The organism is Myroides sp. LJL115 (assembly GCF_054871665.1).
Map to the genome: position 1 here is coordinate 1 of NZ_JBTXLS010000017.1, position 53,178 is coordinate 53,178.

Annotated in this window: 46 protein-coding genes; 15 read left to right on the forward strand and 31 right to left on the reverse strand. The window is 33.8% G+C overall.

Going from position 1 to position 53,178, the window contains the following annotated elements; all coding sequences use genetic code 11:
* Window positions 1-169 precede the first annotated feature (169 nt).
* The 3 genes from ACYSNX_RS05980 to ACYSNX_RS05990 are packed head-to-tail and all read right to left on the reverse strand — an operon-like array spanning window position 170 to window position 1,982.
* Window positions 170-691, reverse strand: coding sequence for a hypothetical protein (locus ACYSNX_RS05980; RefSeq protein WP_461753770.1), 522 nt, complete (start codon window positions 689-691; stop codon window positions 170-172).
* Window positions 692-714: 23 nt separating this feature from the next.
* Window positions 715-1,209 carry a hydrolase gene (locus ACYSNX_RS05985; RefSeq protein ID WP_461753771.1) on the reverse strand — a complete coding sequence of 165 codons (495 nt, stop codon included), beginning with the start codon at window positions 1,207-1,209 and terminating at the stop codon, window positions 715-717.
* Window positions 1,210-1,217: 8 nt separating this feature from the next.
* The gene (locus ACYSNX_RS05990) at window positions 1,218-1,982 is read right to left on the reverse strand and encodes an MBL fold metallo-hydrolase (RefSeq protein WP_461753772.1); all 765 of its coding nucleotides are present in this window, start codon (window positions 1,980-1,982) and stop codon (window positions 1,218-1,220) included.
* Between the two features lie 81 nt (window positions 1,983-2,063).
* Here ACYSNX_RS05990 and ACYSNX_RS05995 point away from each other — a divergent pair, with 81 nt between their 5' ends.
* The 4 genes from ACYSNX_RS05995 (at window position 2,064) to pheT (ending at window position 8,814) form a co-directional block, all read left to right on the forward strand.
* Complete coding sequence (locus ACYSNX_RS05995) at window positions 2,064-3,509, forward strand: TonB-dependent receptor (RefSeq protein ID WP_461753773.1); 1,446 nt, start codon at window positions 2,064-2,066, stop codon at window positions 3,507-3,509.
* A 182-nt stretch (window positions 3,510-3,691) separates the two neighbouring features.
* Window positions 3,692-5,863, forward strand: a complete 2,172-nt coding sequence (locus ACYSNX_RS06000; protein ID WP_461753774.1) for an endonuclease MutS2 — start codon at window positions 3,692-3,694, stop codon at window positions 5,861-5,863.
* 2 nt (window positions 5,864-5,865) lie between these two features.
* Window positions 5,866-6,276 (forward strand): thiol-disulfide oxidoreductase DCC family protein, encoded by a 411-nt coding sequence (locus ACYSNX_RS06005; RefSeq protein ID WP_461753775.1) that lies wholly within the window; start codon window positions 5,866-5,868, stop codon window positions 6,274-6,276.
* Window positions 6,277-6,378: 102 nt separating this feature from the next.
* Entirely contained in the window at window positions 6,379-8,814 is a 2,436-nt protein-coding gene (gene pheT, locus ACYSNX_RS06010) for a phenylalanine--tRNA ligase subunit beta (RefSeq protein WP_461753776.1), read from the forward strand.
* Window positions 8,815-9,348: 534 nt separating this feature from the next.
* Here the strand turns inward: pheT and sucD are convergent.
* The 12 genes from sucD to ACYSNX_RS06070 form a co-directional block, all read right to left on the reverse strand.
* A complete protein-coding gene (sucD, locus tag ACYSNX_RS06015) occupies window positions 9,349-10,221 on the reverse strand; it encodes a succinate--CoA ligase subunit alpha (protein ID WP_461753777.1) in 873 nt (290 codons plus the stop codon).
* A gap of 158 nt (window positions 10,222-10,379) precedes the next feature.
* The gene (locus tag ACYSNX_RS06020; RefSeq protein WP_461753778.1) at window positions 10,380-11,315 is read right to left on the reverse strand and encodes a UDP-3-O-(3-hydroxymyristoyl)glucosamine N-acyltransferase; all 936 of its coding nucleotides are present in this window, start codon (window positions 11,313-11,315) and stop codon (window positions 10,380-10,382) included.
* Window positions 11,316-11,339: 24 nt separating this feature from the next.
* On the reverse strand, window positions 11,340-11,906 hold the full coding sequence (gene efp, locus ACYSNX_RS06025; RefSeq protein ID WP_461753779.1) for an elongation factor P: 567 nt from the start codon (window positions 11,904-11,906) through the stop codon (window positions 11,340-11,342).
* Window positions 11,907-11,927: 21 nt separating this feature from the next.
* Entirely contained in the window at window positions 11,928-12,713 is a 786-nt protein-coding gene (lpxA, locus tag ACYSNX_RS06030) for an acyl-ACP--UDP-N-acetylglucosamine O-acyltransferase (RefSeq protein ID WP_461753780.1), read from the reverse strand.
* Between the two features lie 3 nt (window positions 12,714-12,716).
* Window positions 12,717-14,114 (reverse strand): bifunctional UDP-3-O-[3-hydroxymyristoyl] N-acetylglucosamine deacetylase/3-hydroxyacyl-ACP dehydratase, encoded by a 1,398-nt coding sequence (locus tag ACYSNX_RS06035; protein ID WP_461753781.1) that lies wholly within the window; start codon window positions 14,112-14,114, stop codon window positions 12,717-12,719.
* A gap of 46 nt (window positions 14,115-14,160) precedes the next feature.
* Window positions 14,161-15,177: a UDP-3-O-(3-hydroxymyristoyl)glucosamine N-acyltransferase gene (lpxD, locus tag ACYSNX_RS06040; protein WP_461753782.1), complete on the reverse strand. Its 1,017-nt coding sequence runs from the start codon at window positions 15,175-15,177 to the stop codon at window positions 14,161-14,163.
* Window positions 15,178-15,207: 30 nt separating this feature from the next.
* Window positions 15,208-16,446, reverse strand: coding sequence for an HD domain-containing protein (locus ACYSNX_RS06045; RefSeq protein ID WP_461753783.1), 1,239 nt, complete (start codon window positions 16,444-16,446; stop codon window positions 15,208-15,210).
* Window positions 16,447-16,541: 95 nt separating this feature from the next.
* Complete coding sequence (hutH, locus tag ACYSNX_RS06050) at window positions 16,542-18,041, reverse strand: histidine ammonia-lyase (protein ID WP_461753784.1); 1,500 nt, start codon at window positions 18,039-18,041, stop codon at window positions 16,542-16,544.
* Window positions 18,042-18,117: 76 nt separating this feature from the next.
* A complete protein-coding gene (gene yaaA / locus ACYSNX_RS06055) occupies window positions 18,118-18,885 on the reverse strand; it encodes a peroxide stress protein YaaA (RefSeq protein ID WP_461753785.1) in 768 nt (255 codons plus the stop codon).
* Window positions 18,886-18,946: 61 nt separating this feature from the next.
* Window positions 18,947-19,951 carry a metal-dependent hydrolase gene (locus tag ACYSNX_RS06060; protein ID WP_461753786.1) on the reverse strand — a complete coding sequence of 335 codons (1,005 nt, stop codon included), beginning with the start codon at window positions 19,949-19,951 and terminating at the stop codon, window positions 18,947-18,949.
* 74 nt (window positions 19,952-20,025) lie between these two features.
* Window positions 20,026-20,505, reverse strand: a complete 480-nt coding sequence (locus ACYSNX_RS06065) for an Lrp/AsnC family transcriptional regulator (protein ID WP_006258948.1) — start codon at window positions 20,503-20,505, stop codon at window positions 20,026-20,028.
* Between the two features lie 91 nt (window positions 20,506-20,596).
* On the reverse strand, window positions 20,597-21,748 hold the full coding sequence (locus ACYSNX_RS06070; protein WP_461753787.1) for a M14 family zinc carboxypeptidase: 1,152 nt from the start codon (window positions 21,746-21,748) through the stop codon (window positions 20,597-20,599).
* 313 nt (window positions 21,749-22,061) lie between these two features.
* On the opposite strand from ACYSNX_RS06070, the gene ACYSNX_RS06075 reads away from it, so the two are divergent.
* The 4 genes from ACYSNX_RS06075 (at window position 22,062) to rfbA (ending at window position 25,497) form a co-directional block, all read left to right on the forward strand.
* Window positions 22,062-22,541 (forward strand): helix-turn-helix domain-containing protein, encoded by a 480-nt coding sequence (locus ACYSNX_RS06075; protein ID WP_461753788.1) that lies wholly within the window; start codon window positions 22,062-22,064, stop codon window positions 22,539-22,541.
* A gap of 87 nt (window positions 22,542-22,628) precedes the next feature.
* On the forward strand, window positions 22,629-23,297 hold the full coding sequence (locus ACYSNX_RS06080) for a spermidine synthase (RefSeq protein WP_461753789.1): 669 nt from the start codon (window positions 22,629-22,631) through the stop codon (window positions 23,295-23,297).
* Window positions 23,298-23,361: 64 nt separating this feature from the next.
* Window positions 23,362-24,486, forward strand: coding sequence for a GTP cyclohydrolase (locus ACYSNX_RS06085; protein WP_461753790.1), 1,125 nt, complete (start codon window positions 23,362-23,364; stop codon window positions 24,484-24,486).
* 135 nt (window positions 24,487-24,621) lie between these two features.
* On the forward strand, window positions 24,622-25,497 hold the full coding sequence (gene rfbA, locus ACYSNX_RS06090) for a glucose-1-phosphate thymidylyltransferase RfbA (protein ID WP_461753791.1): 876 nt from the start codon (window positions 24,622-24,624) through the stop codon (window positions 25,495-25,497).
* Between the two features lie 70 nt (window positions 25,498-25,567).
* Here rfbA and rfbB read toward each other — a convergent pair whose 3' ends face one another.
* The 6 genes from rfbB to ACYSNX_RS06120 all read right to left on the reverse strand — a co-directional run bounded on the left by rfbB (window position 25,568) and on the right by ACYSNX_RS06120 (window position 31,512).
* Window positions 25,568-26,623, reverse strand: a complete 1,056-nt coding sequence (gene rfbB / locus ACYSNX_RS06095) for a dTDP-glucose 4,6-dehydratase (RefSeq protein WP_461753792.1) — start codon at window positions 26,621-26,623, stop codon at window positions 25,568-25,570.
* 129 nt (window positions 26,624-26,752) lie between these two features.
* Entirely contained in the window at window positions 26,753-27,871 is a 1,119-nt protein-coding gene (gene dnaN / locus ACYSNX_RS06100) for a DNA polymerase III subunit beta (protein WP_461753793.1), read from the reverse strand.
* An 81-nt stretch (window positions 27,872-27,952) separates the two neighbouring features.
* Window positions 27,953-29,641 carry a gliding motility-associated ABC transporter substrate-binding protein GldG gene (gene gldG / locus ACYSNX_RS06105; RefSeq protein WP_461753794.1) on the reverse strand — a complete coding sequence of 563 codons (1,689 nt, stop codon included), beginning with the start codon at window positions 29,639-29,641 and terminating at the stop codon, window positions 27,953-27,955.
* Window positions 29,641-30,360, reverse strand: a complete 720-nt coding sequence (locus tag ACYSNX_RS06110; protein ID WP_461753795.1) for an ABC transporter permease subunit — start codon at window positions 30,358-30,360, stop codon at window positions 29,641-29,643. Before ACYSNX_RS06110 ends, gldG begins: the two co-directional genes overlap by 1 nt.
* A 1-nt stretch (window position 30,361) precedes the next feature.
* On the reverse strand, window positions 30,362-30,658 hold the full coding sequence (locus ACYSNX_RS06115) for a putative quinol monooxygenase (protein ID WP_461753796.1): 297 nt from the start codon (window positions 30,656-30,658) through the stop codon (window positions 30,362-30,364).
* 14 nt (window positions 30,659-30,672) lie between these two features.
* Entirely contained in the window at window positions 30,673-31,512 is an 840-nt protein-coding gene (locus ACYSNX_RS06120; protein ID WP_461753797.1) for an SAM hydrolase/SAM-dependent halogenase family protein, read from the reverse strand.
* Window positions 31,513-31,607: 95 nt separating this feature from the next.
* On the opposite strand from ACYSNX_RS06120, the gene ACYSNX_RS06125 reads away from it, so the two are divergent.
* Window positions 31,608-32,594: a PhoH family protein gene (locus tag ACYSNX_RS06125; RefSeq protein WP_461753798.1), complete on the forward strand. Its 987-nt coding sequence runs from the start codon at window positions 31,608-31,610 to the stop codon at window positions 32,592-32,594.
* 58 nt (window positions 32,595-32,652) lie between these two features.
* Here the strand turns inward: ACYSNX_RS06125 and ACYSNX_RS06130 are convergent, their stop codons facing one another.
* Both ACYSNX_RS06130 and ACYSNX_RS06135 read right to left on the reverse strand, forming a co-directional pair.
* Entirely contained in the window at window positions 32,653-33,429 is a 777-nt protein-coding gene (locus ACYSNX_RS06130) for a hypothetical protein (RefSeq protein ID WP_461753799.1), read from the reverse strand.
* 537 nt (window positions 33,430-33,966) lie between these two features.
* A complete protein-coding gene (locus tag ACYSNX_RS06135) occupies window positions 33,967-35,460 on the reverse strand; it encodes a hypothetical protein (protein ID WP_461753800.1) in 1,494 nt (497 codons plus the stop codon).
* A 146-nt stretch (window positions 35,461-35,606) separates the two neighbouring features.
* Between ACYSNX_RS06135 and ACYSNX_RS06140 the strand changes: the two genes are divergently transcribed.
* From ACYSNX_RS06140 to leuB, 4 genes are read left to right on the forward strand one after another with little or no spacing between them, the layout of a single operon-like run.
* Window positions 35,607-36,785, forward strand: coding sequence for a 2-isopropylmalate synthase (locus ACYSNX_RS06140; RefSeq protein WP_461753801.1), 1,179 nt, complete (start codon window positions 35,607-35,609; stop codon window positions 36,783-36,785).
* A 6-nt stretch (window positions 36,786-36,791) separates the two neighbouring features.
* Window positions 36,792-38,195 (forward strand): 3-isopropylmalate dehydratase large subunit, encoded by a 1,404-nt coding sequence (gene leuC / locus ACYSNX_RS06145; RefSeq protein ID WP_461753802.1) that lies wholly within the window; start codon window positions 36,792-36,794, stop codon window positions 38,193-38,195.
* Window positions 38,179-38,763 carry a 3-isopropylmalate dehydratase small subunit gene (leuD, locus tag ACYSNX_RS06150; RefSeq protein ID WP_461753803.1) on the forward strand — a complete coding sequence of 195 codons (585 nt, stop codon included), beginning with the start codon at window positions 38,179-38,181 and terminating at the stop codon, window positions 38,761-38,763. Before leuC ends, leuD begins: the two co-directional genes overlap by 17 nt.
* A gap of 29 nt (window positions 38,764-38,792) precedes the next feature.
* A complete protein-coding gene (gene leuB, locus ACYSNX_RS06155; protein WP_461753804.1) occupies window positions 38,793-39,911 on the forward strand; it encodes a 3-isopropylmalate dehydrogenase in 1,119 nt (372 codons plus the stop codon).
* 144 nt (window positions 39,912-40,055) lie between these two features.
* On the opposite strand, the gene ACYSNX_RS06160 is transcribed toward leuB, so the two are convergent.
* The 8 genes from ACYSNX_RS06160 to ACYSNX_RS06195 form a co-directional block, all read right to left on the reverse strand.
* Window positions 40,056-40,511: an OsmC family protein gene (locus ACYSNX_RS06160; protein WP_461753805.1), complete on the reverse strand. Its 456-nt coding sequence runs from the start codon at window positions 40,509-40,511 to the stop codon at window positions 40,056-40,058.
* 12 nt (window positions 40,512-40,523) lie between these two features.
* A complete protein-coding gene (gene bshA, locus ACYSNX_RS06165; protein WP_461753806.1) occupies window positions 40,524-41,651 on the reverse strand; it encodes an N-acetyl-alpha-D-glucosaminyl L-malate synthase BshA in 1,128 nt (375 codons plus the stop codon).
* 275 nt (window positions 41,652-41,926) lie between these two features.
* Complete coding sequence (locus ACYSNX_RS06170; RefSeq protein WP_461753807.1) at window positions 41,927-44,821, reverse strand: glycoside hydrolase family 3 N-terminal domain-containing protein; 2,895 nt, start codon at window positions 44,819-44,821, stop codon at window positions 41,927-41,929.
* Window positions 44,822-44,903: 82 nt separating this feature from the next.
* Window positions 44,904-45,389 (reverse strand): ABC transporter ATPase, encoded by a 486-nt coding sequence (locus ACYSNX_RS06175; RefSeq protein ID WP_461753808.1) that lies wholly within the window; start codon window positions 45,387-45,389, stop codon window positions 44,904-44,906.
* A gap of 6 nt (window positions 45,390-45,395) precedes the next feature.
* The gene (locus ACYSNX_RS06180; protein WP_461753809.1) at window positions 45,396-46,187 is read right to left on the reverse strand and encodes a (Fe-S)-binding protein; all 792 of its coding nucleotides are present in this window, start codon (window positions 46,185-46,187) and stop codon (window positions 45,396-45,398) included.
* 66 nt (window positions 46,188-46,253) lie between these two features.
* Window positions 46,254-47,579, reverse strand: coding sequence for a 4Fe-4S dicluster domain-containing protein (locus ACYSNX_RS06185; RefSeq protein WP_461753810.1), 1,326 nt, complete (start codon window positions 47,577-47,579; stop codon window positions 46,254-46,256).
* A gap of 104 nt (window positions 47,580-47,683) precedes the next feature.
* Window positions 47,684-48,631, reverse strand: coding sequence for an MlaD family protein (locus ACYSNX_RS06190; protein ID WP_461753811.1), 948 nt, complete (start codon window positions 48,629-48,631; stop codon window positions 47,684-47,686).
* 55 nt (window positions 48,632-48,686) lie between these two features.
* Window positions 48,687-49,808 carry an N-acetylmuramoyl-L-alanine amidase family protein gene (locus ACYSNX_RS06195; protein ID WP_461753812.1) on the reverse strand — a complete coding sequence of 374 codons (1,122 nt, stop codon included), beginning with the start codon at window positions 49,806-49,808 and terminating at the stop codon, window positions 48,687-48,689.
* Between the two features lie 123 nt (window positions 49,809-49,931).
* Here ACYSNX_RS06195 and ACYSNX_RS06200 point away from each other — a divergent pair, with 123 nt between their 5' ends.
* Window positions 49,932-52,631, forward strand: a complete 2,700-nt coding sequence (locus tag ACYSNX_RS06200; protein WP_461753813.1) for a putative LPS assembly protein LptD — start codon at window positions 49,932-49,934, stop codon at window positions 52,629-52,631.
* A gap of 20 nt (window positions 52,632-52,651) precedes the next feature.
* Window positions 52,652-53,032: a RidA family protein gene (locus ACYSNX_RS06205; RefSeq protein ID WP_461753814.1), complete on the forward strand. Its 381-nt coding sequence runs from the start codon at window positions 52,652-52,654 to the stop codon at window positions 53,030-53,032.
* The last annotated feature ends 146 nt before the right edge of the window (window positions 53,033-53,178 follow it).

Here is a 53,178-nt window from a genome sequence, read left to right on the forward strand (position 1 = left end):
AGATAACCCGGTAATATTTAAAAACAGGTAAATATAAACAGAAAGAGGTAAACCATTAAAAGTAATCACTTTTAATAGTTCACCTCTTTGTTTTAAGTCTCCATTTTAAAAAGGGACTTTTTCAGTGCCCTTGTTTAAAACTGGCTCTTCTTTATACTTCTAATTTATTTTAAATAACCTCTTCTTCTTTTGCTCCATAGATGGAAGTCTCACTAGGTACAGCTGCTTTAAAAACAACTTCATCCTTATGACTTAAAACCATTGCTGGCTTAAATTCAAACTTCCAATGGTCTTTAGTATAAAGACCCTGCTCTTGTTTATTCAAGAGAATTCCCTTTGCATGGTTGGGCAAATAAATTTCAACTTTATCCTTATTAGGACTTACTACAACAAAACAGCTAATCCCATTTTGCTCTAGATCGTTTTCTTCTTCGATTTGTTCTTGGGTAACCTTTCCTACTGGAGTTAATCGAAACCCAATTTCAAAAGGTCGAATACAATCCTCAAAAATTTGACTATAGCAGTAACCTTGATCAGGTGCACACTGCGTTGGATCGGCCTCTGGATTAACATCTAAATCTTGCCCGATTACTAAAGCATTATTTTCCATGTTACTCTCTTGCTTGAGGATAAAATCACATGAAAACAAAGACATAGCAACAAGGGGTAAAAAATAAATTATTTTTCTCATATCAAGTCGCAATTTAATAGTACCTATTTTTTGGTATACAATATACTTTGAATAGTAGAAAACTCTGTAGGTTTACCATCTTGGAAAAAATACTGGATCAATACTTCTCCTTTTTGATCTCCTGCATAAAAATCGGCAATAATCCATCGATGATTTAAAAACTGTACCTTATTAATAATACACTTATATCCATCTATCACCCCATACGGGACTAAAGTATTTCCTTGGGCATTATGGTTTAAAGCCAATACTTCTTGTTCTATTTTATGTACATCACTATCTATGGTCTTATAGTTGAAGTACTCCTGGGCTACTGCATTGTTTTCTAGGGCAAAATAATTAGCTAAATCTAATTCTTTTTCAACCTGATGTAAAGAATCTCTTACAATTTCAATACGTTTTTGAGCAATATCTATCCTTTTATCAGCACTTTTACGCATATTATTATTGCTAGCAAACAACAATACGATGATTAAAATAGAAAACATGAAAAGATAGAAAAACACCTTATTTCTCATAGGAATATTTATAGATTAATTTTTAAATTATCAAAGGCCAAATATACATCTTTCGGCAGTACTTTTTGCACCTTTTCATGAAAACCTAGATCTTGAGAAATATGGGTCAAATAAGCCTTTTGGGGTTGTACTTTTTCAATAAACTCCAAAGCCTGTTCTAGGCTAAAATGGGTTGGATGCTCACTTATACGCAAAGCATTTACCACTAAAACTTTACACCCACTTATTTTGTCAATACAAGCCTGGTCTACATATTTAGCATCGGTTATATAAACCAAGTCTCCTAGAATAAATCCCAATATATCTAAATCACCATGTAAAATTGGCAAGGCAGTAATGGGCTTATCCCCTATTTTAAATTCTTGAAAAGCCTCCAAGGCAATTGGTTCTACTTGTGGGGCTCCAGGATATCTATTCTCTGTAGCAAAGATATACTCATAACGTCTTTTTAGGGCATCTAGGACCCTAGGCAGACCATACAATGGCATTGACCCATGAAGGTAACAAAGTGTTCTAATTTCGTCCAAGCCAGCTACGTGATCCGCATGCTCGTGGGTAAATAAAATAGCATCTATTTTATTGCATTTGGCCTTTAGCATTTGCTGGCGAAAATCTGGTCCACAATCAATTAAAATGGTTGTATCTTCCCATTTAATTAAAATTGAACTTCTCAAGCGCTTGTCCTTTTGATTTTTACTTCGTCCAACCGGATGATCTATTCCAATAACTGGAATGCCAACAGAGGTTCCGGTACCTAAAAAATATACTTCCAACTTACTATTTTTTTTACAAAAATAAGCTTTATCTTTTTTTGTTGTACTATATTTATTAGGTTTGTTTAAAAAGCTTAAAACATGGAAAAATTTGCAGAAGATTTAGTATTACAAGGCGATAGAGTTATTGAACATCACCCTGCTATCCAGGACAAAGCATTAATGGTTAATTTAAATAGCAATATTTATGGAACATTTGCCGAAATTGGTGCAGGTCAAGAAACAGTGCGACATTTTTTCCGTGCTGGTGGTTCTTCTAAAACCGTAGCAAAGGCAATTAGTGCTTATGACAAGGTTTTTAGTGACGCCATTTATTCCGTAGAAAAAGATGGCCGTTATGTTACAGAAAGCAGACTAGATAAGATGCTGGAGTATGAAACCCGTAAATTAGAAGAAAGATTAGTGAGACAAAGTAACCCAAATAAGGCCTTTTTCTCCTATGCCAATACAGTAGCTACTATTGATTATGCTAAAAAGAACAAAGGCCATGGTTGGATTGGAATTATGTTTCAGTCAAATGCCAATGAACCTTATAGCAAAATCATTCTACACATACAATTTAAGGAAACCGATTCTAGACTGCAACAAGAAACCTTAGGAATTCTTGGCGTAAACTTAATCTATGGAGCTTTTTATCAAAATCACGATCCTAAAAAACTTATACATAGTTTATATGACCACTTAGATAAAGATCAAATAGAAATAGATACCATTAACTTCTCTGGTCCTTTGTTTGAGAAAATAGACAATCGATTAATGAGTTTATTCTTGGTGAAAAATGGAATGACAGATGCAGTCATGTTTGGTCCTGACGGAAAGAGCCAACTACCTGCAAATGTTTTATTTAGAAAAAATATTTTAGCACTAAGAGGTAGTTTTCGTCCAGTAACCATAGTAAACATGCATATGTATACCAATGCCTTAGAGATGTTTAAACAAGAAAACGACTTAAAAGAGGATCAAACTGCAGTTATCTTCGAGATTACCTTATCCAATCTTTTAATGCAAGGGCACTTGGATGAAACAGACTTTTTACATCGAGCAGATTTACTTTGTTCCTTAGGACAAACGGTGATGATTTCCAATTTCCAAGAATATTATCGTTTGCCGGAATACTTTTCCCAATATACCGATAAGCATATTGCTTTATCAATGGGAGTTAGTAGTATCTTAAATATTTTTGAACAAAAATACTATACCAACCTCTCTGGAGGTATACTAGAGGCATTAGGTAAGCTCTTTAGAAACCAAATGAAAATTTACCTTTATCCTATGAAAAACGATCAAGGAGAAATTATTGACTCTACCAATCTAAAGGTAGATTTACCGGTGAAAGAACTGTATAAGTATTTCAAGAAGAACCAACAAATTGTAGACATCAACAATTATGAGGCACAGACATTAGATGTTTTCTCTAGGGATATTTTAAAGCTCTTACAAGAAAACAAACCTGGATGGGAAAAAAAACTACCCATTGGTATTGCACAAATGATTAAAGAAAAACAATTATTCGGCTACCGTAAATAATAGTTAGAATATACTTAAAAACTCCACAGCGAAAAATTTTGCTGTGGAGTTTTTTATCCTATCTACTACAATACGTGCTTTTTTATTGCTTAGTTTATCTACTTTTGGGGTCTAAAGGCTATAAATTCCCCTTATCTTTATTTAAATAGTAGTACTTTTGTACTTATTTTCCTTTTTAAACAATGGCAACAATAAATAAAAAAACATTACAAGATTTAGAATTCGAAACGGTATTACAAAGCGTTTCCCATTACTGTGTAACAGAACAAGGGAAAGAAGACGCTATGTTAATTACACCATTTAAAACCCAAGAAGATACTTTGAAGGCTTTGAAACAAACCTCTGAGTATGTTTCTTCTTTTACCAATAATAATATTATTCCTAACCATTACTTTGACAGTATTGATTATGAACTTCAATTTCTAGCTATTGAAGATAGTTTTTTAGAAGCCTCAAGTTTTAAAAAAATATATTCTCTTGTAGAGACAACCCTTACTTTAATTGAATTTTTAAATAAATTCCAAACCTATTACCCTCATATTTATCAAGATGCAGCACCTTTGGCATTAGAAAAGCAAATTCTAAAGGCCATTGACCAAGTACTAGATAAATATGGTGAAATCAAAGACAACGCATCTGTAGATTTACAATCTATACGCAGAAACATCAATATTGTAAGAGGTAAAATAAACCAAAGCTTTGGATTTGCACTAACCCAATATAACAACGCAGGTTATTTGGATGATATCCGAGAAACCGTAGTGGAAAATCGCCGTGTATTGGCTGTTACAGCTATGCACAGAAGAAAAGTAAAAGGAAGTGTACTTGGACAAAGTAAAACAGGTAGTATAGTTTATATTGAACCAGAGGCAACTCTTCACTTCTCTCGTGAATTAAATAATTTAGAGTACGAGGAAAGAGAAGAAATCGTACGTATTTTAAAACACCTTACCAATACACTACGACCTTTCTTACAGGTATTAAAGCAGTATAAAGCATTTTTGATTCATATCGATATCACAAGTGCTAAGGCCAAGTATGCGAATAAAATAAATGCTTTACTTCCAAATATTAATAACGAAAGAGTATTGTATTTCAAAGAGGCCTTCCACCCTATCTTACTTTTAAACAATAAAGCAAAGCGCAAACCAACCTTTGCCCAGACTATACAGTTAGACGAGCAAGGTAGAATCATTGTAATCTCTGGACCTAATGCCGGAGGAAAGAGTATTACTTTAAAAACCATTGGTCTTTTACAATTAATGCTACAATCTGGTTTACTTATTCCAGTAGATCAAAGAAGTACTACTTTTTTATTCGATAGAATTCTTACCGACATTGGAGATAACCAGAGTATAGAGAACCATTTAAGTACTTATAGTTATCGATTAAAAAACATGAATTACTTTTTAAAGAAATGTAATGAAAACACTTTGTTTTTAATTGATGAGTTTGGTACAGGTTCCGACCCTGAATTAGGAGGTGCCTTAGCAGAGGTGTTTTTAGAAGAGTTTTACCAAAGAAATGCCTTTGGAATCATCACCACTCACTATACCAACTTAAAGATTCTAGCCGATGAACTTCCAAATGCTACCAATGCCAATATGCTCTTTGATGAAAGAACACTTGAGCCTTTATATAAATTAAATGTTGGTCAAGCAGGTAGCTCGTTCACCTTTGAGGTAGCTCAAAAAAATGGTATCCCTTTTAGTCTTATTAATAGGGCGAAGAAAAAAGTAGAATCTGACAAAGTTCGCTTTGATAAAACTATTGCAAATCTGCAAAAGGAAAGACATAAATTAGAGAGAACCTCCAATAATTTAAAACAAGAGGAATCTAAAGCTAGAGAAGAAAGCTTAAAAATGCAGGACATTAATGGAAAGATCCAAGATAAGCTCTACCGCTATCAAGAGCTCTTTGATGCCAACCAACGTTTGGTATACCTAGGTCAAAAGATAGATGACCTATCTTTAAAATACTTTAATAATAAAAGCAAGAAATCTCTTTTCTCTGAAATTTTAAAAGTAGTTGAAATTGAAAACTCAAAGCGAAAACAACAAACTGTAAAAGAGCAGAAACAAAAACAAATAGAACAAAAAACAATACAAGCCGAAGTAGACAAGAAGATTGAAAAAATCCGAGAGCAGAAAAAACAAGAAAAAATCCTAAAGGTTCAACAAGACCAAAACAAACCTAAGTTTCCTTTAAAAGTTGGAGATAGAGTTAGGATGATAGACGGAAGAGCTGTTGGAAGTATAGATAATATTGAAAAAAATACAGCAACAGTAAACTATGGTATCTTCACCTCAAAGGTTTCTTTAGATCAGCTTGAAATGGTAGAAAGAAAAAAATAATCATGGAATTACCACAAGATAAAAGTATAATACTCTTTGATGGGGTTTGCAATTTATGTGATAATGTTGTACAGCGCATTATAAAGGCCGATAAAAAGGATCAATTTCGATTTATAGCCTTACAAAGCGACAAGGGTAAAACACTATTGACACACCTAGGTATTAAACCTATAGTTATGGATAGCATTGTCTTTTACCAACCAGGTAAAGGACATTGGATAAAATCTCAGGCAGTTGTACATATAGCAGCCCAATTAAAAGGTGGATATCGCATTGTTTGTCTTGCTAGTTTATTTCCACAATCCTGGATGGATAAACTTTATGAGGTAGTAGCAAGTAATAGATACCGCCTTTTTGGTAAAAAATCATCCTGCCTATTACCTGATAAAAAAACACTTGATAAATTTTTGTAATTTTTTCTTGCTCAGATAGATAAAATACACATAAATCTTCGCTTTTTATTTCCCTTAAACTATCGCAATGCTTATATTTGCGTACTCAAAAAAATTATTCGAATGCATATTTCATACAATTGGTTAAAACAATTCATAAAATTAGACATTACACCGGAACAAACTTCAGAAATCTTAACAGACTTAGGTCTTGAAGTTGAGGGTATTACTCATTACGAGAGCCTAAAAGGTGGTTTAAAAGGAGTTGTTGTTGGACACGTATTGTCATGTACCAAACATCCTAACGCTGATAAATTAAATGTAACTAAAGTTGATTTAGGTACGGGCGAGCCAGTACAAATAGTTTGTGGTGCTCCAAATGTAGCTCAAGGACAAAAAGTCCCTGTAGCAACCATTGGTACAGAGCTATTTGATCAAGATGGCAACGCATTTCAAATTAAAAAAGGAAAAATTCGCTCTGAAGAAAGCTTTGGAATGATTTGTTCTGAGGTAGAACTAGGTGTAGGAAAAGATTCCTCTGGAATTATGGTTTTAGACCCAAGTCTTGCCCCTGGAACTCCAATGGCTAAAGTATTCAATATTGCCACAGATGAAGTATTCGAAATTGGGTTAACACCAAACCGCTCTGACGCTATGAGTCACTGGGGAGTTGCTCGTGATTTACGTGCAGGTCTTTTACAAAACGCCAATAACGAAATTCAACACCAAGAATTAATTACTCCTTCTGTAAGTAAATTCAAAGTAGAACAACGTACCTTAAAAATTGATGTTACCGTAGAGGATTATAAAAAAGCACCTCGTTACTGTGGAGTTACTATCTCAGGTATTGAGGTAAAAGAATCTCCAGAGTGGCTACAAAATAGATTAAAAGCAATTGGAATCACGCCAAAGAACAATATTGTGGATGTTACCAACTATGTACTTCACGATTTAGGCCAACCTCTACATGCTTTTGATGCAGCAAAAATCAAAGGAGGAAAAATCCAAGTTAAAACATTGCCACAAGGAACTAAGTTTATCACTTTGGACGGTGTAGAACGTACCTTAGACCAAAATGACTTAATGATTTGTGATGAGAATGGTCCAATGTGTCTTGCTGGAGTGTTCGGTGGATTAAAATCCTCTGTTACAGAGAATACTACATCTATCTTTTTAGAAAGTGCTTACTTCGACCCAGTTGTAGTAAGAAAAGCTGCTAAAAGACATGGACTAAATACAGATTCCTCTTTCCGTTTTGAAAGAGGAATTGACCCATCTATTACAGAATATGCTTTAAAGCATGCTGCTTTATTGATTCAAAAAGTAGCAGGTGGAGAGATAACTTCTGATATTATAGATCTTTATCCTAAGAAAATCGAGGACCACTCTGTTTTCTTAAACTTTAATAACATTAATAGAATCTTAGGAGAAGAAATCTCTAAAGAGACTATTAAAAAGATTTTAGTTACTTTAGATATTAAAGTACATAGCATGAGCGATCTAGGACTGGGTATTACTGTACCTGCTTATCGAGCGGATGTAACTAGAGAAATTGACGTAATTGAGGAAATTTTACGCGTATATGGTTTCAATAACATTAAGATTTCTTCTAAATTAAACGCTACTATTTCTAATAGCTCTAGAACAGAAGACCACAAAATTCAAAATATTGTATCTAATTTATTAGTAGCTCAAGGTTTCCATGAAATCATGAACAACTCTTTGACTACTCCTGCTTACAATGAATTAACGGAATCTGTAAAAGAAAGCTTTCAAGTAGACATCTTAAACCCTTTAAGTTCAGACTTAAGTGTAATGAGACAAACTCTACTTTTCGGTGGATTAGAAGCAATCTCTTATAATATCAACCGCAAAAGATCGGATTTAAAGTTATTTGAATTTGGAAAAATTTACCAAAAGAAACTAACTACTTACGAAGAGCATAAAAACTTTAGCTTATTTGCTACTGGGAATACAGTGAAAGCGTCATGGAATACACAACAAAGAAGCTTAGACTTTTTTGACTTTAAGGGATACATCAACGCACTTTTATCTCGTCTAGGTTTAAATAAAATTCAAACCACTCCTATTGAGAGCGATATCTTTTCAGAAGGAATTGCTTATACTTTAGGAAAAGAGACTATTGTAGAGTTTGGTATCTTGAAAAAGAGTATTACTAAAGCTTTCGATATCAAACAAGAGGTATTCTACGCTGATTTCCAATGGGAAAATATCATAAAAGTATTAAGCAATAAAATCAAATTTACAGAAATCAATAAATACCCTTCTGTAAAAAGAGATTACGCTTTACTAATTGACGAAGCAGTAACCTTTGAACAAATCCACAATCTTGTTAAACAAGTGGATAAAAACATCATTAAAGACGTTACTTTATTTGACTTCTACCAAGGAGATAAAATAGAACAAGGTAAAAAATCTTATGCTATTTCTATCTTAATGCAAGATGCAAGTAAAACACTAACAGATAACCAGGTAGAAAAAATAATGGGTAAAATTAAATACCAATTAGAAAACAACCTTGGTGCTCAATTGAGATAACAACAAAAGGGATATTCCAATATGGAGTATCCCTTTTTTTATTACAAAACACGCTCTTCAGCTTAAAATAAGCTTATTTTAAAAGTGTTTAATAAAATTACACTCTTGGCTATGGTTTTTTAATATAGTAGCTTAAAAAGCGCTATATAAGCGTATTACCTCCCCTATCACCTACTTGTTTTCATTTTCTTGACAGCAATGCCTTATTTGTTTATTTCTGACTTTGAATTACATATGTTTGGCTTGCTTTGGCAAATATTGATCCAATAGACTTTATTTGGTCTCTACAAATTTATAAGCGATAAATATCCTATCAAGCCAAGCCTATGGCATAATCAAACACAACTATAGACTAAAAGTATATTACTGTAACTAGAGTATTACAAAACTATACCTCTTAGATCTATATGCCAACCAACCCTCCAAAAAAATAAACACGCTTACTTTTCAAACAAATCCTAATTATACAGCAATAAAAAAAGGCTATTCCACTTGGGAATAGCCTTTTTTATGATAGATAGAAAAAGTTAGGGATTATCCTAAAACTTCTTTTACTTTTAATCCAATTTCAGCTGGTGAATCAACAACGTGGATACCACATTCTCTCATGATTCGTTTTTTAGCAGCAGCAGTATCATCGCTTCCACCTACAATAGCACCTGCGTGCCCCATTGTTCTTCCAACTGGAGCAGTTTCTCCTGCGATAAATCCGATAACAGGTTTTCTGTTTCCGTCTTCTTTAATCCAACGAGCAGCATCAGCTTCTAATTGACCTCCAATTTCACCAATCATAATGATTGCTTCAGTCTCAGGGTCATTCATTAATAATTGAACTGCTTCTTTAGTTGAAGTTCCAATGATTGGGTCTCCACCAATTCCGATTGCAGTTGTAACACCTAAACCTTGTTTAACAACTTGGTCAGCTGCTTCATACGTTAAAGTTCCTGATTTAGAAACGATTCCAACAGTACCTTTCTTAAATACAAAACCTGGCATAATACCAACTTTAGCTTCACCTGGTGTGATTACACCTGGACAGTTAGGTCCAACTAAACGACAGTCTCTATCTTGGATGTAAGCATAAGCTTTAATCATATCAGCAACAGGAATTCCTTCTGTAATACAAATAATAACTTTGATTCCAGCATCAGCAGCTTCCATAATAGCATCAGCAGCAAACGCTGGTGGTACGAAGATAATAGAAGTATCAGCTCCTGCTTTCTCTACTGCATCAGCAACAGTGTTAAACACTGGACGATCTAAATGAGTGCTTCCTCCTTTACCTGGAGTAACTCCACCTACAACATTTGTCCCGTATTCAATCATTTGAGAAGCGTGGAAAGTACCTTCACTTCCAGTAAACCCTTGAACGATTACCTTTGAATTTTTATTTACTAAAACACTCATGATTTTGTTTTTAATTATTTAAACATAGTTATACAAAAATAAACAATTCTACGCTAGAATAAAATTTTTTGTTGCTTAACTATATCTGGTTTGACTAATAATTGTTTGACTTGCTATAAAAACACCCTTTAAAAGGTTTTTTGACCATTTACCAAGGGTTATATAGACTTTACTTTTTCTAAAATCGACGGGATTCTCTTAATATTGGCTAATTGCTTCAACATATCTCGAGACTCCTGTGCTGGATAACCAAAGTAAACTTTACCTCCAGCTAGAGATTTAGAAATTCCAGATTGAGCTAAAATTACCGCCTTAGAACCAATTGTTATACCACTAGTGGTACCAACTTGCCCCCAAAGAGTAACTTCATCTTCTATAATTACACAGCCTGCAATTCCACATTGAGCAGCAATTAAACAACGCTTACCTACTGTAGTATCGTGACCAATATGTACTTGGTTGTCGATCTTTGCTCCTTCTTGTATAAGAGTATCTCCGGTAACACCTCTGTCAATAGTACATAAAGCACCTATTCCAACGTTATCTTCAATAACAACTCTTCCACAAGAAATCAAAGGATCAAATCCTTCTGGCCTTTTCTTATAGTAGAAGGCGTCTGCACCTAAAATAGTTCCAGCACCAATTACCACGTTATTACCAATAATGGCACCATCGTGAATAACTACATTTGGATGAATAACACAGTTTTTACCGATAACCACATTGTGCCCAATAAACACATTAGGTTGTACAACGGTACCTTCCCCTATTACTGCATCCTTTGCTTGCAAGATTTCTGCTGGTTTGAAAGGGTTGAAAAAAGTAGATAACTTATTGAAGTCTCTCCATGGATCCTCGGATACAAGCAACGCCTTACCCTGTGGACATGGTACATCTTTATTGATTAATATAATAGTGGCATTAGATTCTAAAGCCTTATCATAATACTTAGGATGATCCACAAAAACTATTTCTCCCTCTTGTACAACGTGAATTTCGTTAATACCATAAACAGGAAAATCTGGCTCACCTACAAACTCACACCCAATAATTTGAGCAATGGTTTGCAAGTCTTGAACTTTTTCAAAACGCATAACCTAACTATACTAAAAAGTGAATTATTCTTTAATACGCTCCATGTAAGAACCTGAAGCTGTATCTACTTTAATTTTATCTCCTTCATTGATAAATAAAGGAACATTGATGCTAGCACCAGTTTCAACAGTAGCAGGTTTTGTTGCGTTTGTTGCAGTATTACCTTTTACTCCTGGCTCTGTATAAGTAACTTCTAAAATAACAGAAGCTGGCATATCAACAGCTAAAGGAAGGTCCGTTTCAGTGTTGATTTGAACCATTACCATTTCTCCTTCTTTTAATAATTCTGGAGCATCTAAAATATCTTTTAATAAAGTAATTTGTTCGTAGTTCTCCACATTCATAAAATGAAATTGGTCTCCCTCTGGGTATAAATATTGGAATTTATGTGTTTCTACACGAACCTCGTCAATTTTATGTCCTGCAGAGAAAGTATTTTCTAATACTTTTCCATTTGTTAAACTTTTCATTTTAGTTCTAACAAAAGCAGGTCCCTTTCCAGGTTTTACATGTAAAAATTCAACAATCTTATAAATATCATTATTGTATTTTATACATAAACCATTTCTAATATCAGCTGTAGTTGCCATTTTCTAAATTATTTTTATTTATTAATACATTCCTGAATATCCTCTCATAATTCCTCTTGAAGAATTACGGATAAACATGATTATTTCATCTCTCTCTGGAGTTGCTTCCATTTCCGTTTCGATAATTTCTAAAGCTTGAGTCGTATTGTAATTCTTTTGATATAAAATACGGTAAATAGCTTGAATCTCACGAATCTTCTCTGGATCAAAACCTCTACGACGCAATCCTACTGAATTTATTCCAGCATAAGAAATTGGCTCTCTTGCAGCTTTAATGAATGGGGGAACGTCTTTACGAACTAAAGTTCCTCCTGTTATAAAAGAATGCGATCCAATTGTACAAAACTGGTGAACTGCAACTAGACCTGCTAAAACAACATAGTCTCCTACAGTTACGTGTCCTGCTAAAGTACTTGAGTTAGAGAATATACAGTTATCTCCCACAATACAATCGTGAGCAATATGGCTATAGGCTTGAATTAAACAATTCTTTCCTACTACTGTTCTATATCTATCCTTTGTACCTCTATTTATAGTCACACACTCGCGAATTGTTGTATTATCTCCAATTTCTACAGTAGTGATTTCTCCATCAAATTTTAAATCTTGGGGATCAGCAGAAATTACAGTCCCTGGAAAAATTTTACAGTTTTTTCCAATTCTTGCACCTTCCATGATTGTTACGTTTGATCCAATCCAAGTCCCTTCACCAATTTCAACATTATTATGAATCGTTGTAAATGGCTCAATAACAACATTTCGTGCTATCTTGGCTCCTGGATGAACATATGCTAAAGGCTGATTCATATATTATTCTATATTTGGTTTTTTTGATATTTGAGCCATTAATTCAGCCTCCGCTACTAACTTACCGTTTGCATAAGCATAAGCTTGCATATGACAAATTCCGCGGCGAATAGGTGTAATTAATTCTAATTTGAATATTAGGGTATCCCCTGGCAATACTTTGTTTTTGAATTTAACATTATCCATTTTCATGAAATACGTTAAATAGTTTTGTGGATCTGGAACTGTACTCAAAATAAGAATACCTCCAGATTGAGCCATGGCCTCACAAATCAATACTCCTGGCATAACCGGAGCACCTGGGAAATGTCCAACAAAAAACTCTTCGTTCATTGTAACATTTTTAACCCCTACAACGTGAGTTGGTGACATCTCCAAAATTTTATCTACCAATAAAAATGGTGGACGGTGAGGTAAAAGTTGCATGATTTTCACCACATCCATTAAAGGCTCAGCATGCAAATCATAGCTAGGCACTTGGTTGCGCTTCTCATCACGAATAATCTTTGACATCTTTTTAGCAAATGCAGTATTTACAGCATGCCCTGGTTTATTTGCAATAATTTTACCGCGAATACGCGTTCCAATTAAAGCCAAATCTCCAATAACATCTAATAACTTATGTCTTGCTGCCTCATTGGGGTAATGCAATGTTAAGTTATCTAATACACCATTAGGCTTTACAGAAATTTGCTCTTTCCCAAAAGCTTTTTTCAGATGCCCCATTGTTTCTTCCGAGATTTCTTTATCTACGTAAACAATAGCATTATTTAAATCCCCACCTTTAATAAGTCCGTTGGCTAAAAGAGCTTCTAATTCATGTAAGAAACTAAATGTTCTTGCCTCTGAGATTTCTTCTTTAAAATCTTCTAAACTTTTTAATGTAGCATTTTGAGTTCCTAAAACCTTAGTTCCAAAGTCAACCATAGCGGTTACTTGGTAAGAATCGCTAGGCATGATAATGATTTCACTACCAGTCTCATCATCTACATAGGAAATTACTTCTTTAACAATATACTCTTCTCTTTGTGCATCTTGCTCTACTACACCAGCTTTTTCAACAGCTTCCACAAAGTACTTAGAGGAACCATCCATAATTGGAGGTTCTGAGGCATTAAGCTCAATGATTACGTTATCTAAATCACATCCAACAAAAGCAGCTAAAACGTGTTCTGTGGTTTGTACGCGAACTCCTTTTTTTTCTAAGTTTGTCCCACGTTGTGTATTAACTACATAATTAGCATCCGCTTCAATTATAGGATGACCTTCTAAATCCACTCTAACAAAGGTAAAACCATTATTTACTGGAGCTGGCTTTAGTGTCATAGTTACCTCTTGACCTGTATGAAGACCTACCCCTTTTAAGGTTACTTCGTTTTGGATGGTTTTTTGTTTAACCATAATTAATTTCCTTTACTATTTATAATAGATTCTTTTAAATACTCACTTAAATTTTCTTTTTCAACTCTTTTAAATCCTCTACAATTTGCGGTAGATTTTTAAAATGGATAAAAGAGCGTAAAAATTCATTACTTGGAATAGCTGGAGTCCCTTGAACTACACCATTAGTTGGCACACTTCTAGTTACACCTGTTTGAGCTTGGATCTTTACATTATCTCCAATAGAAATATGTCCAACAATACCTACTTGTCCTCCAAACATACAGTTTTTACCAACTTTAGTAGACCCTGCAATACCTGTTTGAGACGCTATTACAGTATTCTCACCTATTTCAACATTATGGGCAATTTGAATTTGGTTATCCAATTTAACCCCTTTACGTATAATAGTAGATCCAAGAGTAGCTCTATCGATTGTTGTAGAAGCACCAATTTCAACATCATCTTCAATGATAACATTTCCAATTTGTGGCACTTTAGAATAACTGCCATCCTCGTTTGGTGCAAAACCAAAACCATCTGAACCAATAATACTACCAGAGTGAATAGTACAGTTATTTCCGATTTGAGTTTCTGAATAAATTCGTACTCCTGCAAATAACACTACGTTATCTCCAATAACTACATTATCTCCTATAAAAGAATTTGGGTAAATTTTTACATTTTCCCCTATTTTCGTGTTTTTTCCTATATAAGAAAAACTCCCCAGGTATAATCCATCTCCATGCGTACTACCCTCTGAAATAACAGAAGGCTGCTCTATACCAGATTTACTTAATTTCACCTCGTTATAGAACTGTAATAACTTGGAAAATGACTTATAGGCATCCTCTACTTTAATTAAAGTAGCTTTAATAGGTCGCTCTGGTTCAAATGTTTTATTTACAATCACCACAGAAGCCTCTGTAGTATAAATATGCTGTATATATTTAGGGTTAGCTAAGAAACTTAACGAACCTTCTTTTCCTTCTTCAATTTTAGATAAAGAACTAACTTCAATAGTAGGATCCCCTACTATCTCTCCTTCTAAAACTGATGCGATTTGTTCTGCTGCTATTTTCATTAGGGCAAAAATATAAAATATAATTGAAATTTATGGCTCTAAAGTGCTTTTTGGGTAACAAAGCAAATACTTTGTCACAGGTTTGCTTAGGGCCTTGAGATTTAAATGATCGGAAACCGTTAGAATATCCCTGATACTTCCATTTTTTTTCAAGATCATAATCGGCTGTTGCTCTCTACTATAGGCGCTATTTTTAACCTTTCCCTTGAATACAAAATACTTTAAAGCCTGTTTACTCAAGCTCGACTCTAACGCGATTTTATTTGTTTTATTTTCTAGCTTTTCAGCCAATTCTTGCTTATCACTAATCACCTCTATTTGTAACAAATCGCGATTAACAATCATATTACTCAATTTTGACAGGATAAAATCGTCATGAAATTGCCATGACTTTAATGCTCCCATAATATCTGAATCATCTAAAAGAGCAAATTTGTCAAGTGCTCTTTGATCAAAATCTTTGGCATCTATTTGATTTTCCAGGAAGAAAAGCAGTGCCTCACTAGCCCATAGTTTAACTCCTTCTTGGGCTAGTTCTTTTGCTCTTTTTAATACTCTGACTAGAATCATTTCAGCACAAACACTAGTCTTGTGCAAATAAGCCTGCCAATACATTAGGCGTCTTGCTACTAAAAACATTTCCACAGAATAAATTCCCTTTTGCTCCACCACTAAAGTATCCTCGACCACATTTAACATCTGAATCAAACGTTCTGAATTAATATTACCTTCGGCAACACCAGAATAAAAACTATCTCTTTTAAGATAATCCATCCTATCCATATCTAATTGACTACTAATTAATTGAAACATGAATTTACGATAATACTCGCCTTTAAAGATTTTTATGGCCAAATCCAGTTGCCCATCAAATTCAACATTCAATCGATTCATAAAATACAATGAAATATCCTCATGAACCACTTGCTCAACAATACTGTGCTCCATTGCATGAGAGAAAGGACCATGCCCAATATCATGCAATAAAATAGCCACATACAAAGCCGTTTCTTCCTCTTGCGAAATGACTACATTTTTAAAACGTAGCACTTGCACTGCTTTTTGCATTAAATGCATACAACCAATAGCATGATGAAAACGGGTATGATGTGCCCCTGGATAAACCAAATAGGAAACTCCCATTTGAGAAATCCGTCTTAGACGCTGAAAATAAGGATGTTCAATTAAATCATATACCAAGGAGTTAGGTATAGAGATAAACCCATAAATTGGGTCATTTAGAATCTTTAATTTATTGATGGGTCTCAAATATATTTCTTTTTAAATCGTGGATCACAAATATAACAATATATAAAAAAAACTGCACTTTATTACTAAAATAAAGTGCAGTTTATAGTATATTTTTAATTTTCTATATCAATTTGAAAAGAATCCAAAAATCCAATGGTCTTTTCGATATCATAATGTAACACGCGATCTTTTTCAACAAAATCAACTTCTTCTCGGTAAGCTGCTATAAATGACTCGAGAAACACACTCGATTTAAGAGGTCTTCTAAATTCTAAAGCTTGAGCTGCATTTAATAATTCTATAGCTAAAATACGCTCCAAATTATCCACTATACGCAATGCTTTAGTTGCAGCATTAGCCCCCATACTAACGTGATCCTCTTGTCCATTACTAGAAACAATACTATCTACACTACTAGGTGTAGCCAATTGCTTATTCTGACTTGCAATACTAGCAGCAGTATACTGAGGAATCATAAGACCGGAATTCAATCCTGGATTAGACACTAAAAAGGCAGGAAGCCCCCTTGTTCCACTTATTAATTGGTAGGTACGTCTTTCTGAGATACTTCCTAATTCCGCTAAAGCTATAGATAAGAAATCTAAAGAGATAGCTAAAGGCTGTCCATGGAAGTTACCTCCAGAGACAATAATATCTTCTTTATAAAAAATATTTGGATTATCTGTTACCGAATTTATTTCTGTTTTAAAAACCCTGTCTACATAGTCAATAGCATCTTTAGATGCCCCGTGCACTTGAGGTATACAACGGAAAGAGTATGGATCTTGCACGTGTTTTTTCTCCTGAGCAATTAATTCAGACCCTTGTAGAACATCATTAAAGAACTGAGCTGTCACTATTTGCCCCTTATGTGGTCTAACATAATGGATAAGCTCATTGAAAGGCTCTATTCTACCGTCAAATCCCTCTAGAGAAACTGCAGCAATAAGATCCGATAAATAAGAAAGCTTTTTAGTTTTACTAAGAATATAGCAACCATAAGCGCTCATAAACTGGGTTCCATTTAAAAGAGCTAAGCCCTCTTTGCTTTGCAATTTAATTGGCTCCCAACCAAAACGCTCCAGCACCTTACTTGCAGGTTGTCTAAAGCCATCTACATATACTTCTCCTTTTCCAATTAGTGGTAAAGCTAAATGTGCTAAGGGTGATAAATCTCCTGAAGCACCTAAGGAACCTTGGTCATAGACTACAGGTAAAACGTCGTTATTGAAAAAGTCCATTAAACGCTCTACTGTTTGTAACTGAACCCCAGAGTTACCATAACTCAAAGATTTGATTTTCAAAACAAGCATCAGTCTCACGATTTGTTCCGGAACTAATTCTCCAGTACCACAAGCATGAGACATTACTAGGTTTTCTTGTAACTCGGAAAGCTGATCCGATGGAATCTTCACATCACATAAGGAACCAAATCCAGTGTTAATTCCATAAATAGGAGCTTGTTGCTCTTTGAGTTTATTATCCAAATACTCCCTACAATTTACAATATTGGCCCTGGCCTCTTCCGATAAATCAATTTTACCATAAGCTAAAATATCTTGTAACTTTGCAATTGTAAGCACATTTGAACTAATATAATGTATTTCTTCCATAATTAATTTGGTGGTTATTGTTGGTAATAGTGGTTGTTTTTTAGGGTGGATAAGCAACCTAATGCACTAGGAAGCCTTATCTGGTAAAAACCAAAAGGTCTCCTTTAGATAATTCCTCGCTTAAAACATAGTTATCTACATTAAAGCTTTTCAATCCTTCTAGATCTTCAATATTGTTTTCAAGGATATAACGCACCATTTGCCCTCTAGCTTTTTTAGCATAAAAACTAATGGTCTTTAATTTACCTTCGCGTAATTCTTTAAATTCTGGAGTCACAACTCTAGTATGTAAGGCCTTTTTATCAATAGCTGAAAAGTACTCCTTACTAGCTAGATTAACAAGTAACTCCCCTGGTTTTGTTTGCTCATTTAATTTCTGAGCCAAAATAGGCTTCCAAAAAGCATATAAATCTTTATAAGGTCCAATTGACAGTTTTGTCCCCATCTCCAAACGATATGGCTCAATTAAGTCAAAAGGTTTCAAAAACCCATATAATCCAGATAAAATACGTAGTTTATCTTGCATTAACTCCCATTTACTTTGATCTAAGGTATATGCATCTAAGCCACCGTATACATCGCCATTAAAAGCAAAGACTGCTTGACGAAATTCCTGTTGATTTTCAACATCAACAACAAAGGATCTACTTTGGTTTCTATCCCAATTTAGTTTTGCCAAAGCATCAGAAATCTTCATCAACTCTTGAATTTGAGCTACAGATAACTCTTGTAAAACACCTTGTATTTCTTTGGCTTGCTCCAAAAACGTGATAGAAGAACTATTGGTTGTTGGAACTGGGCTTGTATAATCTAAACTCTTAGCCGGAGAAATTAAAATCTTCATAGTACAGTTTTTTTATTGCTACCCAAATATAGCTTAACTATTTAAAATAGCCTACTATTTATTATCGACCTTGTATCCTAATCCACAATTTTTGAAGCATTTTAACACCTTCTGACCTATCCTTAACTACCTCTGTAATTATTAAATCACCCTTTTGGTCTTTATTTAAAGCATAACTAAAACCAAATTGTGGATCTAAGGGATCGTTTTTCAAAAGACCAAAACGCAAATCGTGAAAAAATAAAGTATCACCACTTTGGCTTAAAACATAATCTCCCTCACTTAAGCGAACTAAGCGCTGAAAATCTTTATGCTCCTTAATTGAATCTGCCAAGTGATGGTTTTTAGCATAATAGGTAAACAAAGGTCTTGACGTATCAAAAAAGGAATAATCCGACACATAAAACCCATCCTTACCTTGGATAATAGCATTCCATAGAATAGTATTTAAAGCCGAGGGCTTAACAGAAATATTCTCAAAGGTAATTCCACTGTAAACTAACTCCTTTTTAAACTTAGAGTAAACCACTGCTTTTAAACCAAGTGCAATCAATAAATAAGCACTACTTACCACTAAAGCTAATGTATTGAAATACCTTCTTTTAGGCCAATTATCTTTACATAAAGCCGATCGTACCAAAAAGTACAAAAAGGGCAACGTATATAAAGGATCGATGACAAATATACTTTTAAAGGCGAAATAATAAGGTAAAGGCCAAAAAAGAGCTGTTCCCCAAGTGGTAAAAATATCTAACAAAGAATGAGTAAACAGCCCTAGAAACACTAACCAGTAGGCCCTAGAAAAGGATAGATCTCGCTTTTTCTCCAATAAAAACAGAATATAGCCCAGAAAAAAAGAGGCTATAAAGGCAAAGAAAACCGAGTGAGTAAGGGTACGATGAAATTCCACCCCAGTTAAATGATCCGTAAAAAAAAGAGCTAAAACATCTAAATCTGGGATAGTTCCCACTATAGCTCCATACAAAAGAGCCCGATTGCCAATTTGCTTACCTGCAACAGCATTAGCAACAGCAGCCCCTAATACAATTTGTGAAAGAGAGTCCATAATTTATTTAACTATTAGGCATAAAAAAAACTGCTCTAGAGCAGTTTTTATATTTTATTGTATGTAATACACTCTTATAATTCTTTGAAAATAGTGTGCATTAAACGTTTTTTATCATTGATGCTTTCTTCTAAAGAAATCATTGATTCCGTTCTGTAAACTCCTTCAATATCATCAATCATATAGATTACCTCTTTTGCATGACGAGTGTTTTTAGCTCTAATTTTACAGAAAACATTGAATTTCCCTGTAGTCACGTGGGCAACCGTTACAAATGGTATTTCATTAATTCTCTCTAAAACGAATTTAGTTTGAGAAGTATTATGCAAGAAAATTCCTATATAAGCAATAAATGCATACCCTAATTTCTCATAATCTAAAGTTAAAGAAGAACCTTGTATAATTCCTGCATCTTCCATTTTCTTAACACGTACGTGAACAGTACCGGCAGAAATCAAAAGTTTTTTAGCAATATCTGTAAAAGGAACTCTCGTATTATCAATCAACATATCTAAGATTTGGTGATCGATTTCATCTAAACGAAATTTACTCATAAATCAATTTTATTTATCTTATTCTAAATCTTTAATTCTGTACAATAATACTAAATTAAAATTTCATTTGTTTAAGAAATCACAAATTTTATTATTTTTTTAGTATAATATTAACCTTTTGTGGCGTAATCCTTATTACTTCCTCAAGGTTTTTATTTAAAATTTCCTGTTTATCTATATATTCCTTCCTAAAAACATAACGCTCTTGCTCACATAGATGCGCAAATTTACTTCCTTTTTTATTAATATCCACAACAATAGGACAGAAATTAACTTTTTTATCTGCAAATTGCTCCAAATATTGAGCTTTTACAATAAAAACCTCCCCACTACCTTGTTCTAACACATTTGCAAAGATAATATCAGTGAAGTTTTTTTTATTCTCAGGTATAGACAAGTACTCTATTATATCTTTTTCTAAATGTTCTTGCTTATATATTGTATTTAAAGCAATACATAAACTTTTAAAAACAATAGCTCTACTTTTCTCTCTTTGGTAATCCTTTGGATAATGACCTGCTTCAAATAAAACAGTAATCCAATTCTGGCTTTGACAATAATCCCCTATACAATTGATATTAAAAGCATCGTCAAACCTTCCTACATGCCCCTTTATATCTTTTTGTAATTCCTGGTTAATACAACTAATTAACTGCATTGCTAAAATGCGATTTTCTCTAAGAGATAATTCCGAATCATAGGCAGGTGCCAAAAAAGAAATTATCGCATTTTTTCCCGTATCACCCACTCCAAAAATACTACGCTGATCATGCAAATTAAAGGCATAATGTGGATTGAACTCTTCCAGAAAATTTCTTAGGACCTTACTCTCTCTTTGACTCAGTAAAATACTATCGCGATTAAGATCTACTTGATTGGCATTATTACGAGTATAAGACCTTGCCCCATCGGGATTCAAAATCACAATGATTTGCAAGGTAAAAAAACTCCTCCATTTCTGCACTACAGGATCTTGAGAATTATTTAGAAAATATAGCAAATCCAGAACCGCCTTAGTAGTGGTTGATTCATTGCCATGCATTTGAGACCACATAGCAATCTTTACAGGACCATGTCCCCAAATTACCTTTTTAATAGGTAAATTTTCTTGGCTATAACCAATCACTTCAACCTTAAAGTAAAGCTTTAAGTCCTTTAAGCTATCCTCTATGTGCTCATTGGTAACCCATCTTCCTTCTACTTTACCATCTTTATAGTTTTTTACAATATCTTGATAATCCATCGCTTTAGTTTTTTAGGGTACAAACAAATGTAAAAAAAGATTTTATTACAATTGTAAACACAAATAGAGTATTTATTGTTTACAAATGTAATTACAAATGTAAACTTTTCAAAGCAGCAAAACTATAAGTACTCTAATCTTAATAATTTTAGATATAAAATATTATTTTCCAACTCTTTAAATAATCTTACTTAAACATTAACTTAAAGTAACTAATGTTTTTAAATCCTATATAGGGATAAACTAATTTATATTTTTATTACATTTGTAAACTAAATAGCAGATTTCATCCTTTTTAATAGCCCTTTTGACTATGGACAACTTTGTGGACAGATTAGAATTTTTATTAGAAAATTTAGAGCACTCCGCCTCTAGTTTTGCCGATAAAATAGGTGTGCAGCGCTCTAGCCTATCTCATCTACTTTCAGGTAGAAACAAACCTAGTTTAGACTTTATTTTAAAAATAAACCATGCCTTCCCCGAGCTCAGTTTAGAGTGGCTATTAAAAGGAGATGGCTCTTATTTACAAGAAAAGAACAACAATTCTTCTGATAACCACACTCCCCTTTCTGCTTACACAAAAGATAATCACTTGGATAATTCTTTAAAAAAGAGTCAAAAAAAACAGAATAAATCCGGAGATAAAAGGCAAAATAACACTCCAGAAAACACCTCTAAAATCAAAGATAAATCCCCGCAAAACCCACTATTTAATTTCACTGAAAAAGACGATATTTCACAAATTGTTGTCTTTTATACCGATGGAACTTTTAAGACATTTACTCCAAGGTAAAGACAAAACCTAGGGTAATTTGCAGTCATTAGTACCCGTTAATGCATCAAATAGTTTACCTTTGATTACAGCAAAATAAAACATAGTATGCTCAAAAAATTAATCAGTTACTTCACCCCAGTGGTATATAAAAAAATACCCTCTAAAGTGAATAACCAACTTCAACTTGTTTACCATAAAGGCAAGTTAACCCTAGACACCAAAAACACAAATTACTCCTATGGAGAACTACAAAATACTTTACAGCAAGCCCTAAATTATATTGGCTTTAGTAAAATTAGAAAAGCAAATAGCGTACTTATTTTAGGACTAGGCGCTGGAGGAATTATCTCTACATTAAGAAACCAAGTAAAGTACACCAATCAAATCGATAGTGTAGAATTAGATCAACAGATTGTTTCCCTTGGAAAAAAATACTTCGACTTAGAACAATACAATCATAAGCATACAATACATATTATGGATGCTTTTGAATATGTACTACGCACCAATAAAAGCTATGGCCTTATAATAATTGACATCTTTATAGATTACCATATGCCAGATTTTCTATTTCAAAATTACTTTGTGAAGCATTTACTACAGCTCCTAGATAAGGACGGCTTTATTTTATTCAATACTATTGTCATTAATAAGGAGCAAGCTAAAAGAAACCAAGACTTCACTGCTTTGTTTGATCCAAAGAAATATAGCCTTAGAACTTATCCACGTACCTTGGGGGCAAATGAAATTTTTACCATTAAAAAGCTAGACTAAAAACCCATTAGAGTTCTCTATAGATAAACTATATTTGTATCTTGTGAACTCTTGTTTATATATTATGATTGAAATACAAAAAGTAACCACTAAAAAACAAATGAAGGATTTTGTTACATTTCCTTTTGAGTTATATAAAAACAATGCCTATTGGGTACCTCCTATTATAAAGGATGAGATAAAAAGTTTTGATCCTAAAAATGATATTTTTAAATCTGTAGATGTAGAATTCTATTTAGCATATAAAAATACTAAACTAGTAGGAAGAGTAGCTTGTTGTATCAACTGGACGGAGGTAAATGACCTTCATAAACCAAAGGTAAGATTTGGATGGTTAGATATGATAGATGACCCCCAGGTTACAAAAGCACTATTACAAAAGGTAGAAGAATTTGCCATTAAACATAAGATGCAATATATAGAAGGCCCTATGGGCTTTTCCAATATGGACAAGGCAGGAATGCTAACCACAGGATTTGATCAAATTGCAACTATGATTGGCCTATACAACCATGATTACTACCCAGAACATTTAACCCAGCTTGGATTTACTCCAGAGGCAGAATGGATTGAATACAAAATTGACATGTCTGCCTATAATGAAGAAAAGATAGAAAGAATGTCTACTATTGTAGAAGAACGATTTAAGGTAAGAGCACTAGAGTTTAAGACTATTAAAGAACTATTGCCTTATGTGGATGAAATGTTCGCTCTTTTAAATAAGACCTATGCAGACCTACAAAGTTTTGTACCAATAGAAGATTTCCAGATCGAACATTACAAGACCAAGTACTTGCAATTTATACACCCAGACTTCATTAGCTGTGTGATGGATGAGAATAATAAGATGATTGCTTTTGCCATTACCATGCCTTCTTTCTCTAGAGGTTTTCAAAAAGCAAATGGAAAATTATTTCCTTTCGGATTTTGGCATCTTTTACAAGCAATGCGTAAAAACAACCACGCAGAGTACTATTTAATTGGAGTAGACCCTGAATATAGAAGCAAAGGAGTAACAGCTATTATTTTCAAGGAAATTTACAAATGCTTTACTAAACACAAGATTGAAATTGTAGAGACTAACCCTTTACTTAAGGAAAATAATAAAATTCAGCAATTATGGAAGAGTTTAAACCCTGAAATCCATAAAGAAAGAAAAACCTATAGAAAAGATATTACTATACAATGATACATTTAAGGCTCGGTTAATTATTAATCGAGCTTTTTTATTGAAAGCATATTGTCCATTTAAAAAAGCAAACTAACGCCATTAGTAATACCTACATTGGTATAATTGGCTACATTTGTAAAAACAACTATATATATGAAAGGAATTATTTTAGCAGGGGGCTCTGGAACAAGACTTCACCCTTTAACCTTAGCCATTTCTAAACAGCTTTTACCTGTTTATGACAAACCAATGATTTACTACCCTTTATCGGTACTAATGCTTGCTGGAATAAAAGAAATCTTAATTATTTCTACACCAAGAGATCTACCCCTTTTTGAGCAATTATTAGGAGATGGTAGCAATTTTGGTATCTCTTTGAATTATTGTATTCAAGAGAAACCTCAAGGTATTGCCCAAGCTTTTCTACTAGGAGCTTCTTTTATACAAGATAGTGATGTTTGCCTGATCTTAGGAGACAATATCTTCTATGGGAATGGACTACAAAATAAATTAACGCAATCTATAGAAAACACTAAAAATCTAAAAGACGCAACAGTTTTTGGATATACTGTCAAAGATCCTTCTAGATATGGAGTAGTTAGCTTTGATAAGCAAGGAAAAGCTATAGATATTCAAGAGAAGCCTAAAAAACCTACCTCCAATTTTGCGGTAGTAGGTATTTACTTCTTTCCCAATGATGTAGTTGAAAACGCTAAAAAGCTCACTCCTTCCCAAAGAGGTGAACTAGAGATAACTGATTTAAACAATATTTACCTTAAAGAAAATCGCCTTAGGGTAGAAACCCTTGGGAGAGGATTCGCCTGGTTGGATACCGGTACACATGAATCCTTAGTGGAAGCTACAGAATTTGTCAAAGCAGTTGAAAAAAGAACAGGACTTAAAATTGCCTGTTTACAAGAAATTGCTCTTCAGAATAAATGGATAAGCAAAGAGGCTTTACAAAAACAAATACAAAATCACTCCTCGGAGTACTACCAATATATAAAGGATATTATATCCCAAAAATAACCATTAAAAAAGGAGTCCTATTATATAAGACTCCTTTTTTGATTTTATAAACACAAGATAACACAACCATTTAATATCTCTTATTGTATTGTCTTTGGTAGTAATTTTGATATTCTAAACTATTTACCCCCTCTAACCAATCTTGATTATTTAAATACCACTCTATGGTTTTACTTAAACCTTGTTCAAAACTAACACTAGGCGACCACTTTAACTCACTTTGTAATTTACTAGCATCAATAGCATATCGCATATCATGACCAGGACGATCACTAACAAATTTTAAAAGCGACAAACTATGTCCTTCCTTATTACCTAATCGCTGGTCCATCTCTAAAATAATCTGCTTTACTAAATCAATATTTGCCCATTGATTAAGTCCTCCAACATTATAGGTCTGTCCTAGCTTTCCTTGATGAAAAACACAATCTATAGCCAAGGCATGATCCTGTACATACAGCCAATCTCTAATATTTTTACCATTACCATAAATAGGAATGGTTTTTTGTTTTAAGATATTATGAATAGTCAGCGGGATTAATTTCTCTGGAAATTGAAAAGGTCCATAGTTATTGGAACAATTACTTATTACAACAGGAAGCCCATAGGTGTGAGCATAGGCACGTACAAAATGGTCCGAACTAGCTTTGGAAGCAGAATAAGGAGAATTTGGATCATAACTTGTTGTCTCCATAAAAAGTCCTTCTTCTGGTAAAGATCCATACACCTCATCGGTAGAGACATGATAAAATAGTTTATCCTTAAAATCAGAACCCCAAAATTGTTTACATACTTGTAAAAGATTCACTGTGCCTATTACATTAGTAGTAACAAAAGCTAAAGGGTCCTCAATAGAGCGGTCCACATGAGATTCTGCTGCTAAATGAATAACTGCGTCAAAAGAATACTTATAGAATAATTCCTTTAAAAAAGCCATATCTCTAATATCTCCTTTCACAAAGGTATAGTTAGGAAAAGACTCTACGTCCTTTAAGTTTTCTAAATTCCCTGCATAAGTTAAAGCATCTAAATTATAAATGTGGTAGTTATCATAGGTCTTTACAAAGTGACGTACTACATGGGAGCCAATAAAACCAGCTCCACCGGTAATTAGTATATTGTTCATATTTGTGATCTTAAGGCCTTTTAACCCCCCCCTTTACATGAAATAGACTATTTAAGTAAGGTGGGGGTAATATTAAAAAAAGACCAGCTATCTCTAGTGGTCTTTTTACTATTTTTCTACTGTTATCTCTTAGCTATTAAGCATAACTGGCATAACTAGCATAGTTACCAGCTCTCCATCCTCTAAACCATCTACTGGAGTTAATATACCAGCGCGGTTCGGTAAAGACATCTCTAATAGGATTTCGTCTGATTGCAAGTTGTTTAACATCTCTAATAAAAAGCGAGCATTAAATCCAATTTGCATATCATCTCCTTGGTAATCACAAGTCAATCTCTCGTCCGCTTTGTTAGAATAATCAATATCTTCAGCAGAAATATTCAACTCTGTTCCAGCTACTTTTAAGCGGATTTGGTGGGTAGTTTTATTGGCATAAATACTCACACGTCTAACACTACTTAAAAACTGTAAGCGATTGATTAATAATTTATTTGGATTTTCCTTTGGAATTACTGCTTCATAATTTGGATACTTCCCATCGATTAAACGACAAGTTAAAGTATAATTATCAAAATTAAATTGTGCATTACTCTCATTGAACTCAATAGTTACATCAGCTCCAGAACTCATTAAAATATTTTTCAAAATATTCAATGGTTTCTTAGGCATAATAAAACTAGCCTCACTCTCACAGGTAATATCTGTTCTAGAGTATTTTACTAATTTATGTGCATCTGTTGCAACGAAAATTAGACCACTTGGAGAAAAATGAAAGAACACTCCAGACATTACTGGGCGTAAATCATCATTACCAGCTGCAAAAATAGCCTTGCTAATAGCTGTAGCTAATACTCCAGCAGGTACTTGTGTTGTAGCAGGATCCTCTAAAGACTCTGCTTTAGGGAACTCATCTCCTTGAGAATAAGCTAACACATATTTTCCAACATCTGAGCTAATTTCTATGGTATTGTTTTCCTTTACAGAGAAAGTCAAAGGTTGTTCTGGAAAAGTCTTTAAAGTTTCCAATAACAATTTAGCAGGAACAGCAATGCTTCCTTGGCTAGTTGATTCTATCTCCAAAGTAGCAGACATGGTTGTCTCTAAATCAGATGCAGATACCTTTAAAATATTATTATCTAATTCAAATAGAAAATTATCTAAAATGTGCAAAGTATTGCTGCTATTGATTACACTACCTAAAACTTGTAATTGTTTTAACAAGTAGGAACTCGATACTATAAACTTCATATTACAATTATTTAATACGTAAAACTGCTTTTACAGCTACAAATATATTGGATTAATATCAATAATAAAAGTGATTTTATGCTACTTTTTAACTAATTTGCTTTTGCGAAGCACAAAAAACACTATTGCGAAAAGCATAACTACCACAATTGGAATTGTTAGTGCCAAAAATTGAATATACGAATAATTATCATATACTTTCATTTTATCTAACATTGCTAGGCGAACTTCTTTGGTTCTTAGAGATAAAAGATCCTTATCCTGCAGTAAAAAGTCCACACTATTGTTTAAAAAGTCCTTATTCCCATAAAGGATATTTGTCCACTTATCAAAACCTAACTCCATCGGAACTCCTTTAGCATCAAATTGATTTCGAATTATATCTCCATCAGAAATGACAATCATTTTATTTAAAGGACTCTTTTGTAATACAGAACTATTGGCAAAAGGGAATATTCTATTGGTAAATACCGAAGCAAACTCCCCTTCTAATAATACTCCTAAAATATAATTTCCCTTATCCTTATACATATCGGCCGTGGTTTTCTCTTGAAGAACCTCCAAAGAAATCTCCACAGGAGTACCTACTGTAGTGGAATAAGGACTACTTTGTAAAAGAACTGTTTTGCTTATATCATTCTTAAGGGTATCCATAGGACTGGTAAAATCCAATTTCAAGCCCTCTATATTTTTAACGATACTATGGGTGGAAACAGGATAAACAAAAGGAGAAAACTTCCATACAAAATCACTATAAGTAGTTTGACTACCTTGTCTACCACTTGCAATTTTAATTGAAGTACCCATTTCATCTTTTACCAAAACTGGATTGATCCTAAGGCCGTATTTAAACAACATCTCCCCTAAGGATTGTTTTTGTCCATATGCTAGAGTCGATCCTTGTTGTCGTATAGAGTCCATATCTGCAACAACTTGATCTAATAACCATAAACTCTTACCTCCTTGCATGATATATTGATCTAAAATCCCTATTTGCTCAGAAGAGAACTCCTTTGTAGGTTTGGCTACAATAATTAAATCAAATTGCTTTAATCCTTGTAAAACATCACCTGGTAGTTTCTTTTGTAAATCAATCGTATAAGAGGCTACGTTATATCGTTGAGCAATATCCATTAGAAAATCTGCCATTTCCATATCCTCTAACTCCCCATTACCTTTTAACACAGCAATGTTTTTTTGCTCTAAAGTAGCTACTTGATCAATTCCCTTGATAAGGGCATACTCTAAGTACTGTACAGAATTAAGCACTGTATTGGCTGTGCTTGCCCCCATATTGCTTTTTAAGAGCTGCACTTTAGCGGCCTGCTCTCCACTATAAACAATTGCCCATGGAAGTACAAAACTCTGGGTCTGGCTTCCTTTTTCGTTAACTGTTATAGATAAAGGTTTTATACCAAAGGCATATAAGTCCTCTAATAACTGATCCTGATTAGCGGAAGATTCCTCCAAGGGGTTGATAAACTGAAACTTAATATTGCTATTTATAACAGAGAACTCTTCCAACATTTGTTTGGTTTCCCTTTGCAAACGATTGAATTCCTGTGGCAAATCTCCACTTAAGAAAACATCTATTACAACCGGGGCATGTACCTGTTGCAACACCTCTTTAGAGGCCTGTGATATAGTATACCTTTTATCATTGGTTAAATCCCATCTGGCGTATAGAAAAGAGCCTAAAGCATTAATTATAATTAATAAAGCAAAAATTAGCCCTAGAGATTTCAAGTTTTTTTGTGTTGTTTTTCTCATTATTTACGCAACATATTTACTTTAAACACACTCATAGCTAGAAAAAGAATAGTCAAACTACTAAAGTACAAAAGGTCTCTAGTATCAATTACTCCTTTACTAATACTTTTGAAATGATACTCCACTCCTAACTGTTCTATGGATAAAGAGCCACTTAAAAGAGCGATTTGCTCTATACCTATATACATAAAAGCACACAGTAAAACTCCCAATAAAAAACAAACAATTTGATTGCTACTTAAAGTAGAGCAAAAAACGCCAATAGCGCAATAAGCCCCTGCTAAGAAAAACAATCCTAGATAAGACCCAAGTAAAGTAGCTGTATCTAAGGAGTGATCTACTTGTAAGTATTGAGATATAATCCAAATATAGGCAGTGGTGGGAATAATGGCTAAAATAACAAGGATAAAAACTCCTGCGAACTTACCAAGGACTATGGACCAAATTCCAATGGGTTTAGTGAGTAAAAGTTCTATAGTACCTTGCTTTATCTCTGAAGAGAAACTAGCCATGGTAATACTTGGAATCAAAAAGATAAAAACTAAAGGAGCCAATAAAAATAAATCGGACAAATCCCCAAAACCATTCTCTAAGATATTAAAGCTTCCTGGTAATACCCATAATAAAAGTCCTGTTACCATTAAAAAGACAACTAGAACTAAATAGGCAGTAATGCCGCTTAAGAAACTGCGAATTTCCTGTAAACAAATTGCTTTCATCTTAAATTAAAGTTACGCGTTTATCTACACTCCAAGCCATTGCATCCTCTTTAAACATGGTTTTAACATAAGGCCATATTTCTTTAAAAGTTGCAGAATAACGATAATTATCTAGGTCTTGTGGATCTTGCCAATAACTATAGGTAAAAAACACACTTGGATTGCTTTTATCTTGATATAATTCTAAGAAGCTACATCCTGGTTGATTTCTAACAATATGTTTTATTTTCTCAAAATAGGTTAAAAAATTCTCAACCTGATCTTGTTTAAAACTTAACTTAACTATTCTAACAAACATGTTTTTATATTTTTCTATTGATGCTCTTCCCTTTGAAAGACAATACTAATATTATCGTACAATTGTATATTCATAAGAGTTCTTGGAGACCCTCCTGGGGTATTTGGTCTGGAATAAAAAAGGCCTATAGTAAGTAGATCTAAATCATTGAAAACCGCTACAAACTCCCCTGCCCTTTCCTTTAAGGATTGACTATCGGCTGTAGTAAAATCACAGTAATAACGATTTATTCTCTTTATGCGATAATCCTTTACAATAATCTCAAAATTCCTAGATTGGCTTATTTTCTCAAAATCTGCCTTAGAGATATTACTAACTAAGTTTCCAAAAGAATCTTCATAGACTATTTTACCTTGTATCCCATTTTTATGGATTTCCAAAGCGTCTCCTAAACGGTTTAATCGATTAAAATCTTGGGTTAAAGTTCCTATGTCCTCTAGTGCTTTACCTTCAAATAATTGATAGGCGCAGTACACAAAAATATCATTGCTACTTTTCATAGCAGCATTAGGGTCTATTAAGATCACTTCAGCTTTTGCTTCTTGTTGTAAAAGTAGAGTTAGTATACCATTGTCGGCTGTAATAAAATAATGACCTTGGTAGAATAAACATATCGCTGGGCTAAATTCTGTGATTGTTGCATCCACTGCGATAATGTGTATACTTCCCTTTGGAAAGTTTTTATATGCTGCAGCAATTACAAAACCAGCCTCTTCTACGTTATAATGGGAAATATCGTGTGATATATCTACTATATTACAACTTGGTATATTAGAGTATATCTTTCCCTTAAGGGCTCCCACGTAGTAGTCCTTATATCCAAAATCTGTAGTAAGAGTAATTATCCTTTGCATTTTAAATTTTCAATATATTTTTTAGAAGAATGGATTTTTTTAGTAGATTTGATTTACAAAATTAGATTATTTTTTTTAATTAATTCTCATTCCTCTTGAACGAAAGAACAATTGAACTAGCTTATTTTAACCCAAAAGACTTTTGGGGTCCACAAGACATTCATTTAAACGTACTTAAGAAACTATATCCAAAATTAAAAATAGTTTCTAGAGACAATTTTGTAAAAGTTTTTGGTGATCCTGAAATTTTGGACGAATTTGAGATTCGCTTTGAGCGATTAGTCAAATACTTTATCCGCTATAACAAAATAGATGAAAACACCATTGAACGTATTGTTATGGATAATGGACCAGAGATAATGAATCCCAAAGACGACATCTTAGTACATGGAGTTTCTGGTAAATTAATCAAGGCCCTTACACCAAACCAGCACAAGTTAGTAAAAATTGTGGAAAAAAACGATATGGTTTTTGCAATCGGCCCTGCTGGAACTGGTAAAACCTACACAGGAGTAGCTTTAGCCGTTAGAGCTTTAAAAAATAAAGAGGTAAAAAGGATTATTCTAACAAGACCAGCTGTAGAAGCAGGTGAAAATCTAGGATTCCTTCCTGGAGATATGAAAGATAAGTTAGACCCTTATATGCAGCCTTTATACGATGCTTTAAGAGACATGATACCTCCACAGACACTAGAGGACTATTTACTTAAAGGAACCATTCAAATTGCTCCTTTAGCCTTTATGAGAGGTAGAACCTTAGATAATGCTTTTGTTATCTTAGATGAGGCCCAAAATACGACCCATTCCCAAATGAAAATGTTTTTAACTCGTATGGGTAAAAATGCTAAGTTTATTATCACAGGAGATCCTCAACAAATAGATTTACCAAAGAAAGTTTCCTCTGGACTTAAAGAAGCCTTATATATTTTAAAAGATGTAGAAGGAATTGGCATGCTTTTCTTAGATGACAAAGATATCGTAAGACATAAATTGGTTAAGCGAATTGTAGCGGCATACAAAAAACTAGACGATCGTACAGATACGATGACTTTAGAACAAATAAAAGAAGTGGAAACCAAATAAGGTTTCCACTTCTTTTATTTTACTATCAACTTAAAATAATCTTATTAGAGTACTTTACTTATATGTTATACAAATCTCTAACAAAGGTAAGCTTTAGAGTATCTTGTTCATATAAAAACAAGGTATCTGCTTTGATATGGTAACGATCGCAATTATCTAAAACAGCTAATAGCTCTTTTTCTTTTTGATAAGAATCCGTTACGTACTCTGGGGATAAGATAATCTTAAAGAACACAGCGTCTCCTTGACAACGTATATCACCGTAAATCATATGGTTACCTCCACTTCCAGAGAAACTTCTAGTATTAATATCTATACAAATCAAAGGAATTTGATCGATTCCTAATTCTTCGATTCTCTTGTCTTCATAGGCCTGAAAAACCCAGTTACCCGATAAAGACTCATCGTATAAATAGTGTCCATAACATGCAAAATCACTAGCGCCATCTCCGCCATTTTTAGTAATACTTACTGCAACAGAATGATCAAAACGTCCGTCCAAGTAATTTTGAGCCGTTTCGTCCTCATAAATCACTATATCAATCGACTCATTTTTATTGGAGGTGCTATATACTCTACTTTCACCATCCACTAATGGCTCTACAAAAGGAAAAGTCAGTTTTTGACTTGGTTTTGAACTCGAGTAAACTATCCCCTTCTTACTAATTGCAATACTTTGAAGAGTATCTTGATCCATTGCTTTAAAAAAGGTTCCATCTAGGTCATTTTTATTCAATAAATCAATTTGTTTACTTGTATTATCTTTGGTATAAATCTCCTTTTCTTGCTCAGTTCCACATGAAGGGAACAACGAAACAGTTAATGCCAATATCATATATTTAATTGTTTTGTCAATTTACACTTGAAAAATCCCTTTTAGGTTTAACGAAGAAATAAATCACATTCAAATTTTCTAACTTTATGTTGTCTAAACAATGCAAAGATACTATTAATCGTGTTATTTCAGCACGCATTATATAAATATTAAGATTATAAATGTTATAATTTCGCCAAAATCGCAAAAATACAAATAACATATAAATTATACCTAAATTCTGCAAAAAGTCCTATTTCCAAGGCATAATGTATGTTTTATCCTCTTTTAAGAGGACAATACCTATTCAAAATCGGAAAGTAAGTTTACTTCACAAATATACCAAAATAGATAGAAAATAATTATAATTTAAAATAATTAAGCAATAAAAATACACAAAATAAAGAAAAACCTCCATTTTAGATAATACTCTTACTAAACGAGTAACTTTAACATTTTATCAATTAAGGCAAGCTCTACTTTAACATCCAAAGTATTTTTAATAAATACCCTATGTCCAATTAAAGAATCAAAGCTAATTTAGAGTAAAAAATTAACTTATTGTAACTTTTTGTTGGCCCAGTTTAACACATCAATATATAAAATACTTCTACGATAATACCTGTTTTTAAATAACTCCCTAGCAGTATCCACATAAGTTTGCAACACCTTTTTTTGTTGATCAGGATAATTACTTACTAAACCTTGGAATAGATCCATTAATACATCGTGAATCGGAGTTTTATTTTTCATTTTGGTCACTAGAATCCGATTTGCTGTTAAATACTCTTCGTATTTTTCATCCAATCCGGACTCAAATTGAGCCATTAGGGATAAAATACGCGTATGAAACAATAAATCCTGTTGTACACTATAGGTTGTATTCTCAAGTATCTTAGTGGTATATACTAAAGACTCCTTATAGTTTTGATAACCAAAGTGAACTGCGGCTACTTTAAAATAAATAACTAAAAAGTGATGCTCATCAATTACGTTACTATACTCATTAATCCCCCTTTGTAAATGCTTTAAAAACAGCAAGTTTCCATTATAACTACCTTGAATGATTTCACGATTCAATTTATTATTGAATTGCGTCAAAAATACTATAGAATCAATATTGACACTTTGAGGGAAGTTATCTTGGTTTAGAACCCGTTGTAGCTTATCGTTCCAAAGAGTAAATCTATCGCTACTTTTGAAAAGTAAGATCAATTTAAATAAGTAAGAATTACCTTTCAAAAACCAGATAGGGTTACTTAGTATCATATCGGGATGATCGTAAAATAACTCTACCCATAAACGTACAAATTTATAGGCGCTATAATAATCCTGTAGTAAAAAACAACGCCAAACATGTGTTTTAAAATACCATAACTTCTCTTTGAAGTTTAACATCTTTGGATCAACCTTAAGCATATTATCATCAAAAAGAGTCAGTATTTTCTGTTTTTCTGCATCATTTTTAGCATATCCAGAGGTAAGTATTTCACTGTAAAGCTTCAAGGAAAGATTGGAAAGCTGGATGGAATAAAAATTCTGCAAACTAATCTCTTGGCTTTGCTTAATTAATTCGTCAGCCCTACCAGAAATACTTCGGGTGATATACTGGCTTTCAATCACCTTCTCTAGCTCAATAATCTCTAAAGCCATTGCCTTTTCTTCCTTATCTATGGCCAAGGTTTTTACTTTATCCAAAATCTTTAAACTTTGTTTATGTAAGCCCTTTTGGTATAAAATAGTGGCAAAGTCTAATTGCTCTCGAATTTGGATACGAATATTCTTCTTACTAGGGTTCATACGTAAACTCACCAAGATATTTCTATACAAATTGGCTTTTAAATTAGAGAGTTGTGCCTTTGTGGTGATTTGTTGTTGCAAAATACTCTTCTCGCAATACATCGGCATTTTATCCATATAGTTAAAAAGTGATAAAAACTTAGCCTCACTATTGGTCTGAATTCGATTTACATACAGCTTAAAATGCCTTTTTTCTGAACGTGATAAGGACTTAATTAATACAAATAATGGATCTTTACTATAATTTGACATTGTAATTTTTTTAAAGCTAACTACCTAAAAAACAAACGCATATACATCAAAAGACTTGTTTTGGCATTGTAATAATCCAAATCAAATCAAAAGTGCAATGGAACATTTTTCCACTTTTGCTACTAAGAAATCATAAAAACAAGATTATGCAGACCAAAAAGATTGAGATTTTTGACACTACATTACGTGATGGGGAACAAGTACCTGGGTGCAAGTTAGATAGACAACAAAAATTACAAATCGCACAAAAACTCGATGAACTCGGTGTAGATGTAATTGAGGCTGGTTTTCCTGTTTCTAGTCCTGGTGACTTTGACTCTGTAGTAGCTATTTCAAAAATAGTAAAAAATGCGAGTATTTGCGCTTTAACCCGTGCAAATAAAAAAGATATTGAAGTTGCTGCTAGAGCTTTAGAGTTTGCAAAAAAACCTAGAATCCATACCGGTATCGGTACTTCGGATTTACACATAAAATATAAATTCAATTCCACTCCTGAACAAATCATTGAAAGAGCTGTAGAAGCAGTAGCTTATGCAAAAAACTTTGCAGATGATATTGAGTTTTACGCCGAAGACGCTGGAAGAACCGATAATGCGTTTTTAGCACAAATTTGCCAAGAGGTAATTAAAGCAGGAGCCACAGTATTAAATATTCCCGATACCACAGGATATTGCCTACCAGAGCAATATGGAGCAAAAATAAAATACCTAACCCAAAATGTTATTGGTATTGAAAATGTAATTATCTCTTGTCACTGTCACAATGATTTAGGAATGGCAACGGCCAACTCTATTCAAGGAGTAATCAACGGGGCTAGACAAATTGAATGTACCATTAATGGTATTGGAGAAAGAGCTGGAAATACTGCTTTAGAAGAAGTAGTGATGATTTTCAAACAACACCAAGATTTAGGGTTTTACACTGATATTAATACCAAGATGCTAAATGAGTTAAGTAAACTTACCTCTTCTACTATGGGAATGATTGTACAGCCAAATAAAGCTATTGTAGGATCTAATGCTTTTGCGCACAGTTCAGGAATTCACCAAGATGGAGTAATCAAAAGAAGGGATACTTACGAGATTATTGATCCTAGAGATGTAGGTGTAGATGAATCTTCTATCGTTTTAACAGCTAGAAGTGGAAGATCTGCCCTAGCCTACCGTTTCAAAAACATAGGATACGATGTAACTAAAAATGAATTAGATATTTTATATCAACATTTCCTACAAGTTGCTGATACTAAAAAAGAGGTAAACGAACAGGATTTAAAGCACCTTTTAGCTCAAGTGAACAACCAACGTTTTATTAATGCATCGCTTTAATTTATTATGAATAAACAACCAAAAACATTATTTGATAAAGTATGGGACTCCCATGTGGTAGATCACATAGAAAACGGTCCACAAATTTTATATATCGATAAACACCTAATACATGAAGTAACCAGTCCACAGGCATTCGATGAACTTCAAAAAAGAAATATACCGGTTTTTAGACCAAAGCAAATCTTAGCCACAGTAGACCATAATGTACCTACCCTAGATCAAGATAAGCCTATAAAAGACCCAAACAGTAGATTGCAAGTAGACCAATTACTGGTTAATTGTGAGAAAAATGACATCACTTTCTACGGATTAGGTCACCCTTACCAGGGAATAGTACACATTATTGCCCCTGAATTGGGAGTTACTCAACCTGGTATGACAATGGTTTGTGGAGATAGTCATACCTCTACCCATGGAGCCTTTGGAAGTATCGCCTTTGGAATTGGAACAAGTCAAGTAGCTCAAGTTTTTGCAAGCCAAAGTGTACTAATTAATAAGCCTAAATCCATGCGAATTACTGTTAATGGTGAATTAGGTAAAAATGTACAGCCAAAAGACGTTATCTTATATATTATTGCTAAATTAGGTACAGACGTTGGTACAGGATACTTTTGTGAATATGCAGGAGAAGTATTTGAAAACATGTCTATGGAGGCAAGAATGACTGTGTGCAATATGAGTATTGAAATGGGAGCTCGTGGAGGAATGATTGCCCCTGACCAAACTACTTTCGATTATATACAAGGCAAACCTTTTGCCCCTTCTAATGAACAGTGGGAGCAAAAACTAGCTTACTGGAAGACCTTACCTTCAGATAAGGATGCCGTATTTGATACAGAGTATTTCTTTGATGCTAAGGACATAACTCCAATGATCACTTACGGAACCAATCCAAGTATGGGTATCTCCATTGATCAAAACATCCCTACCCCTACAGATGCATCCCAGAGTAAAGCTTTGGAATATATGGGCCTAGAAGGTGGACAGAGTTTAGATTCTATTGTGGTTAATCATGTATTTATTGGAAGTTGCACCAATGCTAGAATTGAAGACTTTAGAACAGCAGCCTCTTATATTAAAGGCAAGCAAATCGCCCCTAATATACAAGCCTTAATTGTTCCTGGGTCTCAACAAGTAGTTAAACAAATTAAGCAAGAAGGATTGGATGAAATCTTTCACAATGCAGGTTTTCAAATCAGACAACCTGGATGTTCGGCTTGTCTAGCCATGAATGAGGATAAAATCCCTGCCCAAGAATACTGCGTGAGTACTTCTAATCGTAATTTCGAAGGAAGACAAGGCCAAGGTGCAAGAACTCTATTAGCTAGCCCCCTAACTGCGGCAATTGTAGCAGTAGAAGGGAAAATATCTTATCAAAATTTACAACAACATGCAAGCATTAATTAATATACAATCTACAGCAGTACCTCTAAATTTAGAAAATATAGACACGGATCAAATTATTCCAGCTAGATTTTTAAAAGCGATAAGCAAAGAGGGATTTGGAGAAAATCTATTTAGAGATTGGAGATTTGATAGTCAAAACCAACCCAATAAAAATTTTGCCCTTAACAATCCTACTTATAGTGGAGAAATTCTAGTAGCAGGAAATAATTTTGGATGTGGAAGTAGTAGAGAGCACGCAGCTTGGGCTCTAACAGACTACGGTTTTAAAGTAGTAATTAGTAGCTATTTTGCAGATATCTTTAAAGGAAATGCCTTAAACAATGGGTTATTACCCATTATTGTTTCTCCAGAGTATCTACAATATATCTTTGATTGCATAGAAAAGGACCCATCCACAAATTTACATATTGATGTGCAAGAGCAATCTTTAGAAGTCAATGGTAAAAAAGTACATTTTGAATTAGACCCTTATAAAAAGATATGTCTACTAAATGGTTATGATGATATTGATTACCTTATTAGTAAAAAACAGAAAATAGAGGAATTCGAGAATTCTCGGTCCTATTAATTAGCCCACCAAATAAACTACAAAAAGCCATGAAAAAATATAATATTGCAGTACTTCCAGGTGACGGAATAGGCCCTGAGGTAATAAGAGAAACCACTAAGGTGTTGGATATCATAGCCACTCACTATAATTTTGAATTACATTATCAATATGCTGCTATTGGAGCTATTGCTATTGACCAAACCAAAGAAGCTCTACCGGAGAAAACACTTTTGGCTTGTCAAAAAGCAGACGCTGTATTATTTGGGGCTATTGGAGATCCAAAATACGATAATGATCCCCAAGCTAAAATTCGTCCTGAGCAAGGACTATTGGCTCTAAGAAAAGCTTTAGGATTATATAGCAACATACGTCCAGTGAAGGCCTATGATGCACTTTTAGATAAAAGTCCACTAAAGAGCCATATTATTCAAGGTACAGATATGGTTATCTACAGAGAGCTAATAAGCGGAATCTACTTTGGAGATAAACACACAAGTGAAGATGGATTAAGTGCTACAGATGTATGTAGATATAACTATAGCGATATTGAACCTATTACACATTTAGCTTTTCAAGCAGCCCTAAAAAGAAACAAAAAACTAACTGTTATCGATAAAGCTAATGTTTTAGAGACCTCTAGATTATGGAGAAAAACAGTAAAACACTTACATAAACAATATCCTGAGGTAGAACTAGACTTTATATTTGTGGATAATGCTGCTATGCAATTAATCCTTAATCCGAAAGCTTTTGACGTAGTATTGACAGAGAATATGTTTGGAGATATTATTTCTGATGAAGCAAGTGTAATTGGAGGGTCTATAGGCCTTTTACCATCTGCATCTATTGGAGAGAAGACTGCTTTATTTGAGCCTATTCACGGTTCTTATCCACAAGCTAAGGACAAGGGAATTGCCAATCCAATTGCTTGTATCTTATCTGGTGCTATGCTACTAGATTATTTAGGACAAAATCAAGCAGCTAGAGAAATTGAAGAAGCGGTACAAGATTGTATCAACAATAAATACTTAACAGAAGATTTAGCACCAACCAAAAGCTATTCTACGCAAGAAGTTGGACAATATATTTGCCACTATATCCAATGTAAAAATAACAAAGATAAATACTTAGAAAATATTACCCTAGGTGCTTCAACGATAATTTAAAAACGTTACTAGCCCCTTTTTGATCCCCTTCAAAACACTTTATATTAAACTATTTCTTTAAAAAAGACCTTTTAAGCATGCTTAAAAGGTCTTTTTACTATTAAAATAATCTATTAGTAGGGTAAAATAGAATCATTATTTATCTTATTGTACATGAATGAAAATTGGAAAATTACAAGAATTAGATATAAAACAAAGCTTATGGGCTATTTGATGTAATTGCTCTACTTGTTCTAAAGAAACAGAAGTTTCAAAAATAATCTTGGGATGTAAATCCACCTGTGTTATTCTCCCACTTTGATTCTCAAATAAAGCCAAAGTGGCCAAACTTTGGTCTTTATAATCTAAGACTACTATATCCTTTTGCTGACAAACATATAGAAAACTCATCATATGACAAGAGCTTAAAGCCGATAGTAGCAAATCCTCTGGATTGTGCAAACTTGGATCTCCTTTAAATTGTTTAGCTGCCGATAAGTCTAATAAGGCCTTATCTTGTATTTCTACCTGATGATTCTTAGAGGTACGCGGTTTATTTTGACTGTTGTTTACCTTTAAGCTCCAATGCAAAGTAGCCTTAAAAAAGTGTTTATTCTCCATCTTTTCAGTGAGCTATCTCATCGCGATTGCTTTTTCATATAAATTTTCATACAATGGCAATACTCTGTCGATTTTAAACTTAAGAGCAATTTCTTTTGCTCCTTTTTTAAATTCTGCCAATACCTGTGGATCCTTTAAAATTTTTAAAGAGTTTGCAATCATATCTTGGGTATCTCCTACATCACTCAAATAACCTGAAACCCCTGGTACATTTACCTCTGGTAAACCTCCAGTATTACTAGATATAACAGGTACGCCCATTGCCATAGCCTCTAGAGCAGCAAGACCAAAACTCTCTGTTTCTGAAGGTAATAAAAACAAATCAGAATGAGCTAAAATACGATCAATCTCATTACTTTTTCCAAAGAAGATAATCTTGTCATATATACCTAATTCCAAAGCTAGACGCTCGGTTCTTTCTCTATCTGGACCATCGCCAACAAGCATTAATTTAGCAGGCATCTCCTTTTGAATTCCATAAAACACCCTCACTACATCTTCTACTCTTTTTACTTTTCTAAAGTTGCTAATATGGGTAATAATTACCTCATTTGGCAAGGCCATAGCTCCTCTTTTACATACATTATTCTCCATATGTGTCTCTTTTACTTCTATAAAGTTAGGAATCACATGAATCTTTTTGGTTGTATCAAATAATTCATACGTACTATTTTTAAGACTCTCCGAAACAGAGGTCACAAAGTCAGACTGATTAATACTAAAACTAACGGCCGTCTTATAATTTGGATGATTCCCCACTAATGTAATATCTGTACCGTGTAAAGTAGTAATCATTGGTAGATTAATCCCCTCTTCCTTCAACATTTGTTTGGCCATATAGCCAGCATATGCGTGAGGAATAGCATAATGCACATGAAGTACATCAATTTTGAACAACTTTACCATATCCACTAACTTACTAGATAAAGCAAGTTCATAGGGTTGATAGTGAAATAATGGATATTCTGGAACATTTACTTCATGGTAGTAAATATTGGGATTTAATAATGCCAATCTTACAGGTTGGCTATAGGTGATGAAGTGAACTTCGTGGTTTCTTTTGGCTAATTCTAAACCTAGTTCCGTGGCAACAACACCACTTCCTCCGAAGGTTGGATAGCAAACAATAGCGATCTTCATATGTATAAATCTATTTGTGTCGATAAATATAATTCTATTATTGCGAACTACTATCTTGCTCTTGGGCTAAACAACCTACTATAACCTTTATTTAACAAAACAGAGATTAACAATACAATATTTAATATACTCCATTTTACTAATAATACCAATAAATAAAATGCTTTTTTTTTAGATTTACCTTCCAAAAACACAATAGCCTTTGTCTTTACCCCATTTATATTAAATCGGTCAAGACAAAGGCTATTAACTTATTGTATAGGTAGTATACTACCTTAGATAATACTATTGTAAATTACTTCTTGGATATTTTCACGAATATTATTTTTAGAAAGTAAATTAGTAGATGAATCTGGATAAGTACGATTAGAAAGGAAAATGTACACTAAATTGTTTTCTGGATCTGCCCAGGCCATTGTACCGGTAAATCCAGTATGTCCAAAACTACTAGAGGAAGCTTTAGAACAAACCGGACCAGGCGTTCCTGGTTTTTGAGGTTTATCAAAACCTATTCCTCTTCGGTTTCCCTTTGCACAAAACTCACAAGTATTGAAACTATCAAAAGTAGTAGATGAAAAATACTCTCTACCTCCATAGCTTCCTTTATTTAAATACATCTGCATAATTTTTGCCACATCCAAAGCATTTCCAAATAACCCTGCATGTCCTGCAACTCCACCTTGCATTGCTGCTGCCATATCATGTACATAACCTTGAACAGTAGTATAACGGTAATAGTTATCTTCTTCTGTTGGAGGAATTTGACTTATATCAAATTTGCGTAGAGGCAAAAAGGTGAGGTGACTTGCTCCTAAAGGCTCATAGATTTGCTGCTCTACCACTAAATCCAAACTTTTACCATAAGTTCTCTCAACAAATTCCTTTAAAAGGATAAAGCCTAAATCACTATACTTATAGGATTTTGATTTGGATAGATTACTTTGCATAATGCGATTTACCATATTTTGGCTATAACCTTTTTTGATAAATAAATTCTCCGCCACTTGATCTATATAATCCCCATTAGCATAGTAATTATAAATCGAAGGATCTGGCTTTTGAAAAGAATCTAAAGTTTCTTTATAAAAAGGAATCCAAGCTGGTAAACCAGATTGATGGGTTAATAACTCTTTTAAAGTAATATCTTGCTTATCGGTATAAGCAAATTCTGGAAACAACTTTCCCATTGGAGTATTTAAATCAATAATGCCATCATCATATAATTTCATGATCATAGGTAAAGTTGCTAGAATCTTAGTTAAAGATGCTAAATCATAAAGATCGGTATCTTTTACCTTAACCTGTTTTTGGTAATCGTGGTAACCAAAACTTTTATTATATACTACTACTCCATTTCTAGCTACAAGCACTTGAGCACCGGGTGTGAATTTTTTATCAATTGCGTATTGAACAATGCTATCAATTTTCATTAGCTCTTTTGGGTTCATCCCTTGACTTAATGCAGTACCAAAACTTAAAGTATGAGTATTGGCAGTTTCCAAACCTGTTCCAACAGGATAGGTGGAGTTAACGCTAATAGGTAATTTCCCCATAGCAGGTATAGCTCCAAAAATTACCCCAGCGGCGCTTTGGCGTGCAAATTTATTATTTTGAAAAGCCTGTACAACAGCAGTTATTGGCTCTAAATTCGTCAATGATGATAAACCATAGGCTTTAGCAAAGGAAACAAGTATAGTCTTTTTTTGTTTGGTGATCTGGTCAATTAAACCTGCGTTATAAGCAGAATAATTATGGTTACGCCAAGGGTTATCAAATTTATGGTACCCTATAATTACCATAGAATATTTATCCAACTTATTAATATCCTCTGGACTAATACGAGTTACTTCTGCATATTGTTGTAAATCTTCTAAAAACCCTTTCTCTTGGTCATCTCCTAATTGTAAATAGGCAATATGCTGCTTATCCAAATCACTTATAGGTAAAATATTAGAAGTGTTTTTTATTACTGTAATAGCCTGGTTATATAATTTTTGGTTTAAATCATCATAGCTACTATCGTTTAGATCTTTCACAAGGTTTTGGATTTCAATAGGTTTGTATTTTGCTAATCCTGCCTTATATTTATAAGCTAATATCTTCTTTACAGAATAATCTAAACGCTCTTGGGTTATTTCTCCTTTTTGATACGCCTGTTTTATCATAGAGGCAGCTACAGGAACATTTTCAGAGAAAAGTAACAAATCATTTCCAGCTAAAAAAGCCTTTAGATCTGCTTCTCCTTGTGCTAGACCGCTAGTTGCTCCTTTCATATTTAAAGCATCGGTGAAGATTAATCCTTCAAAGCCCATTTGTTCTCTTAATAACTTAGTTACAATATTATAAGACAAAGAACTTGGAATATCTTTATTAGGCTCATAGGCCGGAAAATTCAAATGTGCCACCATAACAGAGGCTAAATCATTTTTAAACAACTCCTTATAAGGATACAATTCCACTTCTTCTAGTCTTTGCTTGTCAAAATCAATTAACGGCAAATTATAATGGGAGTCACTAGAGGTATCTCCATGTCCTGGAAAGTGTTTTGCTGTTGCAAAAATATCCTCACTTTGATATCCCTTAGTATATGCTATAGCTCTATCGGTTACTATAGCAGGAGTTTCTCCAAAAGAACGCACTCCAATAATTGGATTATTTGGATTGATATTCACATCTACTACTGGTCCGAAATTAAATTGAAGGCCTAAACGTTTTGCTTGTTGCGCACTTTTTTTACCAAACTCTTGGATTAAGGACATATCTTGTACTGCCCCTAGAGTCATATTATAAGGAAAACTGTAGGTAGAATCTAAGCGCATGGCCAAACCCCATTCTCCATCAATTCCAACTAAAAGAGGAAGTTTACTTCTTTTTTGCAAGGCATTGGTCATTTTGGCTTGTCTTACAGGACCACCTTGGAAAAAAATCACCCCACCAATATGCTGCTTATCCACCAATTGCTCTAAGGACTTTAAGTGGTCTGGCTTTTTATTGGAATAAGCTGCTACCATAAATAACTGCCCAATCTTTTGATCTAAACTAAAACTCTGGTACACACTATCCACCCACTTGTCTTGAGCGGCCGTACTTGAGGTAGTAATGGGCTTAAAATTAGATTGGCTATGGCCAATAAAACAAACTAAAAATAATAGTAAACTAAGTTTTTTCATGCTTTTGAATGTTTGTTAAAAAAAAATCATCATCAAAAAATTGATGATGATCTTTGATAGGACTAAATGTAGATAAATACTTCTATTTAAAAAAGCGACCATGCCAACTTTCTTCAGCAGGTACTTCCCAATATTCTCTGTATTCTTCTAAATCATTTACTAAATTATTAAAAACGATAGTACTAGCAGAAACAGCTTTACTTTTTGCTAATTGCTTGAATTCAATCAAGGTCTTAAAAGTAATAAACTCTCCCGTTTTATAAGTCACATTCATTTTATCTAATAAATCTACTTTGAATTTTTGTTCTATCTCTTGAATTACCCTAACCGATGCATCAATAGAACATCCAGAGGCTGGATGTATATCTTGATCTACCGCTAAAACAATAAAGCGGTTGTACTTTACTTCAAAAGAAGCGTGTAATGGTGTTGCATGAGCTACCCAATTCTCAACAAATTTCCCCATTATTTGCTCAATTTCCTTCACCTCTTCTTCAGAGAACTTTCTATTTGATTGGTAGATCCAAACTTTACTATGGTTTGGCATCTCGCTCATTGGTGTATACATAATATATTATAAATCTTCTGCATTTGCAATTAATTCTGCCACGTCTAATACTTGAACTTGGCTTTCTTTTTCTTCAAATTTAACCCCATCGGTTAACATAGTATTACAAAAAGGACATCCCGCAGCAATAATCTCTGCCTTTGTACTAAGAGCTTCCTTAGTACGAAGTACGTGTACTTCCTGGTTTCCAGGCTCTGGTTCTTTGAATAATTGGGCACCACCGGCCCCACAACAAAGACCATTTGCACGAGAGCGCTTCATTTCTACCAATTCAGCATCCAATTTTTCAATCAAATCACGAGGTGCTTGATATACTTGATTAGCACGTCCTAAATAGCATGGATCATGGAAGGTAATGCGTTTTCCTTTAAAATTACCACCCTCAATTTGTAAGCGTCCCTCATCTAGTAAAGATTTTAAAAATTCGGTATGGTGAACCACTTGATAATTTCCTCCTAGACCTGGGTATTCATTTTTTAAAGTATTAAAACAGTGTGGACAAGCCGTTACAATTTTACTTACTTCATAACCATCCAGAACTTGGATATTCATCATGGCTTGCATTTGAAATGCAAACTCATTACCAGCTCTTTTTGCTGGATCTCCAGTACAACTTTCCTCTGCACCTAAAACGGCAAAAGAAACATTGGACTTATTTAAAATTTTTACAAAAGCTTTTGTAATTCTCTTTGCTCTATCGTCAAAACTACCTGAACAACCAACCCAGAATAAAACTTCTGGCTTTTCGCCTTTAGCTAACATTTCAGCCATGGTAGGTACTACTAAATTCTGTGACATAATACGCGCTATATTTTATGGAGTATACCTTTTGTTTTTTGGCAGACTCCACCTAAGGTTAATAGATTAATTTTCGTCTCTCCAATTTAAACGGTCCTGTTGGTTATATTGCCAAGGCGCTCCATTGTTTTCAACATTTTGCATCATGTTGTTAAGTTCAATTGGTGCTGCACTTTGCTCCATAACTAAATAACGTCTCATATCCATAATAATGGATAATGGAGAAATGTCTATTGGACATTCTTCCACACATGCATTACATGTGTTACATGCCCATAACTCTTCTGCGGTAATATAATCATTCAATAGTGTTTTTCCATCTGGAATAAACACCCCTTTATTGTTGTCTATATTTTGACTCACCTCCTCTAAACGATCTCTAGTAGACATCATAATCTTACGAGGAGATAATTTCTTACCGGTCATATTTTGTGGACATACCGAAGTACATCTTCCACATTCTGTACAAGAATAAGCGTTCAAAAGTTGTACCCAGTTTAAGTCCATAACATCCTGAGCTCCAAATTTTTCTGGTTCTGCGTCGCTAGGCTCTACTGCAGCATATGGATCTGCATTAGGGTCCATCATTAATTGCACCTCTTTTGTAACAGATGCTAAATTATCAAACTCTCCCAATGGCTCTAAATTAGCATAATAAGTATTTGGGAAAGCTAATATAATGTGTAAGTGCTTAGAATAGTATAAATAATTCATAAACAACATCACTCCAACAATATGCCCCCACCAACACACTCTCTCAATTATAGCTACAGTAGAGAAACTCATTGATTCGAAAATTGGCGTCAAAAAGTGAGAAACAGGAAAGCTTCCTGCTGCGTGATAACCTGGATATCCATTGATTTGTAGGTAGTAATCTGCAGCGTTCATTAATAAAAACAAACACATTAAGATACACTCAATATAAATAATATTATTGGCATCTCTTTTACCCCATCCCTCAAGCTCACTTTGGTTTAATCGTTTTAACTTAAGTATATTTCGGCGAATCCAAAATACCACTACACCTACAATTACAAGTAAAGCAAGTACTTCAAATATAGCAATTAACACATCGTAAATAACTCCTAAAAAGTTAAATATTCTATGGGTCCCAAATAATCCATCAATGATTATTTCTAACATTTCGATGTTAATGATAATAAACCCAACATATACAAAAAGGTGTAAAATAGCTGGAATAGGTCTTTTACCCATTTTACTCTGACCGAAGGCCACGCGAATCATATTTCGCATTCTTGCCCCTGGATTATCCGAACGATCAATTGGGCGACCTAATAAGATGTTGCGTTTTAATTTCTTTAAATTTTTAATAAAGAATCCAAAACCAACAATCAATAATAATAAAAATAATATTTGACCTAAGTACTGCATAATGGTAATAATTGTTTCAAATAATGGTTAGTGGTTTTTAGTGGTTAGCTAATTATATCGTTTTATTGTTTCTATAGCACAGGCAATGCTATAACTGGTATTCATTATTGCACATCTTGCTCTTGAAGTTCTACTTCAATTTGTTCTTGGTAAGGTACAGCCTTTTTTCCAAATACAGAAAAGTGCATGTATCGTTTAGGATTTTCTTTTAAATCTCTAAGTAATAATTCTAACTCTTTAGAAGCGTTAGCCAAGTTAGCATATAAAGCTGGATCTTTTAATAACATTCCAATAGAACCGCTTCCATCTTCCAAACTAGCTAAAAGCTTATCCATAGATTGGGTTGCACTATTTAAGTTATTAAAGGTACTTTGGATGTCTAATGTATTTAATTTTTGTGACACTTCTACAAATTCACCACTCATTTTATTAAGATTGTCCAAAGTAGCACCTAATTTAGGCTGAACAACGTTCAACATTGTCCTAGAAGCAGCCAAAGTTCCTTTTAATTCACTTGCAGCTTGTTTTAAGTCTTGTTGCATTTGTTCATCAAAGACACCATTAATAGAACTAAGCAATTGACTAGTGTTTTCTAAAAGACCCTCTACTTTAGTTTTTAATGGAAGCATTTCTCCCATTAATTGCTCCGACATATCTTTTTGTACATCTCCTTTTAAGTAAGCACCATTTTGTGCATAATTGTCTTGTCCAAATAAAGGATCAATTGAAATTGCCTTTGCAGCAATTAATCCTGGCGAATAAATTGTAGCGGTACTTTCTTTGGAAATTTTTATAGGATTAGTCATTAGTATTTCTACTACTAATTTTCCTGAAGTTTGATCAATTGTAATTTTCGATACCTTACCAACTGTTAATCCATTAATAGTAACCACAGAAGATGTAGTTAAACCTTCTACATTTTGGTATTCTACATAATACTTTTGGCTGTTGTCAAATAGATTATTACCTTTTAAAAAAGAGTACCCCCAAATGAACAATGCAATTGCTCCTAGTACTAAAATAGCCGTTTTAATTTCTCTTGATATTTTCAAAATCACTTATTTTATAATACGCAAAAATAAACTTTTATTTTCAAAGCGCCTTAGATTATTTTAATGCCTGCTCCATTGTTATTATTTTACCATTTAAAAACGGTACAATAAATGAGCTTTTATGTCCCTTTGCCTTGGCTTCTTGTAAAAGCTTCTTGGCTTGCTCATAGCTAGTTGTGTTAGAATAAAAATATTTATTTAATTTACCACTTTTAATCATAGTAACATTGGAAAGTCCCTTGAAATTTTGTGGTTTTAAGGGTAATACTTTATCACTTGCGGCAATTTGTACTTTAAAAACCACCCCATTTTGCACTTTTTTCTCACTAGAACTCTCCTTAGAATTAGATGTAGAGGCTGTAGAACTCGCGTTAGTTTTACTACTAGGAGCAGCAGTAATATTTTGTTCTTTATAATAAGCTTTTTTATAATTTAATATCCCTTGGGCTATAGAGGTAGCCAATTCACTTCTACCTTTAGAAGAGTTTAAATAAGCCCCTTCATTTGGATTGGAAACAAAACCAAGTTCAATAAGCACACTTGGCATAAATGCTCCGTGTAATACCCAGAATATCCCTTGCTTTACTCCCCTATTCTTTCTTTTTAAAGTATTAGTAAAGTTATCCTGTACTCTAGAGGCTAAATCGATACTCTGATCGATAAAATCCTCTTGTATTAAAGTAAGACCAATAATAGACTCTGGAGAATTGGGATCAAATCCTGCATAAGTAGTTTGATAATCCTCCTCTAGCATAATTACCGAGTTCTCCTTTTTTGCTACTTCTAAGTTAGACTTGTTTTTACTAAGTCCCATAACGAAGGTTTCTGTTCCGTATGCTGCGGCAGATTCTGCACCATTACAGTGAATAGATACAAACACATTACCATTTTGTTTATTAGCAAGTACAGATCTTTCTTTTACCGGTACAAATACATCGGTACTCCTAGTATAATAGACCTCAATATCAGGATTTGCTTCTAAAATTTTCCCGACTTGTAAAGCTACAGCCAGAACAATGTCTTTTTCGACAAATTTTCCGTGATTTGTACCAGCATCTTTTCCACCATGCCCTGGGTCTAAAATCACTTTAAATTTAGGATTGTTTTGTCCTGATACACCAATTGTTAATAAGAAAACAACAAGTAAAGTGAACAGTTTTGAACAACTACTATTCATAAAAAATATGTTTATAATTATGGATAAATTGAATTAAATTACCTTTTTAAGGAAAAATATATGTAAGTTTGACACGTTAAAAATAACAAGCTTAGTTTTACAAAAATAGCATATATAATAGATTTGCGAACAAATATTTTTAATATCGTTTTAGTTTTATTTCTTTCTTGTCAATTGTCAACGAACAATGTAGCGGCACAAGAATTTAAAAAGAAATATACTACCTTAAATACCAGTAATTTAACCGATTCTATATCATCTAATACAGATACTATAGCCAATAAGCCTATGGTAGAAGCTCCAAAGGTCCTAGAGACTAAAAAAGATTCTTTACCAAAGGAAAGTAAAGGAATCTTAGAGACAATAGTATATAGAAAAGCAAAAGACTATGAAAGATTAGACCAAAGTAAAAAGGAAATTACCCTTTATAATGAGGCGGAAGTAAAATACCAAGACTTCCAACTTCAAGCAGGAAAAATCGTTTTTAATTTTGAAAAAGATGAAATTTATGCCGGTGGTATAAAAGATAGCCTTGGAAATATGACACAATTACCTGTTTTCTCACAAGGAGGTCAAATTGTGGAACCCGATTCCATACGCTATAATACAAGAACCCAAAAAGCGGTTGTTTTTCAATCTAGAACATCGCAAGGAGAATTTAATATAAAGGCTGCTGTAACCAAAAAAGAAAATGACTCTGTTTATTTTATGAAAGATGTTATTTTCACCACAGCAGAAGACTTAGATGATCCAGAGTATTATTTCAAAGCCAGAAAAATTAAGCTAGTACCAGGTAAAAAGGTAGTTACCGGGGTAACCAACATGGTTATTGCTGATGTACCTACTCCACTTGGACTTCCATTTGCATTTTTTCCAATGAGTGAGACAGCAGAATCTGGTTTTATTATACCTAGTGTAGGAGATACCAATCTTCAAGGGTACTACCTTCAAAATGGAGGATATTACTTTGCAATTAGCGAAAGAATGGATTTATCCTTAACAGGGGATTACTACACCAATGGAAGCTGGGCTTTAAGAGGTCAAAGTAATTATGCTAAGCGTTATAAATATAGTGGTAACGTACTTATCCGTTATGAAAACAATCTTTTCAGCGAGAGAGGTTTACCAGATTATTCCGCTTCTAAGCTTTACAATATTCAGTGGACACATAGAAAGGACAATAAAGCCAATCCTACCTCTAACTTCTCTGCTTCGGTAAACATGGGTAGTAGCCAGTACTTTAGACAATCCAACAACACCTATAACGTTGGAGCTTCCTTGAACAATACAATGAGCTCTTCTGTTTCTTATTCAAAGACCTTTGAGAGTGTACCTCAAGTGAATATGTCTTTAACTGCTACGCATTCCCAAAACACCAATACTAGACAAATTAATATGACCTTACCTACTCTAGCAGTTAGTGTTGACAGGGTATTCCCTTTTGCCCCTAAGTATGGAGCAAAAAGAGGTCTTATTAAAAACCTTAACTTTTCTTATAACTTAAGAGGAGAAAACAGAGTAAGAGTACATGAGGACAACTTCTTCAAAAAAGAAATGTACGATAGCTTAAATACAGGTTTCCAACATAGTATTCCAATTTCAACTAACTTTAAAGTATTTAAGTATTTTTCTGTTACAACGGGAGCTAACTTCAATGAAGTGTGGTATTTCAATACTATAAAGAAAGAATATAACCCAGAAAAAAACCAAGTAGAAGATCTAAGGGTTAATGGCTTTGATAGTTTTAGAACCTATAATTTCAATGCTAGCATTGGAACAACTATTTATGGTACATTTAATTTTGGTGATGATAAAAAGATTCAAGCAATTAGACACGTGATGCGTCCTCAAGTAGGATACTCTTACACCCCTAGTTTTGATAAATATTATGACACCTATGCCATAGATGCCACAGGTCAAACTGTTCAGGATTATACCCGATTTCAAAACGGGCTTTTCGGGGCCCCTAGTAGAATGAACTCCAATATGCTTAACTTTAACTTAAGCAACACCTTCGAGGCTAAAGTAAGAGACAAAGACAGCGATAAAGACGAGTATAAAAAGCTAATGCTTTTAAATAGTTTAAACTTCTCCACTAGTTATAATATGAGCGCAGACTCTTTAAAATGGTCACCAGTACGCGTTAGTACAGGAACGGCATTATTTAAAGACAAAATGCAAATTAACCTAGGAGCTACCTTAGACCCTTACGCCTTAGATAACAACAACAGACGTATTGATATGTTTAATATCAATAATGGTGGAAGTTTATTTCGTTTAACTAGTGCTAACTTGACAATTAACTGGTCAATGGCAAGTACAGATCCTTGGTTTGGAGGTAATGCACAAGACAAAAACCAAAACTCTATTGACAACGGTGGACGTGGGGATGATTTATTCGGGCGAGCATTAGAGTTAAACAATACTAGAAAGAGTATGTTTGACTCAGAGGCCGAACAAAAGCCATTTGCTGGCTTTTATAATGCAAAATTGCCTTGGGACTTAACTTTTGCTTATTCCCTTACTTATAGCAATGCACAAAGACAAGACGAGATTGTAAACAACTCGGTAATGGTTTCTGGAAATGTGGACTTAACTCCTAAATGGAAAGTAGGATTCTCTACCGGTTATGACTTTGTACAAGATGGAGTTACCTTTACACAATTGCGCTTTGAAAGAGATTTAAAAAGCTGGAGGATGGACTTCACTTGGGTTCCAATCGGTACTTATACAAGTTGGGGCTTTTATATCGGGATCCGTTCCTCTATGTTAAGTGATATTAAGTGGGAGAAAAGAAAATCTCCAGATAAACGTTTTTGGTAATTAACTAACAAAAAATAATTATGAAAAAGATCATTAATTCTGAAAAAGCTCCGGCTCCAATTGGGCCATATAACCACGCGGTTTTAGCTTCCAATTTTTTATTTATTTCTGGACAAATTCCTTTTAACCAACAAACACAAACTTTGATTGACTCTAGTATTGAGGATCAAGCCAAACAAGTGATGGCTAATTTAGAAGCGATTTTAAAGGAGGCTAATATGGGGTTTGAAAACGTAGTAAAATCTACTATTTTCTTAACTAACATGGATGATTTTGCTATGGTTAACCAAGTATACGGAAGCCACTTTGAACAAGAAAATGCTCCAGCCAGAGAGTGTGTTCAAGTTGCTAAACTTCCTAGAGGAGTGGATGTAGAAATTTCCATGATAGCTACAAAGTAATAAAGACTATATTTTACTTAATCGAGTAGGAGGCTGAAGATTATTTCTTCAGCCGACCTCTCACACCACCTGGCATACGGATCCGTACCAAGGCGGTTCTTAACTTTACGATACTTTTAAGTAGATGTCATGTATAGAAGTATAGC

Coding starts and splice junctions, on each gene's coding strand:
- ACYSNX_RS06160 (WP_461753805.1), bottom strand. CDS start 40,511: ATGGAGAATAAACACTTTTTTAAGGCTACTTTGCATTGGAGCTTAAAG.
- ACYSNX_RS06110 (WP_461753795.1), bottom strand. CDS start 30,360: ATGAAAGCAATTTGTTTACAGGAAATTCGCAGTTTCTTAAGCGGCATT.
- ACYSNX_RS06180 (WP_461753809.1), bottom strand. CDS start 46,187: ATGTCACAGAATTTAGTAGTACCTACCATGGCTGAAATGTTAGCTAAA.
- ACYSNX_RS06065 (WP_006258948.1), bottom strand. CDS start 20,505: ATGAGTAAATTTCGTTTAGATGAAATCGATCACCAAATCTTAGATATG.
- ACYSNX_RS06175 (WP_461753808.1), bottom strand. CDS start 45,389: ATGTATACACCAATGAGCGAGATGCCAAACCATAGTAAAGTTTGGATC.
- ACYSNX_RS06085 (WP_461753790.1), top strand. CDS start 23,362: ATGATTGAAATACAAAAAGTAACCACTAAAAAACAAATGAAGGATTTT.
- leuD (WP_461753803.1), top strand. CDS start 38,179: ATGCAAGCATTAATTAATATACAATCTACAGCAGTACCTCTAAATTTA.
- ACYSNX_RS06080 (WP_461753789.1), top strand. CDS start 22,629: ATGCTCAAAAAATTAATCAGTTACTTCACCCCAGTGGTATATAAAAAA.
- lpxD (WP_461753782.1), bottom strand. CDS start 15,177: ATGAAAATAGCAGCAGAACAAATCGCATCAGTTTTAGAAGGAGAGATA.
- ACYSNX_RS06000 (WP_461753774.1), top strand. CDS start 3,692: ATGGCAACAATAAATAAAAAAACATTACAAGATTTAGAATTCGAAACG.
- ACYSNX_RS05985 (WP_461753771.1), bottom strand. CDS start 1,209: ATGAGAAATAAGGTGTTTTTCTATCTTTTCATGTTTTCTATTTTAATC.
- yaaA (WP_461753785.1), bottom strand. CDS start 18,885: ATGAAGATTTTAATTTCTCCGGCTAAGAGTTTAGATTATACAAGCCCA.
- leuC (WP_461753802.1), top strand. CDS start 36,792: ATGAATAAACAACCAAAAACATTATTTGATAAAGTATGGGACTCCCAT.
- gldG (WP_461753794.1), bottom strand. CDS start 29,641: ATGAGAAAAACAACACAAAAAAACTTGAAATCTCTAGGGCTAATTTTT.
- ACYSNX_RS06020 (WP_461753778.1), bottom strand. CDS start 11,315: ATGCGTTTTGAAAAAGTTCAAGACTTGCAAACCATTGCTCAAATTATT.
- ACYSNX_RS06035 (WP_461753781.1), bottom strand. CDS start 14,114: ATGGTTAAACAAAAAACCATCCAAAACGAAGTAACCTTAAAAGGGGTA.
- ACYSNX_RS06130 (WP_461753799.1), bottom strand. CDS start 33,429: ATGATATTGGCATTAACTGTTTCGTTGTTCCCTTCATGTGGAACTGAG.
- leuB (WP_461753804.1), top strand. CDS start 38,793: ATGAAAAAATATAATATTGCAGTACTTCCAGGTGACGGAATAGGCCCT.
- ACYSNX_RS06205 (WP_461753814.1), top strand. CDS start 52,652: ATGAAAAAGATCATTAATTCTGAAAAAGCTCCGGCTCCAATTGGGCCA.
- ACYSNX_RS06075 (WP_461753788.1), top strand. CDS start 22,062: ATGGACAACTTTGTGGACAGATTAGAATTTTTATTAGAAAATTTAGAG.
- ACYSNX_RS06115 (WP_461753796.1), bottom strand. CDS start 30,658: ATGTTTGTTAGAATAGTTAAGTTAAGTTTTAAACAAGATCAGGTTGAG.
- lpxA (WP_461753780.1), bottom strand. CDS start 12,713: ATGAATCAGCCTTTAGCATATGTTCATCCAGGAGCCAAGATAGCACGA.
- dnaN (WP_461753793.1), bottom strand. CDS start 27,871: ATGAAGTTTATAGTATCGAGTTCCTACTTGTTAAAACAATTACAAGTT.
- ACYSNX_RS06135 (WP_461753800.1), bottom strand. CDS start 35,460: ATGTCAAATTATAGTAAAGATCCATTATTTGTATTAATTAAGTCCTTA.
- ACYSNX_RS05980 (WP_461753770.1), bottom strand. CDS start 691: ATGAGAAAAATAATTTATTTTTTACCCCTTGTTGCTATGTCTTTGTTT.
- ACYSNX_RS06120 (WP_461753797.1), bottom strand. CDS start 31,512: ATGCAAAGGATAATTACTCTTACTACAGATTTTGGATATAAGGACTAC.
- hutH (WP_461753784.1), bottom strand. CDS start 18,041: ATGGAAGAAATACATTATATTAGTTCAAATGTGCTTACAATTGCAAAG.
- ACYSNX_RS06185 (WP_461753810.1), bottom strand. CDS start 47,579: ATGCAGTACTTAGGTCAAATATTATTTTTATTATTATTGATTGTTGGT.
- ACYSNX_RS06195 (WP_461753812.1), bottom strand. CDS start 49,808: ATGAATAGTAGTTGTTCAAAACTGTTCACTTTACTTGTTGTTTTCTTA.
- rfbA (WP_461753791.1), top strand. CDS start 24,622: ATGAAAGGAATTATTTTAGCAGGGGGCTCTGGAACAAGACTTCACCCT.
- efp (WP_461753779.1), bottom strand. CDS start 11,906: ATGGCAACTACAGCTGATATTAGAAATGGTTTATGTATAAAATACAAT.
- ACYSNX_RS06005 (WP_461753775.1), top strand. CDS start 5,866: ATGGAATTACCACAAGATAAAAGTATAATACTCTTTGATGGGGTTTGC.
- pheT (WP_461753776.1), top strand. CDS start 6,379: ATGCATATTTCATACAATTGGTTAAAACAATTCATAAAATTAGACATT.
- sucD (WP_461753777.1), bottom strand. CDS start 10,221: ATGAGTGTTTTAGTAAATAAAAATTCAAAGGTAATCGTTCAAGGGTTT.
- rfbB (WP_461753792.1), bottom strand. CDS start 26,623: ATGAACAATATACTAATTACCGGTGGAGCTGGTTTTATTGGCTCCCAT.
- ACYSNX_RS06060 (WP_461753786.1), bottom strand. CDS start 19,951: ATGGACTCTCTTTCACAAATTGTATTAGGGGCTGCTGTTGCTAATGCT.
- bshA (WP_461753806.1), bottom strand. CDS start 41,651: ATGAAGATCGCTATTGTTTGCTATCCAACCTTCGGAGGAAGTGGTGTT.
- ACYSNX_RS06140 (WP_461753801.1), top strand. CDS start 35,607: ATGCAGACCAAAAAGATTGAGATTTTTGACACTACATTACGTGATGGG.
- ACYSNX_RS05995 (WP_461753773.1), top strand. CDS start 2,064: ATGGAAAAATTTGCAGAAGATTTAGTATTACAAGGCGATAGAGTTATT.
- ACYSNX_RS06170 (WP_461753807.1), bottom strand. CDS start 44,821: ATGAAAAAACTTAGTTTACTATTATTTTTAGTTTGTTTTATTGGCCAT.
- ACYSNX_RS06070 (WP_461753787.1), bottom strand. CDS start 21,748: ATGGATTATCAAGATATTGTAAAAAACTATAAAGATGGTAAAGTAGAA.